This is a genomic window from Geobacillus sp. Sah69 (genome assembly GCF_001414205.1).
Classification (GTDB): domain Bacteria; phylum Bacillota; class Bacilli; order Bacillales; family Anoxybacillaceae; genus Geobacillus; species Geobacillus stearothermophilus.
This window is the reverse complement of record NZ_LLKS01000053.1, coordinates 1-41,714: the sequence shown is the minus strand read 5'-3', so window position 1 is coordinate 41,714 and position 41,714 is coordinate 1. Positions and strand designations below refer to the sequence as shown.

Genomic DNA, 41,714 nt, shown 5'->3' with positions numbered 1-41,714 from the left:
TCGGCCGCGTCAGATGTGTATAAGGGTCCCAGTGTGGCCGGTCACCCTCTCAGGCCGGCTACGCATCGTCGCCTTGGTGAGCCGTTACCTCACCAACTAGCTAATGCGCCGCGGGCCCATCCGCAAGTGACAGCCCAAAGGCCGCCTTTCAACCGAAGACCATGCGGTCTTCGGTGTTATCCGGTATTAGCTCCGGTTTCCCGGAGTTATCCCGGTCTTGCGGGCAGGTTGCCCACGTGTTACTCACCCGTCCGCCGCTGACCGAATCAAGGCAAGCCCCAATCCGGTCCGCTCGACTTGCATGTATTAGGCACGCCGCCAGCGTTCGTCCTGAGCCAGGATCAAACTCTCCAAAGAAAGTTGATTGGCTTTTGCTTCGGCCAATGCAGCCGAAGTTTTTTTCATGACGCTTGCGTTTTGTTTAGTTTTCAAGGAGCTTGATCTTTACTTTAATGATGACAGCTATTACATAATAACTGATGGACGATGAAAAGTCAATAGTTTTTTATTTCGTTGTTGCCGTCGCAAGCAAAGTTTATTGTATCATGTTGATGTTGTTTATGCAACGGTATTTTTTTGGACGGTTGGCAATTTATTTCAAAAAACAATGCGAAATGCGTTATTCTCAAGCTGAGAAACCTGCTGAAATCTGCTTCCTCTTTCGGCGATGAACAACAGCAGCAAGAGAAAATGATTGTTTTTCACCGGCCTTTTCGGTCGACTATTCATCCATTGGTGCACGCAAAACCTCCTCAATATATATATCATGTTGAGTGCTTAACAGAAGCAATCGTCCCGTCCTCGCTGCTTTGACAACCGGCCGGGTTGGCTCGTCTGGCTGAATCGACATGACTTCGGCTGTCTCACCGTTGGATAGTTTGACGACGGCTCCTGTTTGCAGGCCGACGAGACGGTTCAACAGTACAGCGACGGCGTCTGCGCTCAATCTGCCGGCTTGCTGCCGCAACATCGTTTCAATAGCCCGAAGCGGCGGTTGTTTGCGCCGATACAAGCGCTCTGACGTCATGGCGTGGTACACATCCGCTGTTGCGACGAGTTGGCTGTAGGGGTGAATTTTTTTCGCTTTTAACTTGAGCGGATAGCCGCTGCCGTCGTTTCGCTCATGATGTTGCAAAACGGCTAGCTTCGCTCCATGGCTTAACGCTGTGATCTTCTGCACCATGCGGTAGCCGAGAATCGGATGTTGCTTCACTTCGTGGAACTCCACTTCAGTGAGCGCCGACGGCTTCGTTAAAATTTGTTTGCTCATTTTTGCCATGCCGCAGTCGGACAAGACGCCGGCTAAAACGACTTGGTGGCATTCCCCGCGGCTATACCCGAGCTCCATGGCTAAAAAGCCGGCGAGCAATCCTACACTGACGGCGTGATGATATAAATATTCCTCTTTTGTCGCATAATGGTGCAACGCAAGCAATTCCCGCTTGCAGCCTGTCATGTGTTCAAAAAGGGGAATGACAGCTTCCCTTATTTCATTGATGTCGACCGGCAAGCCGGACCGCCAAGATTGAAACCATGTCTTGTATTGGCGGACGGTCTCTAAATATAAAGAGAGCGACCGTTGATCCTCCGCCGCGGCCGAATCCCCCGGCGAAAATGGTTCGCCGTTTGCGAGAAACGGCTCAATCTCCACTTCCTCTACAAGAAATTTTTCAAGCACTTGCAACAACGGTGTTGTAATAATAGTGCTTTTTGTCATAATCGGCCGTTTCGTTTTGCCGATTACATCTTCAGCAAGCACACAGCCTTCGCGAAGCTGGGAGCGCTTCACGCGAACCATATCCATGTAGCCTCCCCCCCGTCTTTTTGTTTTTATCGTAGCACGATTTATCGTGACGGAGGCAAGCCTACGGCTTGCCTTCGACAATCAAAAATGGATGAGCCACTTTTCCTTCAAGGATATGTTAAACGATTTCGTTGCATCTATATAGGCTGCAATAACAGCACTTTCGCAATCGGAAAGCCCAATAAGCGCGTTTCGCTTTCCGATTCGCCGTAAAAACAGACGCACGCATTTTCAAACGAAAGGGCGCCCCGCACCTGCAGGCGGAACGCCATTCAATTAAGCGGGGGTCCCTTCTTCCTCTTTCTCTTCTTTTTCTTCCTCTGGCACTTTGGCAACTGTCGCTACACACTCATGTTCGTCTTCGTCCGAGAGGCGAATGAGCTTGACGCCTTGGGCAATTCTCCCTGTCCTGGAAATATCGTTGACAGCGATGCGGATCAGCACGCCGCCTGTCGTAATGACCATTAAATCTTCATTGCCGACGACTGTTGTCACTGCAACAACAGGACCGTTCCGTTCCGTGACATTGCATGTTTTCAACCCTTTTCCGCCCCGGCTTTGCACGCGATACTCCGAAGCTGGGGTGCGTTTGCCGAACCCCTTTTTCGTCACAACAAGAACATCATGATGGTCTTCCAAGATTTCCATGCCAACGACTTCATCGCCGTCATCGAGTGAGATGGCCTTGACTCCCGTCGCACTGCGGCCCATTGTCCGCACATCCGTTTCTGGAAAACGGATGAGCATTCCTCTTTTCGTGCCGATAATCAAATGTTTTTTACCGTCCGTCAACTTGACGGAAATCAGCTCATCCCCCTCGCGCAAGTGAATGGCGATGAGCCCATTGTTGCGGATGTGGGCGAAAGCTGAGAGCGGAGAGCGCTTGGCGATCCCTTGCTTTGTCGCAAACACGAGATAAAGCTCATTATCAAACTCATTTTCAATGGGAATCATGGCGTTGATCCATTCATCCTTGTCGAGCTCAAGCAAGTTGATGATCGGCAGCCCTTTGGCGGTGCGTCCGAATTCCGGAATTTCATAGCCTTTCGCCCGGTATACTTTCCCTTTATTTGTAAAAAACAGCACGTTGTCATGAGTAGAAGTGACGAGCAAATGTTCGACAAAATCATCCTCGGCTGTATGCATGCCTTGCACGCCCCGGCCGCCGCGTTTCTGGCTTCGATACGTCGATAACGGCAGGCGCTTAATATATCCTTTATGAGTGAGCGTAATGACGACATGTTCGTGCGGGATTAAGTCTTCGTCGTCAAACTGTTCGACAGCCCCCGCAATGATCTCTGTGCGCCGCTCGTCGTTAAACCGCTCTTTGATTTCGGCCAGCTCATCGCGAATGATCTGCAATACTTTCTCTTCGTCAGCCAACACCGCTTTCAACTCAGCGATGAGGCGGAGAAGCTCTTGATACTCCTGTTCAATTTTTTCCCGCTCGAGGCCGGTCAGCCGTTGCAGGCGCATATCTAGGATCGCCTGCGCCTGCCGTTCGCTGAGCGAAAACCGCTCCATCAACCCTTCGCGCGCTATTTCTGTCGTTCGCGAACGACGGATGAGGTCGATCACTTCATCCAAATGGTCAAGGGCAATGCGCAAGCCTTCAAGAATATGGGCGCGCGCTTCAGCCTTTTTCAGCTCAAAGGCAGTTCGCCGGCGGATGACCGTTTTCTGGTGGTTCAAATAGTGCTCCAAACATTCTTTTAAGTTCAACACTTTCGGCTCGCCATCCACCAAGGCGAGCATGTTGATTCCGAAACTCGTCTGCAAGGCGGTATGTTTGTATAAGTTGTTTAACACGACCTTCGCGTTCGCATCGCGCCGCACTTCAATAACGATGCGCATTCCGCTCCGGTCCGATTCATCGCGCAAATCGGTGATGCCGTCGATTTTTCTCTCGCGCACCAATTCGGCGATCCGTTCAATCAGCTTTGCTTTGTTCACTTGATAGGGGAGTTCGCTTACAATAATCGTTTCCTTGCCATTGGCATGCTGCTCAATTTCAGCCTTGGCGCGCAACGTAATGGATCCCCGTCCCGTTTCGTACGCCTTGCGGATGCCGCTGCGGCCGATGATTTGCCCGGCCGTCGGGAAATCCGGACCAGGAATGTATTCCATCAAGTCGGCAACGGTCATCTCCGGGTTTCGGCTTAACGCCAACAGCGCATCGATGACCTCGCCAAGCTGATGCGGAGGGATGTTCGTCGCCATCCCAACGGCAATGCCTGACGAACCATTGACAAGCAAGTTTGGAAACCGTGACGGCAGCACAACCGGTTCTTTTTCTGAACCGTCGTAGTTATCTTGGTAATCGATCGTGTCTTTATTGATGTCGCGCAACAGCTCCATGGCGATTTTCGACATGCGGGCTTCCGTGTAACGCATGGCCGCTGCTGCATCGCCGTCGATCGACCCGAAGTTGCCGTGCCCGTCAACGAGCATGTACCGGTAGTTGAAGTCTTGCGCCATGCGCACCATCGTATCATACACGGCGGCGTCGCCGTGCGGGTGGTATTTCCCGATCACTTCGCCGACGATGCGGGCTGACTTTTTATACGGTTTATCAGCGGTCATGCCGAGGTCATGCATGGCATATAAAATGCGGCGGTGCACCGGTTTCAGCCCATCGCGCACATCCGGCAAGGCGCGGGAAACGATGACGCTCATGGCGTAGTCAAGGAACGACGAGCGCATTTCCTGGCTGATATTGACTTCGCGAATGCGCGATTGTTCATGTTCTGCCATTCATATAAACCTCCCTTTTGAGCCTTCTTCGGCCCGGTCTGCCTTTACAGGGAGCAGACATAGGCGGACGGCGGGCGCCGCTTCGTTTGCGCCCCGGTTGGCCCCGTCGGCAAAAAGAAGCGAGGAGGGCGGCCCCATCCCTCTCTTTTCATCCTAAATGTCCAAGTTTTTCACATAACGGGCGTTTTCTTCGATAAATTGGCGGCGTGGCTCGACTTTGTCGCCCATTAAAATTTCAAACGTTTCATCTGCGTCAATGGCATCTTGCAAACTGACTTGAAGCAATGTTCGCTTTTCCGGGTTCATCGTCGTCTCCCAAAGTTGCTCTGGGTTCATCTCGCCCAACCCTTTGTAGCGTTGGATTGTCGGCTTCGGTTGTTCCGGCAGCTCAGCAAGAATTTTTTCGAGCTGGCGGTCGTTGTAAGCGTAGCGCACTTGTTTTCCTTGTTCGATTTTATAAAGGGGCGGTTGGGCGATGTACACATAGCCGTGCTCGATAAATTGACGCATGTAGCGATAAAAGAATGTCAAAAGAAGCGTGCGGATATGAGCGCCGTCGACGTCCGCATCGGTCATAATGATGACTTTATGATAACGCGCCTTTGAGATGTCGAACTCTTCGCCAATGCCGGTGCCAAGAGCGGTGATGATCGCCCGCACTTCGTTGTTGGACAAGATTTTGTCGATTCTTGCCTTCTCAACGTTGAGAATTTTCCCACGCAACGGCAAAATTGCCTGGAAATGGCGGTCGCGCCCTTGTTTCGCTGAACCGCCCGCCGAATCCCCCTCCACGATATACAGCTCGCTGATCGACGGATCTCTTGACGAGCAGTCGGCAAGTTTGCCCGGCAAATTGGAGACTTCAAGCGCGCTTTTGCGCCGCGTCAGTTCGCGCGCCTTTTTGGCCGCTAGGCGGGCGCGGGCGGCCATCATCCCTTTTTCGACAATTTTTCGGGCAATGGTCGGGTGTTCGAGCAAAAACGTTTCAAATTGTTCAGAAAAGACAGCGTCCGTCACCGTGCGCGCATCGCTGTTGCCGAGCTTTGTTTTCGTCTGCCCCTCAAATTGCGGGGAGGGGTGTTTGATTGACACAATGGCCGTCAGCCCTTCCCGCACATCTTCCCCCGTCAAATTGGCATCATTGTCCTTGAAAATTTGCTGTTTGCGGGCGTAGTCATTGATGATGCGCGTCAACGCCATTTTAAAGCCGGATTCATGCGTGCCGCCTTCGTGCGTATGGATATTATTCACGAATGAATAAATGTTGCTCGTATAGCCGTCGTTGTACTGCAAGGCGATTTCGACAGCGATGCCGTCGCGCTCGCCGGCAATGTAAATCGGCTCTTCGTGCAACACTTCCCGCGTCCGATTCAAATGGCGGACGTAAGAGCGGATGCCGCCTTCATAAAAGTATTCACTTTTCCGGTTGTCAACCCGTTCATCCGTCAAGGTGATTTTCAAGCCGCGGTTCAAAAAGGCGAGCTCGCGCAGCCGGGCGGCCAACGTTTCGTAATCAAACTCGGTCGTTTCTGTAAAAATTTCCGGATCCGGCTTAAAGCGGGTCGTCGTCCCGGTTCGGTCCGTCTCGCCGATGACTTGCAGATCGGTGCACGGCTTGCCCCGCTCGTATTTTTGATAATGGATTTTCCCATCTCGGTATACGTAAACTTCCAGCCATTCCGACAAGGCGTTGACGACCGAGGCGCCGACGCCGTGCAAGCCGCCGGATACTTTATAACCGCCGCCGCCGAACTTCCCGCCGGCGTGCAGAACGGTCATGATGACCTCAACAGCCGGCCGTCCGGTTGCCTCATGCACATCGACTGGAATGCCGCGCCCGTTGTCAGCGACCGTGATGCTGTTATCCTTTCCGATCGTCACATGAATTTCCGTGCAATAGCCGGCTAATGCTTCGTCAATGCTGTTGTCGACGATTTCCCAAACGAGGTGGTGCAGCCCTTTAGGCCCCGTCGAGCCGATGTACATCCCCGGGCGCTTTCGAACTGCTTCAAGGCCTTCGAGCACTTGGATTTGGCTCGCGTCGTACGCTCGCTCAACCCGTTGTTCCATTGTCATGCCAGATCACCTACGCTTTCTTTGAAAACGTTCAACGTTTTGCGGTCAAGAAGGAGCAGCTACCGAACCGGAGTGGACTCGATAAATAGCCGCTTCTTGAATGATATCGTGCTTAATGCCGTCAATGCTCGTTGTGGTCACGAAAGTTTGCACTTTTTTTCGGATCGCATCTAAGAGGTGGGTTTGCCGAAAGTCATCAAGTTCGGACAGCACATCATCGAGCAACAAAATGGGGTAATCACCTAACTCGGAAAAGATGAGCTCAATTTCCGCCAGTTTCACCGCCAGCGCGGTTGTGCGCTGTTGCCCTTGGGAACCGAACGTTTGGACGTTTTTTCCGTTGACGATAAACGCGATGTCATCGCGATGCGGGCCGGCAAGCGTCGTTCCCCGCTCGATTTCCCGTTTTCGCAAGGAAGCGAACGTTTCGCAGTATGCTTCTACTATTCTCGACAATTCTGCCTTTTCTGATACGTCGACCGACGGTTCATACCGAATGCCGAGTTGTTCAGCTCCGCGGCTGATTTCACGGTGGATCGGCATCGCCCACTGCTCAAGCAGCGACAAAAACTGGCGGCGCCGCAACGTAATCTTCGCCGCCAGCACGGCGAGCTGTTCGGTTAATACGTCAAGCACCGCCTCGCCGCCCCTCTCGCGCGTCTGCATCATCTTCAAGCAGTGGTTGCGCTGCTGCAACAGTTTTTGGTATTGCCCCAAATCATGTATATAAACGGGGGATACTTGTCCGATTTCCATATCGATAAACCGCCGCCGCACTTGCGGACTTCCTTTGACCAGATTCAAGTCTTCCGGAGCGAACATGACGACATTTAACTGCCCGACATATTGGCTGAGCCGTCGCTGCTCAATATGGTTGCATCTCGCTTTTTTCCCTTTTTTTGAGATAAGCAGTTCAAGGGCAAGAGAACCGCTTCGTTTTTCCGCTCTTCCTTCTATTTTAGCATACTCTTCATTCCAACGGATAAGGTCTTTATCGTTCGATGTGCGGTGCGATTTCGCCATGGCCAATACATAAATGGCCTCCATCATGTTTGTCTTCCCTTGGGCATTTTCCCCGAGAATGACGTTGACCCCTTGGCTGAAATTCACCATTTCATGTTCGTAGTTGCGGTAGTTCGTTAACACTAAGTCGGTTAAAAACACCCGATCTTCACCTACTCTGCCCGTACAACGACAAACGTGCCGATTTGCTCCACATCCACCCGGTCGCCGTCTTTTAACTTCCGCCCGCGCCGGGTCTCTCTTTCGCCATTGACGAGCACGTTGTATTCCTGCAAAAACCATTTCGCAGCGCCGCCTGTATCAATTAACTGCACAAGCTTCAACAGCTGTCCTAACGTGATCGTTTCCGTTTTAATCGTCACCGTTTGTTCCATCCGTTCATCGCTCGCTTTCCTCTAAGTCGCCTATTTCTTTATTTTATCGAAAACATCGCCCGCCCGCAAAGAAAGCCGATGAAGAGAATGGGACGCAATTGTCCCCATCCTCTCCATCGGAGGCATTGCGAAAAGGACGGCGTCCATGACTAGATCGCCTTTTATGCGTTTCCGACATACATCAATATGTTCTTACCGGCAAAATGAGCTGCAGCATCGAGTCGGTGTAAAGCGGACGCAGCACGAACGGGCGCATTGCCCCGGTGAAACTGATTTGAATATCGGTGCCATCAAGGGCCCGGAGTGCATCCATCATATATTTTGCGCTGAACGAGATGTTTAACTCTTCCCCTTCAAGTGATTCGGCCTGCAACTGTTCCGTCACTTTCCCGATTTCTGGAGAAACCGAGGAAATTTCCAACAGCCCTCCCGGGAGCGTCGTCAGTTTCACGACATTGTTTCTCCCTTCCCTTGCAAGCAGTGATGCCCGGTCAATCGCTTGCAAAAACTCTTTCGCATTGACGGTCATCGTTGTTTTGCTTTCTGTCGGAATCAGGCGGGCTGTTTCCGGATAGTTTCCGTCAAGCAGCCGGGAAAAGAAAAGAAGATGTTCCGCTTTAAACAACACTTGGTTGGCCGTTATGACAATATCGACCGGAGCGCTGCCGTCGTCCAAAATTTTGCTCAGCTCGTTTAGACTTTTCCCTGGAATGACGACGTTGTACGACACAGCATGTCCTGCTTCAATTTTTACCTTTCGCATCGCCAAACGATGGCTGTCTGTCGCCGTGCAGACGAGTTCGTTATTCTCCACTTTCCAGTTGACACCTGTCAAGATGGGGCGTGTTTCCGATGTTGAAACAGCAAAAACAGTTTGTCGGATGATTGTCTTCAATAGATCAGCCGGAATTTGAAAGACGTTTTCTTCCTCAATTTGCGGCAACCGCGGATATTCGTCGGCATTTAAGCCATTGAGACGGAATTCCGAGTGGCCTGAGCGGATGACAGTCAAAAAGTTGTCTTCCGTCTCGATCTCGACAGTTTGCTGCGGCAGCTTTTTGACAATTTCAGCAAAAAAGCGAGCTTGCAGCACGATGCTTCCCGGCCTTTTGACATCAACGAGCAGCCGACCTTCTTTTTCAAGCGGAATGAACGACTCGATCGAAATATCGGAGTCGCTGCCTGTCAATGTCACCCCAAGGGCCGTCGCTGTCAGTTTAATCCCTGTCAAAATCGGAATCGTCGTTCTCGTCGATACAGCTTTCATCACATCTTGGACACTTCTTGTCAGCGCTTCACGGTCAATCGAGATGTTCACTTGCTGTTCCTCCTCGTTTTAATGGTGATCGGAAATAAATTATAAAAATATAAAAAATAAAAACCGTAGTACTAGTAGTATGGCTTGTTGGTATGTGGATAACCAAGAAAAGCGAAGCAAGCACAGCTTGCCCACATGTGGATAAGCTGTGCGTAAGACGGCGGCGGTTATTCACAGTTGCTTCAGCTTTTCTTGGATTTCTTTCACATGTTTCTGCAGCTGCGTGTCGGTTTGCAAAAGCTTTGATATTTTTTCATGGGCGTGGATGACCGTCGTATGATCGCGGCCGCCAAATTCGTCGCCGATTTTCGGCAGCGAACAGTCGGTCAGTTCGCGGGAGAGATACATGGCGATTTGCCGGGGGAACGCGACCGATTTTGTCCGTTTTTTTGCCTTAAAGTCTTCAAGCTTAATATTGAAATGCTGTCCAACAACGCGCTGAATGTCTTGGATCGTGATCACTTTGGGCTTCGCGCTCGGAATGATATCCTTCAATGCTTCCGCTGCCAGGTCAGCCGTGATTTCTTTATTGATAAGCGATGAGTAGGCGACGACACGGATGAGGGCGCCTTCGAGCTCACGGATGTTCGAATCGATTTGATTGGCGATATAAAGCATCACTTCGTTCGGAATGTCAAACCCTTCCGCTTTCGCTTTTTTTCGGAGGATGGCGATCCGCGTTTCCAAATCAGGCGGCGTGATGTCGGTGATCAGCCCCCATTCAAAGCGCGAACGCAAGCGGTCTTCAAGCGTCGGGATTTCTTTAGGCGGCCGGTCGCTTGAAATGACGATTTGCTTGCTTTCCTCGTGCAGCGTGTTAAACGTATGGAAAAATTCCTCCTGCGTTTGTTCTTTTCCAGCCAAGAACTGAATATCATCGATTAGCAGAACGTCAACGTTTCGATACTTGTTGCGAAAATCGTCCGGGCGGTTGTCGCGAATGGCGTTAATAAACTCGTTTGTAAACTTTTCTGAAGATAAATAGACAACTTTCGCGGACGGGTTATGTTCAATGACGTAATGGCCGATCGCGTGCATCAAATGCGTTTTTCCAAGTCCGACTCCGCCGTAAATGAAAAGCGGGTTGTACGCCTTGGCCGGGGCTTCGGCGACCGCGAGTGATGCAGCATGGGCGAACCGGTTGCCGGAGCCGATGACAAACGTGTCGAATGTATATTTCGGATTTAACATGCTTTGCGGGAAATCATTCGCTTCCTCGTACTGCTTCCGCTGTTTTTTGGCCGGTTGAAACTCGAGTTCTTCGTCAGCCTGGTTTGGCGGAATGATAAATTTGACGGCCAGCTCTTCGCCGGTAATGGCGTAGATCGTTTCCCCAATTAAATGGGAATAGCGGGAATCAAGCCAGTCTCTAGCAAACTCGTTCGGGGCTACGATGACGAGCGTGTCACCACGCAAAGAGTGGGCTTTCGTTGACTTGAGCCAAGTCTCAAAGCTCGGCTTGCTGATTTTCCGTTCAATTTCCTGAAGCACGCGATCCCATAAATCATGGATATTTTCCACCCGTTGCCCCTCCCTTTTAATTCAGAGGATAATCATTTGTTTAAAAAAATAAGTTTGTGGAAAAGATATATTAAGGAAAAAAGACGGCTTTTCGACAAAACCCACCAACTGTGGACAACATTATAAACAAGATGTGAAAAAACATATCCACAACCTATCCACAAGTGTGGATATGTTTTTTTATCCACACAGTTATCCATTGTCGACCATAGTGAAAACACAATAATAATAGCAAATAAAACGGCTTGTTGCAACGGAATTTTTTGATTATCCACAAAACGGACAGGTTGTGAAAAAAACGTTATCCACACCGTTGCGTATGTGAAAAAAATGTCGATAAATGTTGTGGATTGTGGTTGAGGACAGAAAAATTTATCCACATCAAGGCCGCCTCAAGAAAAGAGAAAGGGGCGGTTGACATTTGCTGAGATTGTTCAATATAATGAGAAAGACTGCCCGTAACAGTTATTCCTTCAGGGAGGTGTCATAGATGAAACGGACGTATCAACCAAATAGACGGAAGCGCAGCAAAGTGCATGGGTTCCGCGCGCGCATGAGCACGAAAAATGGGAGAAAAGTATTGGCGCGCCGCCGTCGCAAAGGAAGAAAAGTATTGTCTGCATAATAGGCCACTGAAGCTTCAGTGGTCTTTTTTCTCAATGTTTTGGCGGCGGGAAACTAGGCAAATGGAGTGTTTTAGGGGCATGAAAAAAAAATATCGCATCAAAAAAAACGAGGAATTTCAAGAGGTGTTTCAGCAGGGCGTCTCGGTGGCGAACCGCCAGTTTGTCGTCTACACGCTTGACCGTCCTGAGCAGCCTTATTTTCGCATTGGGCTGTCAGTCAGCAAAAAGCTTGGCAAAGCGGTTGTCAGAAACCGGATCAAACGATACGTCCGCCAATGCTTTCTTGAATTGAAAGAAGAGGTCGCCCCTGGCAAGGACTATGTCATTATTGCCAGGCAGCCTGCGGCGGAAATGGGCTACGCGGAAGTGAAAAAAAGTTTGATCCATGTGCTGCGGAAAGCCGGGGGGCTGAAAAAGGAGGCTGAACGCCGGATTTAGCCTGAAAAAACGCTCTCACAAGGGCGGAAAAAGATGATAAAATACATACAGTGAACTTGTACATGTGGGAGGAAAAAGAAGGTGAAAAGGCGAATCAGATTCATCATTTTGTTCGGTGCGTTAGCGGCTGTGCTGGCCGGATGCACGGAAATTCACAAACCGATCACCCCGGAAAGCAAGGGGTTTTGGAACGAGTATATCGTTTATCCGCTTTCTTGGCTGATCAAATATGTCGCCGGGCTGCTCGGCGGAAGCTTTGGGTTGTCGATTATTGTCGTCACTATTTTAATCCGTTTGTTGATTTTGCCGCTGATGATCCAACAGACGCGCAATGCCAAAGCGATGCAAGCGCTTCAGCCGGAAATAGAGGCGTTGCGTAAAAAGTACAGTTCGAAAGACGCTCAGACACAGCAAAAGCTCCAGCAGGAAATGATGCTCTTGTTCCAAAAGCACGGGGTCAATCCGATGGCCGGCTGTTTGCCGATTTTAATCCAAATGCCGATTATAATCGGTTTTTACCACGCGATTATGCGGACAAGGGAAATTGCCCAACAAAATTTTTTATGGTTTGACCTTGGCGAAAAAGACCCGTACTACATTTTGCCGGTCATTGCCGGGGTGACGACGTTTATCCAGCAAAAGATCATGATGGCCGGCTCCGCTCAGCAAAATCCACAAATGGCGATGATGCTTTGGATGATGCCGATTATGATCGTCATTTTCGCGATCAACTTCCCAGCTGCTTTGTCGCTTTACTGGGTCGTCGGAAATATTTTCTCCATTGTGCAAACGTATCTCATTAAAGGGCCGGAGATTGCCGCCCATTCAGGAGGAGCGAAAAAGTGAAAGAAGTGACCGCGACTGCCCGGACAGTCGAAGAGGCGGTGCAGTTGGCGCTCGCGCAGCTTGGCGTGCCTCGAGAGCGTGCGGTTATTGTTGTGCTCGATGAAGGGAAAAGAGGTTGGTTTGGCTTGTTTGGCGGCCGGCCGGCGGTTGTCAAAGCGGTGTTGAAAATGGATCCGGTTGAGGAGACGGTGCGCTTCTTGCAGCAAGTCATTGCGCATATGGGAGCGGAAGAGGCAGACGTCGAAGCTGTCCGTTGCGGCAAGCAAGTGACGCTCCACATCCATGGGGGGCCGGTCGGTTTGTTGATCGGCAAACACGGCCAAACTTTAAATGCTCTCCAGTTTTTGGCGCAGCTTGTCGCCAATCGCCATGCGGAGGAATATGTGTCGATTGCGGTTGACGTGGAGCATTATCGCGAACGAAGGGAAAAGGCGCTTGTGGAACTGGCGCACAAACTGGCAGCTCAGGCGGTCAGGACAGGCAAAGAAGTGAGGCTGGAGCCGTTGCCCGCCCATGAACGCAAAATCATCCATGCTGCGTTGGCCGGCCATAAGCATGTCTCTACCTATTCGGTTGGAGTTGACCCGCACCGCCTTATTGTTGTTTCCCCGATAACAAGCAAAAAATCGCCAACGAAAAGGACGCCCCTCTAACGAATGTGGAGGAGGCCTCTTTTTTTGCCCTCTTTCGCTTGTGTACTTGCGGCTGCGCGAAAATGGGCCAGCAATATATTTTTCCACAGCGGTTCTGAGCGTGCCATATTGTTATTCACATGTGGATAAGTTAAAATTGAACTAAACAACTATGCACAGGGAGCATGCGGCTGAGAAAGGCTGTGGATATAGAAGAAACGGAGAAAAGCGAGGTGAAAAGCGGTGACACAATTGGATACGATTGCCGCCATTTCAACGCCGATGGGCGAGGGGGCGATCGCCATCGTCCGGCTGAGCGGAGATGAGGCGGTGGAGATCACTGACCGGCTGTTTCGGAGCCCGAGCGGGAAGCGGCTGAAAGACGTCCCGTCGCATACGATCCATTACGGGCATATTGTCGACCCGAAAAGCGGCCGGGTCGTCGAAGAAGTGATGGTGTCGGTCATGCGGGCGCCGAAAACATTTACACGCGAGGACGTGGTGGAAATTAACTGCCATGGCGGATTTGTTTCCGTCAACCGCGTTTTGCAGTTAGTGCTCGCCAACGGAGCGCGGCTTGCCGAGCCGGGCGAGTTTACGAAGCGGGCGTTTTTAAACGGGCGCATTGACTTGTCCCAAGCGGAGGCGGTCATTGACTTGATTCGGGCGAAAACGGACCGGGCCATGAATGTCGCCTTGCAGCAAATGGAGGGGCGCCTTTCCAAGCTCATCCGCGAGCTGCGGCAGACGATTTTGGAGACGCTGGCGCATGTTGAAGTGAACATCGATTATCCCGAATACGATGATGTCGAGGAGATGACGCCGCGGCTGCTAAAGGAGAAGGCGCAATATGTGCGCCGGCAAATTGAAAAGCTTTTGTCGACCGCCAATCAGGGGAAAATTTTGCGCGAAGGGTTGGCCACGGTCATTATCGGACGGCCGAACGTCGGCAAGTCTTCGCTGTTAAATGCGCTCGCCCATGAAAATCGGGCGATCGTCACCGATATCCCGGGGACGACGCGCGATGTCATTGAGGAGTATGTCAACGTCCGCGGCGTGCCGCTCCGCTTGATTGATACGGCCGGCATCCGGGAAACGGAAGATGTTGTCGAACGAATCGGCGTCGAGCGCTCCCGGCAAATGTTGAAGCGGGCCGATTTAATTTTGCTCGTTTTAAACTACCACGAACCGCTGACAGAAGAAGATGAACGGCTGTTTGCGATGACGGAAGGGATGGATGTCATCGTCATTGTGAATAAGACCGATTTGCCCAAGAAGATTGACATGGAGCGCGTGAACGAGCTGGCGGCCGGCCGTCCGGTTGTGGCGACGTCGTTGTTGCGCGAACAAGGAATTGATGAATTGGAACAGGCGATTGCTGGCTTATTTTTCGGCGGCGAACTGGAAGCCGGCGATTTAACATACGTCTCCAACTCCCGCCATATCGCCTTGCTCGAGCAGGCGAAACAGGCGATTGACGATGCCTTGGTCGGCATTGACGCCGGCATGCCGGTCGATCTTGTGCAAATCGATTTGCGCCGGGCGTGGGAGCTGCTTGGCGAAATCGTGGGTGATACAGTGCACGAAAGTTTGATTGATCAGCTGTTTGCTCAATTTTGTTTGGGAAAATAAGCAAGGAGGAAACAAGCATGGATTACCAAGGAGGATCGTATGACGTCATCGTCGTCGGCGCTGGCCATGCCGGCTGTGAAGCGGCATTGGCGGCTGCGCGCATCGGGGCGAAAACGCTCGTCATCACCCTTAACCTTGATATGATTGCGTTCATGCCGTGCAACCCGTCGATCGGCGGCCCAGCAAAAGGGATCGTCGTGCGTGAAATCGACGCTCTCGGCGGGGAAATGGGAAGAAACATCGATAAAACATACATTCAAATCCGGATGCTCAACACCGGGAAAGGCCCGGCCGTGCGCGCGCTGAGGGCCCAGGCTGATAAAGTGCTGTACCAGCGGGAAATGAAGAAGACGCTTGAAAGGCAGGAAAACTTGACGCTGCTGCAGGGCAAAGTTGAGCGGCTCATCGTGGAAGACGGCGTCTGCAAAGGCGTCGTTACGCAAACGGGGGCTCATTATTACGCCAAGGCGGTCGTCATCACAACCGGGACGTTTTTGCGCGGGGAGATTATCATTGGCGACATTAAATATTCGAGCGGACCGAACAATCAGCAGCCGTCGATCAAGCTGTCCGAGCATTTAGAGGAGCTTGGGTTTAAGCTCGTCCGCTTTAAAACGGGCACGCCGCCGCGCGTCAACAGCCGGACGATCGATTACAGCAAAACGGAAATTCAGCCGGGCGACGAAGAGCCGCGGGCGTTTTCGTACGAGACGACAACATACATCACGGATCAGCTGCCGTGCTGGCTGACGTACACGACGGAGGAAACGCACCGAATCATCGATGAAAATTTGCATTTGTCGCCGATGTACTCCGGCATGATTAAAGGAACCGGACCGCGCTATTGCCCATCGATCGAAGATAAAGTCGTTCGGTTCCATGACAAGCCGCGCCATCAAATTTTCCTCGAGCCGGAGGGGCGGGAAACGGAAGAAGTGTACGTGCAAGGACTGTCAACGAGCCTGCCGGAACATATTCAGCGCAAGCTTCTTGAAACGATTCCGGGGCTTGAGAAAGCGCAGCTCATGCGGGCGGGATATGCGATCGAGTACGATGCGATCGTGCCGACCCAGCTCTGGCCGACGCTCGAGACGAAGCTTGTGAAAAACTTGTATACCGCAGGGCAAATCAACGGTACGTCCGGCTATGAAGAAGCGGCGGGCCAAGGCATTATGGCCGGCATTAACGCCGCCCACCGTGCGCTCGGCCGCGAGGAGATCATTTTAAGCCGTTCGGACGCCTATATTGGCGTCTTAATCGACGACTTGGTGACGAAAGGGACGAACGAGCCGTACCGCTTGCTCACCTCGCGCGCTGAATATCGGTTGTTGCTCCGCCACGACAACGCCGATTTGCGCCTGACCGAGCTCGGCTATCGGATCGGCCTCATTTCCGAAGAGCGGTATCAAAAATTTTTGGCGAAAAAAGAGGCGATCGAGCGGGAGAAAAAGCGGCTGCAAACGGTGATCATCAAACCGACGCCAAAAGTGCAGGAAGTCATCCGCGAAGCGGGCGGAAGCGAGCTGAAAGACGGCATCCGCGCCGCTGATTTGCTCCGGCGTCCGGAAATGACGTATGAACATATTCGAAAACTGGCGCCGGCGGACGAGGACATCGCTCCGGAAGTGGCCGAGCAAGTCGAAATTCAAATCAAGTACGAAGGCTACATCCAAAAATCGCTGCAGGAAGTCGAGCGGCTCAAAAAAATGGAAAACAAAAAAATCCCGGAAGATATCGATTACGACGCCATCCAAGGGCTGGCGACCGAGGCGCGGCAAAAACTGAAGCAAGTGCGGCCGCTCTCAATTGCCCAGGCATCGCGCATTTCCGGCGTCAATCCCGCCGATATTTCGATATTATTAGTGTATTTGGAACAAGGAAGAATCGCGCGCGTGTCGAATGAATAAATCATGAGGGAAAGGATTGGCATATGGAGGCGACACAATTTCAATCCATGCTCGAAGAGAGAGGGATTTCCCTCTCTTCCCGGGCGCTTGCGCAGTTTGAACGCTATTATGAACTGCTTGTGGAATGGAATGAGAAAATGAATTTGACTGCCATTACGGACAAGCCCGGCGTCTATGTAAAGCATTTTTTTGATTCGGTTTCTCCGGCTTTCTATTACAATTTTTCCGCGCCTATATCGCTTTGCGATGTCGGCGCCGGGGCGGGGTTTCCGAGCATTCCGCTCAAAATTTGCTTTCCGCAGCTGCGCATCTCGATCGTCGATTCGCTGCAAAAGCGCATCCGCTTTTTGGAGCATCTCGCAGCAGAGCTGGAACTTGCGGATGTAGCGCTGTACCATGACCGCGCCGAGACGTTCGCCCGCCAAAAGGGGATGCGCGAATCGTTCGATGTCGTCACGGCTAGAGCGGTGGCGCGCATGCCGGTGCTTGCTGAACTTTGTCTTCCGCTTGTGAAGACAGGCGGTACATTCATTGCGATGAAAGCTGCCTCAGCGCCGGAAGAGCTGAAAGAGGGGGAGAAGGCAATTTCTGTGCTTGGCGGGGAGGTGGCGGCGGTGGAAACGTTCATGCTGCCGTTCGAAGAGGGCGAACGGACGATCATTTTCGTCCGCAAAACGAAAAAGACGCCGGCTCGATATCCGCGCAAGCCGGGAATACCGAGCAAACAACCGATTCAATAAAACCCCTTGCAGACGGCGCGGGGGTCCGTCCCTCCGCTTTGCGTCCTATGCCAAGGGAAACAAAAGACGGCCTAAAGCAGCGGCGTATGCCGGGCAAAACAGAGAATATCGGCCAAGTATGTCCAAAGGTGGTGTAGGGGGATGAAGCATACGTTTTCGCGCTTGTTCAGCTTTGGAGAAAAAGAGCAAGAAGAAATGGGAGAAGACAAAGACCGGGAAGAAGTGCGCCATATTCCCATTTCCAGCATTATTCCAAACCGTTTCCAACCGCGCGCTGTGTTCGATGAGGAGAAAATCGATGAATTGGCGTTGACGATCCGCACGCATGGCATTATTCAACCGATCGTTGTGCGTGAATGCGGAAACGGCCAATTTGAAATCATTGCCGGCGAGCGGAGATGGCGGGCGGTGCAAAAGCTTGGCTGGACGGAAATCCCCGCTATTGTGAAAAACTTAAACGACAAAGAAACCGCCTCCGTCGCCCTCATCGAAAACCTACAACGCGAGGAATTGACGCCGATCGAAGAGGCGATGGCGTACGCCAGGCTGATCGAGCTGCACGATTTGACGCAGGAGGCGCTCGCCCAGCGCCTTGGCAAGGGGCAATCAACGATCGCCAACAAGCTGCGTCTCCTAAAACTCCCTCAGGAAGTGCAAGAGGCGCTGTTGCAGCGGACGATCACTGAGCGCCACGCACGCGCGTTAATTGTGTTGAAAGATAAAGAGAAACAGCTGAAACTGTTGCAAGAAATCATCGACAAACAGCTCAACGTCAAGCAGACGGAAGACAGGGTCGTCAAGATGCTCGAGGCTGGCGAGCGAAAGCCGAAGCCGAAACGGAAGGCGTTCAGCCGCGATATGCGTATCGCCGTCAACACGATCCGCCAATCGCTCTCCATGGTGGAAAACAGCGGCGTATCCGTCCATTCCGAAGAAGAGGAATTTGACGATTACTATCAAATTACGATTCGCATCGCGAAAAAATAATCATCAAGTCGCCTTTTGCCTCATCAAGCGCAGCTGATGAGGTTTTTTTCTTTCAGAAAACAAAGTCATTTTCCTTTTTTCATGGTAAAATAGAATTTACGAGTAAGGAATAGAGGTAGGTGGCACCGTGGGCAAAGTCATTGCTATTGCAAATCAGAAAGGCGGAGTCGGAAAAACGACAACAGCTGTCAACCTGTCGGCCTGTTTGGCGCATCTCGGAAAAAAAGTGCTGCTCGTTGACGCCGATCCGCAAGGAAACGCGACAAGCGGCATCGGCATTGAAAAAGGCGATGTCGACGAATGCATTTATAATGTCATTATTGGCGATATGAAGGCGAAAGAGGTCATTCGGCCGACGAACATTGAAAACTTATATGTCATCCCGGCGACGATCCAACTTGCCGGTGCAGAAATTGAGCTTGTTTCGGTCATTTCCCGAGAAATCCGGCTCAAAAATGCGCTTGAGCCGCTGAAAGCCATGTACGACTTTATCATTATCGATTGCCCCCCTTCGCTAGGGCTGCTGACGCTGAATGCGCTGACGGCGGCCGATTCCGTCATGATTCCCGTCCAGTGCGAATATTATGCGCTTGAAGGGCTCAGCCAGCTGCTGAACACGATTCGGCTTGTGCAGCGCCACTTAAACTATAATTTGCGCCTCGAAGGCGTCTTGTTGACCATGCTCGATGCGCGGACGAATTTAGGGTTGCAAGTCATTCAGGAGGTCAAAAAGTATTTTCGCGAAATGGTGTACGAAACGATCATCCCGAGAAACGTGCGGCTGAGCGAAGCGCCAAGCCACGGCAAGCCGGTGATTTTGTACGATGTCAAATCGCGGGGGGCGGAAGTGTATTTAGAGTTGGCGAAGGAGGTGCTTGAGCGTGGCTAAAGGTCTTGGTAAAGGCATTAATGCGCTGTTTCACAACCTCGAACTCGACGGAAAAGAGGGAGTGGTGCAGGAGGTCAGCATTCATGTCCTTCATCCGAATCCATACCAGCCGCGGAAAACATTTCAGCCCGAAACGATCGAAGAGTTAAAACAGTCCATTTTGCAGCACGGCATTTTGCAGCCGCTCATCGTCCGCCAGTCGGTCAAAGGGTTTGAAATTGTCGTCGGCGAGCGGCGCTACCGGGCGGCAAAAGAGGCGAACCTGCAGTTTGTGCCGGTCGTCGTGCGCGAACTGACCGATGAACAAATGATGGAGTTTGCCCTTTTGGAAAACTTGCAGCGCGAAGATTTGAACCCGATTGAAGAAGCGATGGCTTATAAAATGTTGATGGACAAACTGCATCTGACCCAGGAGGAAGTCGCCAGCCGCGTCGGAAAGAGCCGCCCGCACGTCGCCAATCATGTGCGCCTCTTGTCGCTTCCTCCCGACGTGCAAAAACTGCTTGCCGATGGAACGCTGTCAATGGGCCATGGACGTGCGCTGCTCGGGCTGAAGCAAAAAAGCAAAATGAAGTTCGTGATCGAGAGGATTGTCCGCGACGGGCTGAACGTCCGCCAGCTCGAGAAACTGATCCGGCAAATCAACGAAAATGTTTCACGTGAAACATCGAAACGGAAACCGCCGGAAAAAAGCGTGTTTCTCCGTGAGAGCGAATCGCTGTTGCGCGAAAAATTCGGCACAAACGTCACGATCAAACAGACGAAGAAAAAGGGGAAAATTGAAATCGAGTTTTTTTCTCCGGAAGACTTGCAAAGAATATTGGAACTGCTTGATGTGCAGTTCGACGAGTAGAGCGGTCTGGCAATAAGGGCCGGTTTATTTTTGCTGGAGCTAGAGAGGGTTGAACATCATGGTATTGCTAGGAACGATTGTGAACGGGCTCAGCATTGTATCCGGGGCATTGATTGGAAAATGGTTTCACCGCATTCCCGAACGGGTATAAGAGACGGTGATGGGAGGAATCGGGCTGGCGGTGGTGCTCCTTGGCATCCAAATGGGAATGAAAAGCGAACAGTTTCTCATTGTCATCTTCAGCCTTGTTTTCGGCGGCATTCTCGGCGAATGGTGGAATTGGGAGGAAAAGCTGAACCGGCTCGGACGATGGCTGGAAAAGAAAGTCGGCGGCAGCGGAGAAAGCGGCAGTGCCAAAGGATTTGTGAGCGCGACGCTGTTGTTTGTCATCGGGGCGATGGCGATTGTTGGGGCGCTTGACAGCGGACTGCGCGGCGATCATAGCGTCTTGTATACGAAGGCGATTTTAGACGGCTTTGCGAGCGTCATTTTGACGACGACGCTCGGCATCGGCGTCATGTTCTCCGCCCTGCCCGTTGTCCTGTACGAAGGCGGCATCGCGCTGCTGGCCACGCAAATTGAACGGTTCGTGCCAAGGGAAGTGCTGGATTCATTCATCGCGGAATCAACGGCCACCGGCGGAATTTTAACTTCCCTCCGAAAGAAGTCTCCTACTTCTAAACGTGAAGGTGCGCCAGCACCAGTGAAAGTGGGAGATGAATTTCGGTTGGCGTTAGCCAACGAATAGGATAGAATATGGCTAGAACGGACACCTTCGGAACGAAGGGAAGCGTAAAGGGTTCTTGTGTGTGGCTTACCGTTCAGCGAACACACACAAGTCGCTTGAAGCCCCCACCTCTAAGCGAAGCGTAGGTGGTGGGTAGTTCACTTATGGCCATCGGGCTGAATATGCTCGGTTTGACGAACATTCGCGTGGCGAATTTGCTGCCGAGCATTCTTGTCGTGGCGGCTGCCGTGTGTGTTCTTTCATTCGTCTAATAGACGGCCGCCTCTTCGGCCGAGAGCGGACAAACGACGTCCGTGCAGAGGGAGCGCCTAAACCGGGCGTTCAAGGCGCGCAAAAGAAATCCCCTCTTTAAGAACAACAGCCGGATGAGAGGGGATTTTGCTGTTTACCATAAGGAATGCCGGTCTTTCAGAAGCGGTTGGGTGGCTCGCTCTTTGCGGATGATGTGCCGCTCCGCTTCATAAATGCCGTTGGCGATCGTTTTCGCCATATTCATGACGAGATGAAGACGCGTATTTTGCAAGACGAAAAATTCCATAAACCCGCTCACATTGACGACTCCAGTAATATGGGCGTCGCCGACAGGGGAAAGTTGCTTGTTCACTCCGGCTCCGGGGCGAACCGGCCCTTTCGACACGGTGATGGCCCCGACGCTTTTCAACCGTCCGAGGCAAGCGTCGACAGCGATGATAAACGGATCGCGATGAATCAGCTGAATGGCCCCCACTTTTTCTTCCAAGTTGACCGCATGAATCGGCTCTTCAAGCGTTCCGTATACGTGAAAACGGGCCAATGGCTTCTCCTTCAGTATCGTGCCGACGAGCGGTCCAAGCGAATCGCCGGTCGAACGGTCCGTGCCGATGCAGACGACGGCAATCGGTTGAACGAGCGGATCGGGAAGCAGCGAAGTGATTCGCCAGGCGATGGACGATGCCGCCCCCTGTTCATCATAAAAAACGCGATTCCTTTCTTCCCGGGAAGAGAAAAATATCGACGGTATGCTCATGCGATTCACTCCTACTTTCGGTTCAAAATTATTAACAGTATACGGAAAATAAAAGAATCATATACATCTCGATGTTTGTTTTCTTGTCTTTTCTTTTTCGCCCGTTGCCTGCATTTGACTACAAATCGGCGGTCCATCTTGTTAAAATAAAAGCGCAGAATAGAAAAAGGTTGAGGTGTCGTCAACATTGAATGCGATGGAAAAAACGGTTAACCGGCTGCTCGAGCTGTTGACGAATGAGGAGCTATGGCTTCGAATTGGAACAGGGGCGCTTAAGATTGTTCTTATCCTACTCATATGCGCCGCAGCAGTGAAAGTGTTGAAAATAGCCGTTCATAATATGTTCAAAGTGCGGGAGAAAGCACCGATCCGCATTTCGGAACGGCGAGAGATGACGTTAACGCGGCTGTTAGACAATGTGATTACGTACGTACTATATTTTATTGCGCTGTTGATGATTTTAGATACGTTTGGTGTTCCGGTCAAAGCGTTGTTGGCTGGGGCCGGGGTTGTTGGCCTGGCCGTCGGCTTCGGGGCGCAAAGCTTAGTAAAAGACATCATCACCGGGTTTTTCATCATTTTTGAAGACCAGTTTGCGGTCGGCGATTACGTCCGCATCGGCAATTTTGAAGGGTATGTGGAAGAGATCGGGCTTCGGGTGACGAAAATTAAAAGCTGGACGGGAGAAGTGCATATTTTGCCTAACGGCAGCATTACGCAAGTGACGAACTATTCACTTCACAACAGTTTGGCGGTAGTGGACATCAGCATCTCCTATGAAGAAGATATTGAAGAGGCGGAAAAAGCGATTCGTGAACTGCTGCCGCAGTTGCCGGACAAATACGAGGATATGGTCGCACCGCCGCAGTTGCTTGGCGTGCAAAACTTAGTGAACTCGGAAATGGTGCTTCGTATTACATGCGAAACGAAGCCGATGTGCCATGTCGGTGTGGCAAGAGCCATCCGCAAAGAAGTAAAGATGCTTTTAGACGAACGCGGAATCGAAATGGCATACCCAAGGTTCGTGTTGCATCGGCGAAGCGGAGAGGAGCCGCTTGATGCCAAATGGCAAGGGCAGAAATCATGACAATCATGGAGGTGAGCAGATGGAAGAGAAGGAATTTGGCTTGTATGATATCGTTGAGATGAAAAAGCCGCACCCGTGCGGCACGAACCGTTGGAAAGTGATCCGCTTAGGCGCGGATATCCGCATCAAATGCGAGGGGTGCGCCCACAGCGTTCTGTTGCCGCGCAAAGAGTTTATTCGCAAAATGAAAAAAGTGTTAGTCAGGCATGAAGAATGACAAAAGGGGCTGATCCAAAAGAGCGGTAACGCTCCTATCTGGAGCAGCATGGAAACATAGACCGCCACGAAACATCCGGTAAAGCCAAGGGTTTCAGGAGGGGGTCTCTTTCCCATACTTCGGTTGCATCTCATCAAAAAGGGGCTTTTGCGTCAGCCCGAATACGAATTTAATGAAAGAGGCGTTTGCCTCGGTCAACACTGTTGTTGTCTTTGAACAGTTTATGACTGATACCGCCGCCGCTGCTGATTATGTCCTTCCGGTTGCGGCTTCGTTTGAGGAAGAAGACGTTTATTGTTCGTCAATGTACCATGCGTATTTGAATTACGGGCCGAAGCTCGTCGACCCGCCGGGCGATGCGAAGCCTGATCTTTGGATTTGGACGGAGCTGGCCAAACGGCTTGGCTTTGGCGATGCGTTCGCCTATACGCGCGAGCAGTTTCTCGCCATGGCGCTGCGCCCGTTGGAAACACACGGGATTACGCTCGAGCGGATCAAAGCCGAGCATCGCGTTCTTCTGCCCGTCGAGCCGGTGCCATGGCATGACCGCCGTTTCCAAACGCCAAGCGGCAAATATGAATTCACTTCGAACATTGCCCGGCAAAAAGGAATGGACGGCCGGCTGCAAATCATGTACCCGGCTGAGTCGGAAGAAGCTCATCCGGCATTGGCCGCCAAGTATCCGTACCGGTTGTTGACGATCCATCCGCTCCGTTCCAACCATTCTCAGCATTCCCCTCTCGTTCCGGCGCTGCAAACTGTGCGCATTGAAGCTTGTCATTTTTTGTGCCAGCCCATATAATGAGGGAAGATGCGAACGGGAAAGAGGAGTGGAACGAATGGGATTGACAGCAGGAATCGTCGGGTTGCCAAACGTCGGCAAATCGACGTTGTTTAACGCCATTACAAAAGCAGGTGCCGAATCGGCCAATTATCCGTTTTGCACGATTGAACCGAACGTCGGCGTCGTAGAAGTGCCGGACGAGCGGTTGACCGTCCTGACCGACATGTTCCGGCCGAAGCGGACCGTGCCGACGGTTTTTGAGTTTACCGACATCGCCGGGATCGTGAAAGGAGCAAGCAAAGGGGAAGGGCTTGGAAACAAGTTTTTGTCGCACATTCGCCAAGTTGATGCGATTTGCCAAGTCGTCCGTTGCTTCAGCGATGAAAACATCACCCACGTCGCCGGCAAAGTCGATCCGCTCGCCGATATTGAAACGATCAACTTAGAGCTTATTTTTGCTGACCTGGAGACGGTCGACAAACGAATGGAGCGGGTGGGCAAAATCGCCAAGCAAAAAGACAAAGAGGCGGCGTTTGAATACGAAATTTTGCTGCGGCTGAAAGAGACGCTCGAAGCCGGAAAGCCGGCGCGCACGATCGAGTTTGCCGATGAAGAGATGAAAGTCGTCAAGCAGCTGCACTTGCTGACGACCAAACCGATGCTTTATGTCGCCAATGTCGGCGAGGACGATGTCGCTGATCCGGAGAGCAATCCGTTCGTCGCGGAAGTGCGTGAGTTTGCCAAAAGCGACAATGCGGAAGTGATTGTCGTCTGTGCAAAAATTGAAGAAGAAATCGCCGAGTTCAGCGATGAGGAAAAACAGCAGTTTTTGCAAGAGCTCGGCATTGAACAATCCGGCCTCGATCAGCTCATTCGCGCCGCCTACAGCTTGCTTGGGCTGGCGACGTTTTTTACCGCCGGTGAACAAGAAGTGCGGGCATGGACGTTTCGCAAAGGGATGAAGGCGCCGCAATGCGCCGGTATTATTCACTCTGACTTTGAGCGCGGGTTCATTCGCGCTGAAACCGTTTCATACGACGATTTAGTCGCTGCCGGCTCGATGGCGGCGGCGCGCGAAGCCGGCAAAGTGCGGCTGGAAGGGAAAGATTACGAAGTGCAAGACGGCGACATCATGCACTTCCGGTTCAATGTGTAACGCCATTGTCGACAGAGTCCGCGGCCAAGGGGCGGCAGACTGCGTGAGTTCCATGTGCAATGCCGCGGAGAAAGGAAAATGGTTGGCGGCGTGGTGAACTTCCAGTGCTAATTCTGGCGAATGTTTCCGTCATCGGAATGAAGCGGAATAGCCTTGCTTATTGCCGCCAGTCATGGTATAATCAACGAATGTGAGTAATGATTATTGCTCCTTGCCCTTCGACGGGAAGGGCCGTTTAGACCAAAAGGAGGTGACGAGCGTGAGAAAATACGAAATCATGTACATCATCCGCCCGAACATGGACGATGAAGCAAGACAAGCTCTCGTCGAGCGGTTTAACAACGTGTTGAAAGAAAACGGTGCGGAGATTACGAATGTGACGGATTGGGGCAAACGCCGTTTAGCCTATGAAATTGAAAAGTATCGCGACGGCTACTACATGATTGTCAACGTCACGGCAGAGCCGAAAGCGGTGCAAGAATTTGACCGTTTAGCGCGCATCAGCGAAGACATTATCCGCCATATCGTTGTGAAAGAAGAAGAATAATTTTTTGTATATGGTACGAGGTGGTTCTGATGATTAACCGCGTCATTTTGGTCGGCAGGTTAACGAAAGATCCGGAGTTGCGCTACACTCCAAGCGGAGTGGCTGTTGCCACGTTCACGCTCGCGGTCAACCGCCCGTTTACGAATCAGCAGGGCGAGCGGGAGGCGGATTTTATTCAATGCGTCGTTTGGCGCCGCCAAGCGGAAAACGTCGCCAACTTCTTGAAAAAAGGGAGCTTGGCCGGGGTTGACGGCCGGCTGCAAACCCGCAGCTATGAAAACCAGGAAGGCCGACGCGTGTATGTGACGGAAGTGGTGGCTGACAACGTCCAATTTCTTGAGCCAAAAGGAAGCAATGAGCAGCGTGGGGCAGCAGCAGGCGGATACTATGGGGATCCGTTCCCATTCGGACAAGATCAGAACCACCGTCATTCAAGCGAGAAAGGGGTTGGCCTCCTCGACGAAGATCCTTTTGCCAATGACGGCCAGCCGATTGATATTTCCGACGATGATTTACCGTTTTGAACGATCATGGAAACGATAGAAGCGGAAAGGAGGAACGAAGCATGGCAGGACGGAAAGGCGGTCGTGGCAAACGCCGCAAAGTATGTTATTTCACGGCAAACAACATCACGCACATCGACTACAAAGACGTTGATTTGCTGAAAAAATTCATCTCTGAACGCGGCAAAATTTTACCGCGCCGTGTGACGGGAACGAGCGCGAAATATCAGCGCAAACTGACGGTCGCAATCAAACGGGCGCGCCAAATGGCGCTGTTGCCGTACGTTGCCGATGAGTGAGCTGAAAAAAGCAGTAAGGGGGACCTTACTGCTTTTTCTATTTATGCTGAGTAAACTAGATGGAAAGGAGAACGTTCATTGCGGAAAACGCACGCCCTCACTGAAGCAGCCATCGAACTCGCGCTGTTTGCCGTTTTGTTTTTGATGGCGTTGTACGTGCCGGTGATCGGCTTTGTCGCTGCCCTGTTTTTAGCGCTTCCATTTATGGTGTTTACGATGCGTCACGGGCTTGCCCCTGCCTGGTTGCTGCTCGTTGCGGCTCTCGTTGTCTCCAGCCTTATCGGTTCGTTTTTGTCGCTGCCGATGGCGCTTATGTTTGGCACTGTTGGCATAACGGTCGGCGCGATGTTGGCGAAACAGAAAAACCGCTATCTCATCTGGCTTGTCGGCGCCCTCGTGTTTTTAGCCAACATCGTGCTTGATTACATCATTTCGATTCAATTTTTCCAAGTTGACATGATCCGGGATACGCTTGGTTTAGTGCGCGAGTCGTTTGATACGGCGATGCGCATGATGGAAGCGATGGGCCAAAAGCCGCCAGCTGGGATGCAAAAGCAGCTTGAACAAGGAATCGAACTGATCGGCTACATGGTTCCGACGCTGTTTGTCATCGCTGCGTTGGCGCTCGCCTACGTGACCATCATGGTCTCGCTGCCCATTATGAAGCGGCTGAAGCTCCCGGTCGGCACGTGGCCGCCGTTTCGTGAGCTCTCCTTGCCAAAAAGCGTGCTATGGATATACATCATGGTGCTTGTTCTTTCCATGTTTCCGTTTGCCGAGGGAACTTTCCCTTATATTGCTGTATTGAACCTCTCTTATGTGCTGCAGCTTGCCATGGCAGTACAAGGATTTTCGTTTTTGTATTACGCCGCCTACAAAAAAGGCATTGCGAAAGGCGTGGTGATCGCTGGGACGGTTGTTTGTTTATTCCTGCCTTTTCTACTTTATCTTGTGGCGATATTCGGTATAATTGATTTAGGATTTGATTTGCGCCGCCGCCTATAAATAATTGGATAAGGTGAGCCATTTCTTCAGTGTAGGAGCTGACTTGAATGTCCCATTTTTACGAGAGGAAAGCATACCGCTATCCATCCTATGCGTTAGCCGCCTTGGCGGTGCTCATGGCGGCCGGCCTGTTTTATTTCCACTGGCTGCTTGGGCTGATCGGCTTTCTCACCGTTGGGTTTACGCTTTATTATGTCATTTGGTCACAGCGCTCTTTGTATCAAGAGCTGGGGCAATATATTTCCAACCTGTCGTATCGGGTGAAGAAAGTCGGCGAGGAAGCGCTTATGCAGATGCCGATCGGCATCATGCTCATCGATGAGGAAGGGAAAATCGAATGGTCGAACCGGTTTTTAGCCTCCTGCTTTAAGGAACAGACGTTGGTTGGCCGCTCGCTTGCCGAGCTGTCCGAACCGTTGGCCGCTTTCGTCAAAAAAGGAAAGGCGGACGAGGAGATTATGGAACTGAACGGAAAACAGCTGAAAGTCATCGTCCGCCGCCACGAACGGCTTCTTTACTTTTTCGATGTTACAGAGCATATGGAGCTGAAACGGCAATATGAGGCAGAGCGGTTGGCGCTGGCGATCATTTTTCTTGATAATTATGATGAAATTACGCAAGGGATGGACGATCAAGCGAAAAGCCAATTGAACAGCCTTGTAACCTCTATGTTGAACCGATGGGCGAACGATTACGGCATCTTTTTAAAGCGAACGTCGTCGGATCGATTCATTGCCGTATTGAATGAGCACATATTGACCCGGTTGGAAAAAAGCAAATTTTCTATTTTGGATGAGGTGCGCGAGCAGACGGCCAAACACCAAGCCCAGCTCACGTTGAGCATCGGCATTGGCGCCGGCGTATCCCCACTGCCAGAACTTGGGACGCTTGCGCAATCGAGCTTGGATTTGGCGCTCGGGCGCGGCGGCGATCAAGTAGCGATCAAACACGGAAACGGAAAAGTGAAGTTTTATGGCGGAAAAACGAACCCGATGGAAAAGCGGACACGCGTCCGTGCCCGCGTCATTTCCCATGCGCTTCGCGAGCTCATCGCTGAAAGCGATAGGGTGCTCATTATGGGGCATAAATATCCGGATATGGACGCGCTCGGGGCGGCGATTGGCATTTTAAAGGTCGTTCAATCAAACCAAAAGGAAGGGTTTATTGTTGTTGACCAGGCAAAAACGGATGCAGGTGCGCAACGGCTGCTCGAAGAAATGAGAAAACATGCTGATTTATGGTCGAGATGCATCAAACCGGAGCAGGCGCTTGAGCTCGTGACAGAAGATACGCTGCTCATCGTCGTGGATACGCACCGTCCGTCGCTTGTCATTGAAGAACGACTGCTGTACCGCATGGATCATATCGTCGTCATCGATCATCATCGTCGCGGCGAAGAGTTTATTGAAGCGCCGATTCTCGTCTACATGGAGCCGTACGCTTCATCGACATCGGAATTGGTCACCGAGCTGCTTGAGTACCAGCCGAAGCGGGTGAAGCTGTCGATGCTGGAGGCGACGGCGCTTCTTGCCGGCATCGTCGTTGACACAAAGAGTTTTACGCTCCGCACCGGTTCCCGCACGTTCGATGCGGCGTCGTATTTGCGCGCCCAAGGAGCGGATACGGTGCTTGTGCAAAAATTGCTGCGGGAAAGCGTAACGAATTACGTCAGACGGGCGAAATTGGTCGAGCGGACGGTGATTGATGAACACGGCATCGCCATCGCCAAGGGGGGCGAGAACGAGGTGCACGATCAAGTGTTGATCGCGCAAACCGCCGATACGCTTCTGACGCTGAGCGGCGTCGCCGCCTCTTTCGTCATTTCCAAGCGGGCAGATGGGACGGTCGGCATCAGCGCCCGCTCGCTTGGCGACATCAACGTGCAAGTCATTATGGAGAAGTTGGGCGGGGGCGGACATTTGACAAATGCTGCCGCCCAACTGTCCGGGGTGACGGTCGGAGAGGCGGAGCGGCAACTGCGGGAAGCCATTCATGACTATTTTGAGGGGGGTAAGCCATCATGAAGGTCATCTTTTTAAAGGATGTCAAAGGAAAAGGGAAAAAAGGGGAAATCAAAAATGTCGCCGACGGCTATGCCAACAACTTCTTATTTAAACAAGGGCTGGCCATTGAAGCGACGCCAGCCAATTTAAAAGCGCTCGAGGCGCAAAAACAAAAAGAGCAGCGCCAGGCGGCCGAGGAGCTGGCGAATGCGAAAAAATTGAAAGAACAGCTTGAGAAGCTGACAGTAACCATTCCAGCAAAGGCAGGCGAAGGCGGCCGTTTGTTCGGCTCGATTACGAGCAAACAAATCGCCGAGTCGCTGCAAGCCCAACACGGCTTGAAGCTCGACAAGCGCAAAATTGAGCTTGCCGATGCCATTCGCGCGCTTGGATACACGAACGTGCCGGTGAAACTCCACCCAGAGGTAACGGCGACGCTGAAAGTGCATGTGACAGAACAAAAATAACGGCGACGTCTCATTTCAGGAAGCGAAGATGCCCCCGCCCGCTGCGGCGGGGCTCCTTTGCTTATTAGCTGCAACAGAGAAAGATACAACGGGGGAAAAGGTGGTGAAACGATGAGCGAGCTGTTTTCAGAACGAATTCCTCCACAAAGCATTGAAGCTGAGCAAGCGGTGCTTGGCGCCGTATTTTTGGATCCCGCTGCGTTAGTGCCTGCTTCGGAAATTTTAATCCCAGAGGATTTTTACCGTGCAGCCCATCAAAAAATTTTTCACGCCATGCTTCGCGTCGCCGACAGGGGGGAGCCGGTCGATTTGGTGACGGTGACGGCGGAACTCGCCGCTTCCGAGCAGCTTGAGGAAATCGGCGGCGTCTCCTACTTAAGCGAGCTCGCCGACGCCGTGCCAACAGCGGCCAACGTCGAATATTACGCCCGCATCGTCGAGGAAAAATCGGTGCTGCGCCGCCTCATCCGCACAGCGACATCGATCGCGCAAGACGGATATACAAGGGAAGACGAGATCGACGTTTTGCTTGATGAAGCTGAGCGCAAAATTATGGAGGTTTCCCAACGGAAGCATTCGGGCGCCTTTAAAAATATTAAGGACATTCTCGTGCAAACGTATGACAATATTGAGATGCTCCATAACCGGGATGGGGAAATCACCGGCATCCCGACCGGGTTCACCGAGCTTGACCGGATGACGTCCGGTTTTCAGCGGAGCGATTTGATTATCGTGGCCGCCCGGCCGTCGGTTGGGAAAACAGCGTTCGCCTTAAATATTGCCCAAAATGTAGCGACGAAAACGAATGAAAATGTCGCCATTTTCAGTTTGGAGATGAGCGCCCAGCAGCTGGTGATGCGGATGCTTTGTGCAGAAGGCAACATTAACGCGCAAAACTTGCGCACCGGCAAATTGACGCCGGAAGACTGGGGCAAGCTGACGATGGCGATGGGGAGTTTATCGAACGCCGGCATTTATATCGACGACACGCCGAGCATCCGCGTCAGCGACATTCGCGCCAAATGCCGCCGGCTTAAGCAGGAAAGCGGGCTCGGCATGATTGTCATCGATTATTTGCAGCTCATTCAAGGGAGCGGACGTAGCAAAGAAAATCGCCAACAGGAAGTATCGGAAATTTCCCGCTCGCTGAAGGCGCTCGCCCGCGAGCTTGAAGTGCCGGTCATCGCCTTGTCGCAGCTGTCGCGCAGCGTCGAGCAGCGCCAAGACAAACGGCCGATGATGTCCGATATTCGTGAATCCGGAAGCATTGAGCAAGACGCCGACATTGTCGCCTTTTTGTACCGCGATGACTATTACAACAAAGATTCTGAGAACAAAAACATCATTGAAATCATTATTGCCAAACAGCGCAATGGTCCAGTCGGAACGGTGCAGCTCGCTTTTATTAAAGAGTATAATAAGTTTGTCAACCTAGAGCGCCGCTTCGATGAGGCGCAAATTCCGCCGGGGGCGTAAACCGGCTCACGTTGGCGGCAGGCGCCTCCTTTCGGGTTTAATAGACGAACAAAAAAGTTTATAACTGTTTAAAATGTTCGTGTTTCATTGACTTTGCACCGAAAAACTGATACACTGACAATGTTTAGACCGAGGAAACTGGAGGTGCTCGCCATGTCGTCAGTCGTTGTTGTCGGCACGCAATGGGGCGATGAAGGAAAAGGGAAAATTACAGACTTTTTATCGGAAAACGCGGAAGTCATTGCCCGGTACCAGGGAGGGAACAACGCCGGACACACGATCGTGTTTAACGGAGAGCGGTATAAGCTTCACTTAATCCCGTCGGGCATTTTTTATAAAGACAAAATTTGCGTCATCGGCAACGGCATGGTCGTTGATCCGAAAGCGCTTGTCGCCGAGCTTTCCTATTTGCATGAGCGCGGCGTTTCGACCGATAATTTGCGCATCAGCAACCGCGCCCATGTCATTTTGCCGTATCATTTGAAATTGGATGGGCTTGAGGAAGAGCGGAAAGGCACCAATAAAATCGGCACGACGAAAAAAGGAATCGGGCCGGCGTACATGGATAAAGCAGCGCGCATCGGCATCCGCATCATCGATTTGCTCGACCGCGATGTGTTTGCGGAAAAGCTGGCCCGCAACTTGGAAGAGAAAAACATGTTGTTCGAAAAAGTGTACGGTGCCGAAGGGTTCCGCTTCGAGGACATTTTTGAAGAGTATTACGAGTATGGCCAGCAAATCGCAAAATACGTCTGTGATACATCGGTCGTATTGAACAACGCGCTTGATGAAGGACGCCGCGTCCTGTTTGAAGGAGCGCAAGGCGTCATGCTCGATATCGACCAAGGGACGTACCCGTTTGTTACGTCTTCCAACCCGGTGGCCGGCGGGGTGACGATCGGTGCTGGCGTTGGCCCGACGAAAATCAAGCACGTCGTCGGAGTGGCAAAAGCCTATACGACGCGCGTCGGCGATGGGCCGTTCCCGACCGAGCTGCATGATGAAATCGGCGACCGCATTCGTGAAGTGGGCCGCGAATATGGGACGACAACCGGCCGTCCGCGCCGCGTCGGCTGGTTTGACAGCGTCGTCGTTCGCCATGCCCGCCGGGTGAGCGGCATCACCGACTTGTCGCTCAATTCGATTGACGTGTTGACCGGCATTGAAACGTTGAAAATTTGCGTCGCCTACCGATATCGCGGTGAAGTGATCGAGGAGTTTCCAGCCAGCTTAAAAGTTTTGGCGGAATGCGAGCCGATTTACGAAGAGCTGCCGGGCTGGACGGAAGATATCACCGGGGCGAGAAGCTTGGACGAGCTGCCGGCCAATGCCCGCCACTATGTCGAACGCATTTCCCAACTCACCGGCATCCCGCTTTCGATTTTCTCTGTCGGTCCGGACCGCTCGCAAACGAACGTCGTCCGCAGCGTTTATGCATAAGCGGCTAGCGGTGAACACCAAAGCATAGATGCACATGCGTCTATGCTTTTTTCATTCGCGGAGGAAAAGCGGTTCCGTCCGTGGTCGGTGTCATGCGCGTGCGTCTATGCCCTTTTCACTGTATAGATGCAACGAAATCGTTTAACATATCCTTGGCGGAAAAGTGGCTCATCCATTTTTGACTGTCGAAGGCAAGCCATAGGCTTGCCCCGTCACGCCAAGGCGTGACGGAAGACCGAACAACCACCTGCTTCACAGACCCATATATGGGTCTGTGAAGCGGCGTTGTTCGGTCGCCTGACAGTCGATAAAGGCTGCAAATGGTAAATCTTCAAATTGCATCTATATATATGGTTTGCTCCTCAAAATGGCAGCGGGCAAAGGATGATTTCGTTTTTATAACGTGGTAAATTAATAATGATAGCATTCCATCGCAAAAGGAAGGGCGTGAGCGAGATGGAAAAACGCATTTTAGTTGTTGACGATGAAAAACCGATTGCCGATATTTTGCAATTTAACTTACAAAAAGAAGGGTACGAAGTCATCTGCGCCTATGACGGCGAGGAAGCGCTGCAAAAAGTGGAAGAAACGATGCCGGATTTGATTTTATTGGATATTATGCTGCCGCTGAAAGACGGCATGGAAGTATGCCGCGAGGTGCGGAAAAAATACGACATGCCGATCATCATGCTGACGGCGAAAGATTCCGAGATTGATAAAGTGCTTGGTTTGGAGCTGGGGGCGGACGATTATGTGACAAAGCCGTTCAGCACGCGCGAGCTGCTGGCGCGAGTCAAAGCGAACTTGCGCCGCCATGCGCAAACAGCCAACCAAGAGGAAGTGGAGAATGAAACGAATGAAATCGTCATCGGGCCGCTTGTCATCCGTCCAGATGCGTACGTCGTGCAAAAACGGGGGGAGACGATCGCGTTGACCCAGCGCGAATTTGAACTGCTCCACTATTTGGCGAAACATATCGGCCAAGTGATGACGCGCGAACACTTGCTGCAAACGGTTTGGGGCTACGACTATTACGGCGATGTGCGCACGGTCGATGTGACGGTAAGAAGGCTGCGTGAAAAAATCGAAGACAACCCTTCCCATCCGTCGTGGATCGTCACAAGACGGGGCGTCGGCTATTATTTGCGCAACCCGGAACAGGAGTCATGAGTCGGCATGAAAAAAGTAGGGCCATTTCGTTCGATCCGCTTTAAGTTTGTTATTATTTATGTGCTGCTCATTCTTGTCGCCATGCAAATCATCGGCGTGTATTTTGTCCGTAAGTTGGAAACGGAGCTTGTGCAAAATTTCAAAAACTCACTGAACGAACGGGTGACGCTGCTCGCCTATAACGTCGAGCAGGCAATGAATCGGGAGCGCGATGAAAAAAGCCCGACATTGGAAGAAGACATCCGTTCGCTTCTTCATGATTTCGCTTCCCAAGATATTTCCGAAGTGCGCGTCATTGATGCCAAAGGGAAGGTGTTGGCGACGTCGAATCCGTATATGCAAAACATCGTCGGGAAGCGGACGACGGAGATTTACGTGAAGCGTTCGCTCGTCACCGGCGAAACTGTCGACCGGATGATGCTTGATTCAAGGACAGGCCATCGTATGTACATTTCCTCGACTCCGATTAAGACGAGCGGGGAAGTCAAAGGGGTCATTTACGTTATTGCCTCAATGGAAAACGTCTTTTCGCAAATGCGGCAAATCAACATGATTTTGGCGACTGGGACGGGGATCGCGCTCGTCATTACCGCCGTGCTCGGCATTTTTTTGTCGCGCACCATCACCCGGCCGATTTCCGATATGCGCCGGCAAGCGCTGGCGATGACAAGGGGCGATTTTTCCCGCAAAGTCAAAGTGTACGGCTATGATGAAATCGGCCAGCTGGCGATGACCTTTAACAACTTGACGAAAAAACTGCAAGAAGCGCAGGCGACAACGGAAGGCGAACGGCGCAAGCTTGAGTCGGTGTTGACGCACATGACCGATGGCGTGATCGCGACCGACCGCCGCGGCCGCGTCATTCTCATTAATGATGCGGCGTTAAACATTTTGAATGTTTCACGTGAAACAGTGCTGTCGAGTTCGATCGTCGACGTGCTCGGCATCGCTGACCAATATACGTTTGAAACGCTGCTCGAGGAACGCGACTCACTCATTTTGGATTTCAGCACCGATGAGGAATTGTACATTTTGCGGGCGTCACTATCGGTCATTCAAAAAGAGGGCGGGTTTGTCAACGGGCTGATTGTCGTTTTGCACGACATCACCGAGCACGAAAAAATCGACCGCGAGCGGCGGCAGTTCGTCGCCAATGTCTCGCATGAGCTGCGCACGCCCTTGACGACAATGAAAAGCTATTTAGAGGCATTGGCGGATGGCGCCTGGCAAGATAAAGACATCGCTCCAAGGTTCATTCAAGTCGTGCAAAATGAAACGGAGCGCATGATTCGGCTCGTCAACGACTTGCTTCATCTGTCGAAGCTCGACAGCAAAGATTACAAGCTGAAAAAGACATGGATCAATTTTTCGGCTTATTTTCATAAAGTGATTGACCGGTTTGAACTGACAAAAAGCGATAACATCCGGTTCGTTCGCAAAATTCCGCGCCAGGCGATTTTCATCGAAGTGGATGAGGACAAAATCACACAAGTATTGGACAACATCATTTCCAATGCGTTGAAATACTCTCCGCAAGGCGGGACGATCACGTTCCGCGTCCGCGAGCTGGCCGACGAGATCATTGTCAGCGTCAGCGACGAAGGGGTCGGCATCCCGAAGGCCGATTTGGCGAAAATTTTTGAGCGTTTTTACCGGGTCGATAAGGCGCGGTCGCGCAAATTGGGCGGCACCGGCCTCGGACTGGCCATTGCCAAAGAAGTCGTGCTCGCCCATGGCGGGACGATTTGGGCGGAAAGCAAAGAACATAAAGGGACGACGATTTATTTTACGCTGCCGCTAGAACGGGAGCAAAAGGATGACTGGTACGATGTATGAAGCGATCAAAACAGTTGTGTTGACGTCGCTTGTGCTCATCAGCATTATGATGACGTTTGCTTTATGGACGTATCATCCTAAATATGACGTGCTGCAAAACGACGAGTATATTCAGCACGTTTCCGTCAGCAATACGCAAGTTGATACGGAGATGGTCGTGCAGCCAAAGCAGGTGCTCATCCATAAAGGCGGAGCCCACTACGCCCTCACGAAAGAGGAAAAGAAAAATGAAGTGCTGAAAGAAGTCAAAAAATGGGCGCTCGACGATTTTGAGAACATTTCATCTTCCGTCCCGCAAGGAAAGTTTTTGTCGTTTTTAGACGGAAAAGAGCGGCTGGAAATCATTTACCCAGACGAGCTGCCGATCGATATTTACCGGTTGATCTTCACGGTGGAAGATAGAGGGCTTGATGGCTTGGCATTTGACCGCATTCTCGTTCCATTCAGTGAAGGGGATAAATTCCCAGTCTATTTTATCGCAACCGATAAGCACAAAATTTATAAGGCGATCGCCAGTGACGCTTCGCAGGACGCCATCAGCCGGCTGGCGAAGGAGGCCAACCATTTTCCCCGTTATTTCGCTTATCCGGTCAGCGAGACGAAGCAGCTTTATTTGCCGGAAAAAGAAGTGGAGCTTAGCAGTTTGCAATACTACACCGATGAGTTGGACGCCGATAAGTTTAAAGAAGCGCTGTTTAGCGACCCGAGCTTTGTGAAAAAGGACTTGATTCCGTTTGGCGAGGAGTACACCGATGGTTCGCGGCTGATGGACGTCGATTTCTTTCAGCGCATGCTGCTGTATGTCAATCCGGCAGCCCGTGTCTCCAATATGGGCCAAACTGATCAAGAAACTCACTTCATTCAAAAAAGCATTGATTTTGTCAATGAACATGGCGGCTGGACTGATTTATACCATTTTGCCCGTTGGAGTGAAGAAGATCGGAAAGTCATTTTCCGGCTTGTTGTCAACGGGTATCCGGTTTTTAATGAATACGGCATGTCGGAAATCGTGGAGACGTGGGGGGCGAGCGATTTAATGAAATATCAGCGTCCGCTCTTCCGTCTGGAAATCCCCGACCGCACCCGAACCCCGAAAACGCTGCCGTCCGGCCGTGAGATCGTCAAACAGCTTGAACAAGCGAAAGGCGTTCGTAAATCGCTCGTGAAAGATATCGCCATCGGCTACGAGCTCGTCAAAGATCCGGAACGGGAGAAAGTGATTCGTCTGGAACCGGCGTGGTTTTATTTGTACGAGCAAACGTGGAAAAAAGTGAGCGACGATGGGGACGGCGGAGGAGGGGGAACGAATGGATTGGAGTAAAACGAAGACGATTTTCATCATTGTGTTCCTCATCCTCGACTGCTTTTTAGTGTATCAGTTTATGGAAAAACGAAACAGCAGCCAGCTTGATGTCATTTTGGAAACGACCATTGAAGAGCAGCTCGAAGCGAACGGCATCACGTATGTGGAGCTGCCGAAAGAAGTGACGAAAGCGGCGTACGTCAGCGGCAAAAGCCGAGAGTTTACCGCCGCCGATACGAAAAAACTGTCCGCGCAAAAAGCAAAAATCGAAGAAGGAGAAACGAAATTGAAAGGAACGTTTCTCCATCCCATTGCTTTAAATGTCAGCGACCCGTACCAGTTGCGCGAGTTTTTGCGGCGCTATATTTTGGATGGGGAGCAGTACGCCCTTTGGTCATTTGATGAAGGGGAAGGAACGGTAATTTGTTACCAAGTGTACGAAGGCAAAATGATTTATGGCAACGAAAACAGCAAGCTCATCATTCATGTCAATAAGCAGCAAAAAGCGGTTTCTTATGAACAGACGATGCTCGATGACTTGGAAAAATACGAGCGGAAACAAGACATCGTTCCGGCCATTAAAGCTCTTGAGACGCTGTACCGGAAAGGATATTTGCAGCCGGGCGACCGCGTCACGAAAGTGGAGCTTGGCTACTATGGCCTCGTCCAGTTTACCGCTTCCCAAGTGTTGACGCCGACATGGCATATCGTCGTCAATCGGAAAGAAGATTATTTTGTGAATGCGTTTGAAGGACAAGTCATTACCGATGAAGGAAGTGTGTTGGAGTGAGCTTGAATGACGATGCGATTTAGTGTACTGGCCAGCGGCAGCACCGGCAACGCGTTTTACGTTGAAACGGACCGCCAACGCTTGCTCGTCGACGCCGGGTTGAGCGGCAGGCAGCTTGAGCAGCTGTTTGCCGAAATCGGCCGCCATCCAAAGGAGCTTGATGGGCTGCTTGTCACCCATGAACATAGCGACCACATTAAAGGGCTTGGGGTGCTCGCTCGCAAATACCGCCTGCCTGTGTATGCGAATGAAAAAACATGGCGGGCGATGGAACAGGTCGTCGGCGACATTCCGGCCGAACAAAAATTTGTCTTTCCACTCGGCGCGGTGAGGACGTTCGGCGATGTGGATGTCGAATCGTTTGGCGTCTCTCACGATGCGGTTGAACCGATGTTTTACGTCTTTCACTACGGGGGAAAAAAGCTTGCGTTGCTCACCGACACCGGCTACGTGAGCGAGCGGATCAAAAAGACGATCGAAAATGCGGATGTGTTCGTGTTTGAAAGCAACCACGACGTCGGGATGCTGCGGATGGGGAGGTATCCGTGGAGCGTCAAGCGCCGCATTTTAAGCGATGTCGGCCATATTTCGAACGAGGAAGCAGGGCTGGCGCTTGCCGATGTGATCGGGGAGCGGACAAAACAAGTGTATTTGGCTCATTTAAGTCAAGATAACAATATGAAAGAGCTGGCGCGCATGACTGTGGCGCAAATATTGGAACAAAGAGGGCTGGCAGTCGGCGCCCGCTTTCATTTATACGACACCGATCCCCGTCGGGCGACCGCGTTGGCGTATGTATGAGAGGCGTTTTGGCTAAACTGGGGAAAATGTGTTTGTTGGATTTTTTTCTCTATTGATGATTATAATGAGGGATGAAGACGAATGTGGAAAGGGTGGTGAATGTGGGATATTACGATGACCATTACGAAGCGCACGGGCAAACGAGACGGAAACGGCGCAGCGGTTCGTTTTTGTCCACGCTTGTCGGCGCTGTGTTAGGAGGATTGCTTGTCCTCATGTCCATTCCGGCGTTTTCCCGTTGGGACGTCCTCCCGTACGACATCGTGCCGTCGCAAGAGGAACGAGGGAAGCCGGAAGGGGAAAGTGAAGCTCCTGCGGTTCGGCAAAGCGTTTCCGTCGATGTGACGACGGCGGTGACAAAGGCGATCGACCAAGTATCGGATGCGGTTGTCGGCGTTGTCAACATTCAAGAAACCAGCTTCTGGTCGCAAGGAGGCGAGGCTGGCGTCGGATCGGGCGTCATTTACAAGAAAGCGGGAGGACGGGCGTTTATCGTCACGAACCATCATGTTGTTGAAAACGCCAGTCAGCTCGAAGTGAGCCTCAAAGATGGGACGAGAGTGCCAGCGAAGCTGCTGGGCAGCGATGTGCTAATGGACTTGGCTGTGCTGGAAATCGATGCAAAGCATGTGAAAAAGGTGGCTGAGTTCGGCGACTCCGACGCGGTAAAGCCAGGAGAGCCGGTCATCGCCATCGGCAACCCGCTCGGCCTGCAGTTCGCCGGGTCGGTGACGCAAGGCATTATTTCCGGGACGAACCGGACGGTGGAAGTTGACTTGGACCAGGACGGCGCTCCGGATTGGAATGCGGAAGTATTGCAGACAGACGCAGCCATTAACCCGGGCAACAGCGGCGGCGCCCTCGTCAACATCAAAGGGCAAGTCATTGGCATTAATTCGATGAAAATCGCCCAAGAGGCGGTTGAAGGCATCGGATTTGCGATCCCGATCAACACAGCCATTCCGATCATTTCGGACTTGGAAAAATACGGACAAGTGCGCCGTCCATATATGGGCGTTGAACTTCGCTCGCTGAGCGACATCCCATCGTACCATTTGCAGGCGACGCTTCATTTGCCGCCGAATGTAACAGAAGGGGCCGCGGTCATCCGAGTCGTGCCGATGTCGCCAGCCGCCCAGGCAGGCTTAAAACAGTTTGATGTCATCGTGGCGCTTGATGGCGAAAAAATCCGCAATGTGCTCGACTTGCGCAAATATTTGTATACGAAAAAATCGATCGGCGACCGGATGGAAGTCACGTTTTATCGTGATGGGGAAAAACGCACGGTCACGATGAAGTTGGCGCGTGAGTCGTATTAAACGAAAACGATGGAGGAGCGGAAACGCTCCTTCTTTTTTCCACAAGGAAAGGAGCGAGAATGATGATATTCACATGTGAGGAGCACATCGATATGGCCATTGACGAATATGTGGATGAGACGGAGCAGGCCCCTGATGTCATGTTTGTGGATAACAGCGAAAAACTGTGCCGTTTTTGCAAGAAAAAGGCTGTCTATGCCGTAGGATGCTGATGTTTTTGCACAATATGTGGATATGTGTTGTGTATATGTGGATAAATATTGTTGATAAGTTGTTTGTAAGGTGGGGATGATGTGTGCATATTTCCATTGCTGCTGTGGGCAAATTGAAGGAAAAATATTTAATTCAAGGGATCAATGAGTACACAAAGCGTCTGTCCGCATATGCAAAAATTGAGATCATTGAGGTCGCCGATGAAAAAACCTCCGAACGGGCAAGCGAACTTGAGGAAGAGCAAATCAGACAGCGGGAAGGCGAGCGGCTGTTGGCGAAAATTCCGCATGACGCCCACGTCATCGCGCTTGCGATTGAAGGAAAGATGAAATCGTCCGAGCAATTTGCCGCCCGTCTCGATGAGCTCGCCACCTATGGCAAAAGCAAGGTAGTGTTCGTCATCGGCGGCTCGCTTGGCTTAAGCAAACAAGTGATGGCGCGCGCTGACGAGGCGTTGTCGTTTTCGAAAATGACGTTTCCTCACCAGCTCATGCGTCTCATTTTGCTCGAGCAGATTTACCGCGCATTTCGGATCAATCGGGGGGAGCCGTACCATAAGTAACGGTAAACTTTTTAATTTGAATAATTTTAGGGATTAAGGTAACTATTCAGCCACATCATAAAGTGAGCTGAATATTTTTTGCTTTTCCTGTCCATGATGTGAATATTGATAGACAAGGAGGTGAATCACATGTTGACGGTACAACAAGCTGTATTTACAGTTGAGAGCTTAATCGGCAAAGTCCAACAACAAAAGCAGCTCATTACTCACCAGCAACAAGTCATTGAGCAACTGTTGAAAGAAAACAAACAGCTACGCAAAGAAAATGAACAACTGAAGTACCGTGTTCAAGAGCTGGAAGCACGCACGAAAAAAAACAGCTCCAATAGCCATTTGCCCCCATCTTCTGACCGTTTTGAGAAAAAGCGTTCCTCCCGCGAGCCGTCTGGCAAAAAGCCTGGTGGGCAAGAGGGACATGAGGGGAAGACGCTCCGTCAAGTGGAACATCCACATCATCGTGTCGTCCACCGTGTGCATACGTGTCAAGGATGTGGAGCTTCTTTGCGTGAAGTCAAACCGTTCAAAGTCGATATCCGTCAAGTGTTTGATGTCCCTCCTGTGG

At 51.5% G+C, this 41,714-nt stretch carries 39 protein-coding genes, 1 rRNA gene and 2 pseudogenes; 33 read left to right on the top strand and 9 right to left on the bottom strand.

From position 1 onward, the window contains the following. From AP057_RS17585 to dnaA, 8 genes are all read right to left on the bottom strand, one after another. Positions 1 to 357 (bottom strand): 16S ribosomal RNA (locus AP057_RS17585); the annotation flags it as partial. 364 nt (positions 358 to 721) lie between these two features. Then, positions 722 to 1,798, bottom strand: coding sequence for an HD-GYP domain-containing protein (locus AP057_RS12615; RefSeq protein WP_055358890.1), 1,077 nt, complete (start codon positions 1,796 to 1,798; stop codon positions 722 to 724). A gap of 282 nt (positions 1,799 to 2,080) precedes the next feature. After that, on the bottom strand, positions 2,081 to 4,558 hold the full coding sequence (gyrA, locus tag AP057_RS12610; protein WP_055358887.1) for a DNA gyrase subunit A: 2,478 nt from the start codon (positions 4,556 to 4,558) through the stop codon (positions 2,081 to 2,083). A gap of 153 nt (positions 4,559 to 4,711) precedes the next feature. After that, entirely contained in the window at positions 4,712 to 6,634 is a 1,923-nt protein-coding gene (gyrB, locus tag AP057_RS12605; protein ID WP_055358886.1) for a DNA topoisomerase (ATP-hydrolyzing) subunit B, read from the bottom strand. A 45-nt stretch (positions 6,635 to 6,679) separates the two neighbouring features. Further along, complete coding sequence (gene recF, locus AP057_RS12600; RefSeq protein WP_033014239.1) at positions 6,680 to 7,798, bottom strand: DNA replication/repair protein RecF; 1,119 nt, start codon at positions 7,796 to 7,798, stop codon at positions 6,680 to 6,682. An 11-nt stretch (positions 7,799 to 7,809) separates the two neighbouring features. Next, positions 7,810 to 8,031 carry a S4 domain-containing protein YaaA gene (gene yaaA / locus AP057_RS12595; RefSeq protein WP_033011987.1) on the bottom strand — a complete coding sequence of 74 codons (222 nt, stop codon included), beginning with the start codon at positions 8,029 to 8,031 and terminating at the stop codon, positions 7,810 to 7,812. A gap of 181 nt (positions 8,032 to 8,212) precedes the next feature. Next, positions 8,213 to 9,349: a DNA polymerase III subunit beta gene (dnaN, locus tag AP057_RS12590; RefSeq protein ID WP_033014240.1), complete on the bottom strand. Its 1,137-nt coding sequence runs from the start codon at positions 9,347 to 9,349 to the stop codon at positions 8,213 to 8,215. Between the two features lie 171 nt (positions 9,350 to 9,520). Further along, positions 9,521 to 10,870, bottom strand: coding sequence for a chromosomal replication initiator protein DnaA (gene dnaA, locus AP057_RS12585; protein ID WP_033014241.1), 1,350 nt, complete (start codon positions 10,868 to 10,870; stop codon positions 9,521 to 9,523). A 490-nt stretch (positions 10,871 to 11,360) separates the two neighbouring features. Here dnaA and rpmH point away from each other — a divergent pair, with 490 nt between their 5' ends. The 12 genes and pseudogenes from rpmH (at position 11,361) to AP057_RS17110 (ending at position 21,419) form a co-directional block, all read left to right on the top strand. Then, positions 11,361 to 11,495 carry a 50S ribosomal protein L34 gene (gene rpmH / locus AP057_RS12580; RefSeq protein WP_020961658.1) on the top strand — a complete coding sequence of 45 codons (135 nt, stop codon included), beginning with the start codon at positions 11,361 to 11,363 and terminating at the stop codon, positions 11,493 to 11,495. A gap of 79 nt (positions 11,496 to 11,574) precedes the next feature. Next, positions 11,575 to 11,934 carry a ribonuclease P protein component gene (gene rnpA / locus AP057_RS12575; RefSeq protein WP_033014243.1) on the top strand — a complete coding sequence of 120 codons (360 nt, stop codon included), beginning with the start codon at positions 11,575 to 11,577 and terminating at the stop codon, positions 11,932 to 11,934. 81 nt (positions 11,935 to 12,015) lie between these two features. After that, a complete protein-coding gene (gene spoIIIJ, locus AP057_RS12570; RefSeq protein ID WP_055358885.1) occupies positions 12,016 to 12,780 on the top strand; it encodes a YidC family membrane integrase SpoIIIJ in 765 nt (254 codons plus the stop codon). Continuing rightward, positions 12,777 to 13,433, top strand: a complete 657-nt coding sequence (gene jag / locus AP057_RS12565) for an RNA-binding cell elongation regulator Jag/EloR (RefSeq protein WP_055358884.1) — start codon at positions 12,777 to 12,779, stop codon at positions 13,431 to 13,433. The genes spoIIIJ and jag overlap by 4 nt, the downstream gene beginning before the upstream one ends. A 222-nt stretch (positions 13,434 to 13,655) precedes the next feature. Next, entirely contained in the window at positions 13,656 to 15,044 is a 1,389-nt protein-coding gene (gene mnmE, locus AP057_RS12560) for a tRNA uridine-5-carboxymethylaminomethyl(34) synthesis GTPase MnmE (RefSeq protein ID WP_082432213.1), read from the top strand. Between the two features lie 17 nt (positions 15,045 to 15,061). After that, complete coding sequence (mnmG, locus tag AP057_RS12555) at positions 15,062 to 16,951, top strand: tRNA uridine-5-carboxymethylaminomethyl(34) synthesis enzyme MnmG (protein ID WP_033010846.1); 1,890 nt, start codon at positions 15,062 to 15,064, stop codon at positions 16,949 to 16,951. Between the two features lie 23 nt (positions 16,952 to 16,974). Next, positions 16,975 to 17,691, top strand: coding sequence for a 16S rRNA (guanine(527)-N(7))-methyltransferase RsmG (gene rsmG / locus AP057_RS12550; protein ID WP_033014249.1), 717 nt, complete (start codon positions 16,975 to 16,977; stop codon positions 17,689 to 17,691). A 141-nt stretch (positions 17,692 to 17,832) separates the two neighbouring features. Next, a complete protein-coding gene (gene noc / locus AP057_RS12545) occupies positions 17,833 to 18,678 on the top strand; it encodes a nucleoid occlusion protein (RefSeq protein WP_033014250.1) in 846 nt (281 codons plus the stop codon). Between the two features lie 127 nt (positions 18,679 to 18,805). Next, entirely contained in the window at positions 18,806 to 19,567 is a 762-nt protein-coding gene (locus AP057_RS12540) for a ParA family protein (RefSeq protein ID WP_033010849.1), read from the top strand. Continuing rightward, on the top strand, positions 19,560 to 20,420 hold the full coding sequence (locus tag AP057_RS12535; RefSeq protein WP_033014251.1) for a ParB/RepB/Spo0J family partition protein: 861 nt from the start codon (positions 19,560 to 19,562) through the stop codon (positions 20,418 to 20,420). The genes AP057_RS12540 and AP057_RS12535 overlap by 8 nt, the downstream gene beginning before the upstream one ends. 58 nt (positions 20,421 to 20,478) lie before the next feature. Then, positions 20,479 to 21,069, top strand: a pseudogene (locus AP057_RS12530) (DUF554 domain-containing protein); the annotation flags it as partial. Between the two features lie 242 nt (positions 21,070 to 21,311). Further along, complete coding sequence (locus AP057_RS17110; protein WP_369813963.1) at positions 21,312 to 21,419, top strand: DUF554 family protein; 108 nt, start codon at positions 21,312 to 21,314, stop codon at positions 21,417 to 21,419. A 134-nt stretch (positions 21,420 to 21,553) separates the two neighbouring features. On the opposite strand, the gene yyaC is transcribed toward AP057_RS17110, so the two are convergent. After that, positions 21,554 to 22,174, bottom strand: a complete 621-nt coding sequence (gene yyaC, locus AP057_RS12525) for a spore protease YyaC (RefSeq protein ID WP_033016907.1) — start codon at positions 22,172 to 22,174, stop codon at positions 21,554 to 21,556. 187 nt (positions 22,175 to 22,361) lie between these two features. Here yyaC and AP057_RS12520 point away from each other — a divergent pair, with 187 nt between their 5' ends. From AP057_RS12520 to AP057_RS12425, 21 genes and pseudogenes are all read left to right on the top strand, one after another. Beyond that, positions 22,362 to 23,261, top strand: a complete 900-nt coding sequence (locus AP057_RS12520; protein ID WP_044743675.1) for a mechanosensitive ion channel family protein — start codon at positions 22,362 to 22,364, stop codon at positions 23,259 to 23,261. Between the two features lie 19 nt (positions 23,262 to 23,280). Further along, positions 23,281 to 23,478, top strand: a complete 198-nt coding sequence (locus AP057_RS12515) for a DUF951 domain-containing protein (RefSeq protein ID WP_033008859.1) — start codon at positions 23,281 to 23,283, stop codon at positions 23,476 to 23,478. 157 nt (positions 23,479 to 23,635) lie between these two features. Then, positions 23,636 to 24,250 (top strand): annotated as a pseudogene (locus tag AP057_RS12510) (molybdopterin-dependent oxidoreductase); the annotation flags it as partial. A gap of 67 nt (positions 24,251 to 24,317) precedes the next feature. After that, complete coding sequence (ychF, locus tag AP057_RS12505) at positions 24,318 to 25,418, top strand: redox-regulated ATPase YchF (protein WP_033008860.1); 1,101 nt, start codon at positions 24,318 to 24,320, stop codon at positions 25,416 to 25,418. Positions 25,419 to 25,677: 259 nt separating this feature from the next. Then, positions 25,678 to 25,965 (top strand): 30S ribosomal protein S6, encoded by a 288-nt coding sequence (rpsF, locus tag AP057_RS12500; protein ID WP_033008861.1) that lies wholly within the window; start codon positions 25,678 to 25,680, stop codon positions 25,963 to 25,965. A 29-nt stretch (positions 25,966 to 25,994) separates the two neighbouring features. Further along, complete coding sequence (gene ssb / locus AP057_RS12495) at positions 25,995 to 26,489, top strand: single-stranded DNA-binding protein (protein WP_033016904.1); 495 nt, start codon at positions 25,995 to 25,997, stop codon at positions 26,487 to 26,489. Positions 26,490 to 26,530: 41 nt separating this feature from the next. Beyond that, positions 26,531 to 26,767: a 30S ribosomal protein S18 gene (gene rpsR / locus AP057_RS12490; RefSeq protein ID WP_008880812.1), complete on the top strand. Its 237-nt coding sequence runs from the start codon at positions 26,531 to 26,533 to the stop codon at positions 26,765 to 26,767. 78 nt (positions 26,768 to 26,845) lie between these two features. Next, a complete protein-coding gene (locus AP057_RS12485) occupies positions 26,846 to 27,772 on the top strand; it encodes a YybS family protein (protein WP_033016903.1) in 927 nt (308 codons plus the stop codon). 47 nt (positions 27,773 to 27,819) lie between these two features. Beyond that, positions 27,820 to 29,796, top strand: a complete 1,977-nt coding sequence (locus AP057_RS12480; protein WP_055358883.1) for a DHH family phosphoesterase — start codon at positions 27,820 to 27,822, stop codon at positions 29,794 to 29,796. Further along, complete coding sequence (gene rplI, locus AP057_RS12475) at positions 29,793 to 30,242, top strand: 50S ribosomal protein L9 (RefSeq protein ID WP_033008865.1); 450 nt, start codon at positions 29,793 to 29,795, stop codon at positions 30,240 to 30,242. Before AP057_RS12480 ends, rplI begins: the two co-directional genes overlap by 4 nt. A 111-nt stretch (positions 30,243 to 30,353) precedes the next feature. After that, positions 30,354 to 31,718, top strand: a complete 1,365-nt coding sequence (gene dnaB / locus AP057_RS12470) for a replicative DNA helicase (RefSeq protein WP_033016901.1) — start codon at positions 30,354 to 30,356, stop codon at positions 31,716 to 31,718. 153 nt (positions 31,719 to 31,871) lie between these two features. Further along, positions 31,872 to 33,158, top strand: coding sequence for an adenylosuccinate synthase (locus AP057_RS12465; RefSeq protein ID WP_055358882.1), 1,287 nt, complete (start codon positions 31,872 to 31,874; stop codon positions 33,156 to 33,158). 456 nt (positions 33,159 to 33,614) lie between these two features. Then, positions 33,615 to 34,328 (top strand): response regulator YycF, encoded by a 714-nt coding sequence (gene yycF, locus AP057_RS12460; RefSeq protein ID WP_049625405.1) that lies wholly within the window; start codon positions 33,615 to 33,617, stop codon positions 34,326 to 34,328. A 6-nt stretch (positions 34,329 to 34,334) separates the two neighbouring features. After that, positions 34,335 to 36,164, top strand: a complete 1,830-nt coding sequence (gene walK, locus AP057_RS12455) for a cell wall metabolism sensor histidine kinase WalK (RefSeq protein WP_049626067.1) — start codon at positions 34,335 to 34,337, stop codon at positions 36,162 to 36,164. After that, complete coding sequence (locus AP057_RS12450; protein WP_055358881.1) at positions 36,157 to 37,485, top strand: YycH family regulatory protein; 1,329 nt, start codon at positions 36,157 to 36,159, stop codon at positions 37,483 to 37,485. The genes walK and AP057_RS12450 overlap by 8 nt, the downstream gene beginning before the upstream one ends. Then, positions 37,472 to 38,257 (top strand): two-component system regulatory protein YycI, encoded by a 786-nt coding sequence (locus tag AP057_RS12445; RefSeq protein WP_033016892.1) that lies wholly within the window; start codon positions 37,472 to 37,474, stop codon positions 38,255 to 38,257. Before AP057_RS12450 ends, AP057_RS12445 begins: the two co-directional genes overlap by 14 nt. A gap of 6 nt (positions 38,258 to 38,263) precedes the next feature. Next, positions 38,264 to 39,058 (top strand): MBL fold metallo-hydrolase, encoded by a 795-nt coding sequence (locus AP057_RS12440; RefSeq protein WP_049625408.1) that lies wholly within the window; start codon positions 38,264 to 38,266, stop codon positions 39,056 to 39,058. Between the two features lie 101 nt (positions 39,059 to 39,159). Further along, positions 39,160 to 40,377 carry a S1C family serine protease gene (locus tag AP057_RS12435; protein WP_055358888.1) on the top strand — a complete coding sequence of 406 codons (1,218 nt, stop codon included), beginning with the start codon at positions 39,160 to 39,162 and terminating at the stop codon, positions 40,375 to 40,377. Positions 40,378 to 40,436: 59 nt separating this feature from the next. Then, positions 40,437 to 40,589: a CxxH/CxxC protein gene (locus AP057_RS16545; protein WP_080706568.1), complete on the top strand. Its 153-nt coding sequence runs from the start codon at positions 40,437 to 40,439 to the stop codon at positions 40,587 to 40,589. A gap of 83 nt (positions 40,590 to 40,672) precedes the next feature. Continuing rightward, positions 40,673 to 41,152 (top strand): 23S rRNA (pseudouridine(1915)-N(3))-methyltransferase RlmH, encoded by a 480-nt coding sequence (rlmH, locus tag AP057_RS12430; RefSeq protein WP_020754209.1) that lies wholly within the window; start codon positions 40,673 to 40,675, stop codon positions 41,150 to 41,152. A gap of 129 nt (positions 41,153 to 41,281) precedes the next feature. Then, the coding region (locus tag AP057_RS12425) for a DUF6444 domain-containing protein (RefSeq protein WP_235468421.1) at positions 41,282 to 41,714 on the top strand (433 nt) is incomplete at its 3' end.

Excerpts from the sequence above, each read along its gene's own strand:
- rpmH (WP_020961658.1), top strand. The coding sequence starts at position 11,361 with ATGAAACGGACGTATCAACCAAATAGACGGAAGCGCAGCAAAGTGCAT.
- gyrB (WP_055358886.1), bottom strand. The coding sequence starts at position 6,634 with ATGACAATGGAACAACGGGTTGAGCGAGCGTACGACGCGAGCCAAATC.
- yyaC (WP_033016907.1), bottom strand. The coding sequence starts at position 22,174 with ATGAGCATACCGTCGATATTTTTCTCTTCCCGGGAAGAAAGGAATCGC.
- AP057_RS12450 (WP_055358881.1), top strand. The coding sequence starts at position 36,157 with ATGTATGAAGCGATCAAAACAGTTGTGTTGACGTCGCTTGTGCTCATC.
- rsmG (WP_033014249.1), top strand. The coding sequence starts at position 16,975 with ATGGAGGCGACACAATTTCAATCCATGCTCGAAGAGAGAGGGATTTCC.
- rplI (WP_033008865.1), top strand. The coding sequence starts at position 29,793 with ATGAAGGTCATCTTTTTAAAGGATGTCAAAGGAAAAGGGAAAAAAGGG.
- AP057_RS12465 (WP_055358882.1), top strand. The coding sequence starts at position 31,872 with ATGTCGTCAGTCGTTGTTGTCGGCACGCAATGGGGCGATGAAGGAAAA.
- walK (WP_049626067.1), top strand. The coding sequence starts at position 34,335 with ATGAAAAAAGTAGGGCCATTTCGTTCGATCCGCTTTAAGTTTGTTATT.
- ssb (WP_033016904.1), top strand. The coding sequence starts at position 25,995 with ATGATTAACCGCGTCATTTTGGTCGGCAGGTTAACGAAAGATCCGGAG.
- dnaB (WP_033016901.1), top strand. The coding sequence starts at position 30,354 with ATGAGCGAGCTGTTTTCAGAACGAATTCCTCCACAAAGCATTGAAGCT.
- noc (WP_033014250.1), top strand. The coding sequence starts at position 17,833 with ATGAAGCATACGTTTTCGCGCTTGTTCAGCTTTGGAGAAAAAGAGCAA.
- gyrA (WP_055358887.1), bottom strand. The coding sequence starts at position 4,558 with ATGGCAGAACATGAACAATCGCGCATTCGCGAAGTCAATATCAGCCAG.
- AP057_RS12480 (WP_055358883.1), top strand. The coding sequence starts at position 27,820 with ATGTCCCATTTTTACGAGAGGAAAGCATACCGCTATCCATCCTATGCG.
- rnpA (WP_033014243.1), top strand. The coding sequence starts at position 11,575 with ATGAAAAAAAAATATCGCATCAAAAAAAACGAGGAATTTCAAGAGGTG.
- mnmG (WP_033010846.1), top strand. The coding sequence starts at position 15,062 with ATGGATTACCAAGGAGGATCGTATGACGTCATCGTCGTCGGCGCTGGC.
- ychF (WP_033008860.1), top strand. The coding sequence starts at position 24,318 with ATGGGATTGACAGCAGGAATCGTCGGGTTGCCAAACGTCGGCAAATCG.
- AP057_RS17110 (WP_369813963.1), top strand. The coding sequence starts at position 21,312 with ATGGCCATCGGGCTGAATATGCTCGGTTTGACGAACATTCGCGTGGCG.
- AP057_RS12615 (WP_055358890.1), bottom strand. The coding sequence starts at position 1,798 with ATGGTTCGCGTGAAGCGCTCCCAGCTTCGCGAAGGCTGTGTGCTTGCT.
- AP057_RS12515 (WP_033008859.1), top strand. The coding sequence starts at position 23,281 with ATGGAAGAGAAGGAATTTGGCTTGTATGATATCGTTGAGATGAAAAAG.
- AP057_RS12440 (WP_049625408.1), top strand. The coding sequence starts at position 38,264 with ATGACGATGCGATTTAGTGTACTGGCCAGCGGCAGCACCGGCAACGCG.
- rpsR (WP_008880812.1), top strand. The coding sequence starts at position 26,531 with ATGGCAGGACGGAAAGGCGGTCGTGGCAAACGCCGCAAAGTATGTTAT.
- AP057_RS12445 (WP_033016892.1), top strand. The coding sequence starts at position 37,472 with ATGGATTGGAGTAAAACGAAGACGATTTTCATCATTGTGTTCCTCATC.
- AP057_RS16545 (WP_080706568.1), top strand. The coding sequence starts at position 40,437 with ATGATGATATTCACATGTGAGGAGCACATCGATATGGCCATTGACGAA.
- yaaA (WP_033011987.1), bottom strand. The coding sequence starts at position 8,031 with ATGGAACAAACGGTGACGATTAAAACGGAAACGATCACGTTAGGACAG.
- yycF (WP_049625405.1), top strand. The coding sequence starts at position 33,615 with ATGGAAAAACGCATTTTAGTTGTTGACGATGAAAAACCGATTGCCGAT.